This is a genomic window from Pseudomonas sp. 8(2025) (assembly GCF_052665325.1).
Genome location: NZ_JBQOIE010000015.1, coordinates 107,564 through 163,312, shown reverse-complemented (window position 1 = coordinate 163,312; position 55,749 = coordinate 107,564). Strand labels below are relative to the sequence as shown.

The 55,749-nt window shown below is 62.9% G+C and carries 51 protein-coding genes and 1 pseudogene (1 of these 52 running past the window's edge); 20 read left to right on the top strand and 32 right to left on the bottom strand.

Translation table 11 applies throughout. The features are described 5' to 3' along the window. Positions 1-157 precede the first annotated feature (157 nt). Positions 158-460: a hypothetical protein gene (locus ACUXVH_RS25570; protein ID WP_065363589.1), complete on the top strand. Its 303-nt coding sequence runs from the start codon at positions 158-160 to the stop codon at positions 458-460. Between the two features lie 133 nt (positions 461-593). On the opposite strand, the gene ACUXVH_RS25565 is transcribed toward ACUXVH_RS25570, so the two are convergent. The 3 genes from ACUXVH_RS25565 to ACUXVH_RS25555 are packed head-to-tail and all read right to left on the bottom strand — an operon-like array spanning position 594 to position 3,178. After that, positions 594-1,772 carry an acetyl-CoA C-acetyltransferase gene (locus ACUXVH_RS25565; protein WP_077935048.1) on the bottom strand — a complete coding sequence of 393 codons (1,179 nt, stop codon included), beginning with the start codon at positions 1,770-1,772 and terminating at the stop codon, positions 594-596. 11 nt (positions 1,773-1,783) lie between these two features. Beyond that, positions 1,784-2,443, bottom strand: coding sequence for a CoA transferase subunit B (locus tag ACUXVH_RS25560; protein WP_011060620.1), 660 nt, complete (start codon positions 2,441-2,443; stop codon positions 1,784-1,786). 36 nt (positions 2,444-2,479) lie between these two features. Beyond that, positions 2,480-3,178: a CoA transferase subunit A gene (locus ACUXVH_RS25555; RefSeq protein ID WP_011060621.1), complete on the bottom strand. Its 699-nt coding sequence runs from the start codon at positions 3,176-3,178 to the stop codon at positions 2,480-2,482. A 152-nt stretch (positions 3,179-3,330) separates the two neighbouring features. Between ACUXVH_RS25555 and ACUXVH_RS25550 the strand changes: the two genes are divergently transcribed. After that, on the top strand, positions 3,331-4,233 hold the full coding sequence (locus ACUXVH_RS25550) for a LysR family transcriptional regulator (RefSeq protein ID WP_015635104.1): 903 nt from the start codon (positions 3,331-3,333) through the stop codon (positions 4,231-4,233). Between the two features lie 3 nt (positions 4,234-4,236). Here ACUXVH_RS25550 and ACUXVH_RS25545 read toward each other — a convergent pair whose 3' ends face one another. Together ACUXVH_RS25545 and ACUXVH_RS25540 are read right to left on the bottom strand one after the other, a co-directional pair. After that, positions 4,237-5,079 (bottom strand): NAD-dependent protein deacetylase, encoded by an 843-nt coding sequence (locus tag ACUXVH_RS25545; RefSeq protein WP_065363680.1) that lies wholly within the window; start codon positions 5,077-5,079, stop codon positions 4,237-4,239. Between the two features lie 83 nt (positions 5,080-5,162). After that, positions 5,163-6,128, bottom strand: a complete 966-nt coding sequence (locus tag ACUXVH_RS25540; RefSeq protein WP_065363681.1) for a helix-turn-helix transcriptional regulator — start codon at positions 6,126-6,128, stop codon at positions 5,163-5,165. 159 nt (positions 6,129-6,287) lie between these two features. Here ACUXVH_RS25540 and ACUXVH_RS25535 point away from each other — a divergent pair, with 159 nt between their 5' ends. After that, the gene (locus tag ACUXVH_RS25535) at positions 6,288-7,493 is read left to right on the top strand and encodes an MFS transporter (protein ID WP_065363682.1); all 1,206 of its coding nucleotides are present in this window, start codon (positions 6,288-6,290) and stop codon (positions 7,491-7,493) included. On the opposite strand, the gene ACUXVH_RS25530 is transcribed toward ACUXVH_RS25535, so the two are convergent. From ACUXVH_RS25530 to ACUXVH_RS25520, 3 genes are all read right to left on the bottom strand, one after another. Next, positions 7,483-9,114, bottom strand: coding sequence for a methyl-accepting chemotaxis protein (locus ACUXVH_RS25530; RefSeq protein WP_019092913.1), 1,632 nt, complete (start codon positions 9,112-9,114; stop codon positions 7,483-7,485). The two genes, ACUXVH_RS25535 and ACUXVH_RS25530, sit on opposite strands and share 11 nt — an antisense overlap. A gap of 212 nt (positions 9,115-9,326) precedes the next feature. After that, positions 9,327-11,552, bottom strand: a complete 2,226-nt coding sequence (locus ACUXVH_RS25525; protein WP_065363683.1) for an LTA synthase family protein — start codon at positions 11,550-11,552, stop codon at positions 9,327-9,329. Between the two features lie 280 nt (positions 11,553-11,832). Then, on the bottom strand, positions 11,833-12,903 hold the full coding sequence (locus ACUXVH_RS25520) for an AbrB family transcriptional regulator (protein ID WP_041752151.1): 1,071 nt from the start codon (positions 12,901-12,903) through the stop codon (positions 11,833-11,835). Positions 12,904-13,037: 134 nt separating this feature from the next. Between ACUXVH_RS25520 and ACUXVH_RS25515 the strand changes: the two genes are divergently transcribed. After that, a complete protein-coding gene (locus ACUXVH_RS25515) occupies positions 13,038-13,949 on the top strand; it encodes a LysR family transcriptional regulator (RefSeq protein ID WP_011060629.1) in 912 nt (303 codons plus the stop codon). A 24-nt stretch (positions 13,950-13,973) separates the two neighbouring features. Here ACUXVH_RS25515 and ACUXVH_RS25510 read toward each other — a convergent pair whose 3' ends face one another. From ACUXVH_RS25510 to ACUXVH_RS25470, 9 genes are all read right to left on the bottom strand, one after another. Further along, the gene (locus ACUXVH_RS25510; RefSeq protein WP_011060630.1) at positions 13,974-14,414 is read right to left on the bottom strand and encodes a CBS domain-containing protein; all 441 of its coding nucleotides are present in this window, start codon (positions 14,412-14,414) and stop codon (positions 13,974-13,976) included. 169 nt (positions 14,415-14,583) lie between these two features. Beyond that, positions 14,584-15,753, bottom strand: coding sequence for an N-methyl-L-tryptophan oxidase (gene solA, locus ACUXVH_RS25505; RefSeq protein WP_065363684.1), 1,170 nt, complete (start codon positions 15,751-15,753; stop codon positions 14,584-14,586). 24 nt (positions 15,754-15,777) lie between these two features. Next, complete coding sequence (locus ACUXVH_RS25500; RefSeq protein ID WP_065363685.1) at positions 15,778-16,302, bottom strand: DUF2867 domain-containing protein; 525 nt, start codon at positions 16,300-16,302, stop codon at positions 15,778-15,780. Between the two features lie 205 nt (positions 16,303-16,507). Further along, a complete protein-coding gene (locus ACUXVH_RS25495) occupies positions 16,508-17,614 on the bottom strand; it encodes a hypothetical protein (protein WP_255313432.1) in 1,107 nt (368 codons plus the stop codon). A 341-nt stretch (positions 17,615-17,955) separates the two neighbouring features. Further along, entirely contained in the window at positions 17,956-19,053 is a 1,098-nt protein-coding gene (locus tag ACUXVH_RS25490; protein WP_015635115.1) for a polyamine ABC transporter substrate-binding protein, read from the bottom strand. A 136-nt stretch (positions 19,054-19,189) separates the two neighbouring features. Further along, positions 19,190-20,086 carry an ABC transporter permease subunit gene (locus ACUXVH_RS25485; protein WP_011060635.1) on the bottom strand — a complete coding sequence of 299 codons (897 nt, stop codon included), beginning with the start codon at positions 20,084-20,086 and terminating at the stop codon, positions 19,190-19,192. Beyond that, positions 20,083-20,964, bottom strand: a complete 882-nt coding sequence (locus ACUXVH_RS25480) for an ABC transporter permease subunit (RefSeq protein WP_162865010.1) — start codon at positions 20,962-20,964, stop codon at positions 20,083-20,085. The genes ACUXVH_RS25485 and ACUXVH_RS25480 overlap by 4 nt, the downstream gene beginning before the upstream one ends. Before the next feature lie 44 nt (positions 20,965-21,008). After that, positions 21,009-22,151, bottom strand: coding sequence for an ABC transporter ATP-binding protein (locus ACUXVH_RS25475; protein ID WP_011060637.1), 1,143 nt, complete (start codon positions 22,149-22,151; stop codon positions 21,009-21,011). Positions 22,152-22,383: 232 nt separating this feature from the next. Next, positions 22,384-23,139, bottom strand: a complete 756-nt coding sequence (locus ACUXVH_RS25470; protein ID WP_011060638.1) for a gamma-glutamyl-gamma-aminobutyrate hydrolase family protein — start codon at positions 23,137-23,139, stop codon at positions 22,384-22,386. Between the two features lie 266 nt (positions 23,140-23,405). Here ACUXVH_RS25470 and ACUXVH_RS25465 point away from each other — a divergent pair, with 266 nt between their 5' ends. The 7 genes from ACUXVH_RS25465 (at position 23,406) to ACUXVH_RS25435 (ending at position 30,964) form a co-directional block, all read left to right on the top strand. Further along, entirely contained in the window at positions 23,406-24,782 is a 1,377-nt protein-coding gene (locus ACUXVH_RS25465) for a glutamine synthetase family protein (protein WP_011060639.1), read from the top strand. 33 nt (positions 24,783-24,815) lie between these two features. After that, positions 24,816-26,306, top strand: coding sequence for an aldehyde dehydrogenase (locus ACUXVH_RS25460; protein WP_011060640.1), 1,491 nt, complete (start codon positions 24,816-24,818; stop codon positions 26,304-26,306). A 55-nt stretch (positions 26,307-26,361) separates the two neighbouring features. Then, the gene (locus ACUXVH_RS25455) at positions 26,362-27,642 is read left to right on the top strand and encodes an NAD(P)/FAD-dependent oxidoreductase (protein ID WP_125063140.1); all 1,281 of its coding nucleotides are present in this window, start codon (positions 26,362-26,364) and stop codon (positions 27,640-27,642) included. Positions 27,643-27,910: 268 nt separating this feature from the next. Next, complete coding sequence (locus tag ACUXVH_RS25450; RefSeq protein ID WP_011060642.1) at positions 27,911-28,459, top strand: cupin domain-containing protein; 549 nt, start codon at positions 27,911-27,913, stop codon at positions 28,457-28,459. A 160-nt stretch (positions 28,460-28,619) separates the two neighbouring features. Continuing rightward, complete coding sequence (locus ACUXVH_RS25445) at positions 28,620-29,555, top strand: PoNe immunity protein domain-containing protein (protein ID WP_065363689.1); 936 nt, start codon at positions 28,620-28,622, stop codon at positions 29,553-29,555. Positions 29,556-29,881: 326 nt separating this feature from the next. Next, positions 29,882-30,289 (top strand): hypothetical protein, encoded by a 408-nt coding sequence (locus ACUXVH_RS25440; RefSeq protein WP_141679901.1) that lies wholly within the window; start codon positions 29,882-29,884, stop codon positions 30,287-30,289. Positions 30,290-30,535: 246 nt separating this feature from the next. Then, the gene (locus ACUXVH_RS25435; protein ID WP_222936925.1) at positions 30,536-30,964 is read left to right on the top strand and encodes a hypothetical protein; all 429 of its coding nucleotides are present in this window, start codon (positions 30,536-30,538) and stop codon (positions 30,962-30,964) included. A gap of 90 nt (positions 30,965-31,054) precedes the next feature. Here ACUXVH_RS25435 and ACUXVH_RS25430 read toward each other — a convergent pair whose 3' ends face one another. The 4 genes from ACUXVH_RS25430 to ACUXVH_RS25415 all read right to left on the bottom strand — a co-directional run bounded on the left by ACUXVH_RS25430 (position 31,055) and on the right by ACUXVH_RS25415 (position 35,037). After that, positions 31,055-31,591: a hypothetical protein gene (locus ACUXVH_RS25430; protein ID WP_141679902.1), complete on the bottom strand. Its 537-nt coding sequence runs from the start codon at positions 31,589-31,591 to the stop codon at positions 31,055-31,057. A 319-nt stretch (positions 31,592-31,910) separates the two neighbouring features. Further along, positions 31,911-32,165 (bottom strand): bacteriocin immunity protein, encoded by a 255-nt coding sequence (locus ACUXVH_RS25425; protein ID WP_065363691.1) that lies wholly within the window; start codon positions 32,163-32,165, stop codon positions 31,911-31,913. 346 nt (positions 32,166-32,511) lie between these two features. Then, positions 32,512-33,228 carry a lecithin retinol acyltransferase family protein gene (locus ACUXVH_RS25420; protein WP_073698956.1) on the bottom strand — a complete coding sequence of 239 codons (717 nt, stop codon included), beginning with the start codon at positions 33,226-33,228 and terminating at the stop codon, positions 32,512-32,514. 294 nt (positions 33,229-33,522) lie between these two features. After that, on the bottom strand, positions 33,523-35,037 hold the full coding sequence (locus tag ACUXVH_RS25415; protein ID WP_065363692.1) for a 2OG-Fe(II) oxygenase: 1,515 nt from the start codon (positions 35,035-35,037) through the stop codon (positions 33,523-33,525). Between the two features lie 105 nt (positions 35,038-35,142). On the opposite strand from ACUXVH_RS25415, the gene ACUXVH_RS25410 reads away from it, so the two are divergent. Then, complete coding sequence (locus ACUXVH_RS25410; RefSeq protein ID WP_019095023.1) at positions 35,143-35,751, top strand: TetR family transcriptional regulator; 609 nt, start codon at positions 35,143-35,145, stop codon at positions 35,749-35,751. Further along, positions 35,748-36,434, top strand: a complete 687-nt coding sequence (locus ACUXVH_RS25405) for an HD domain-containing protein (protein ID WP_065363693.1) — start codon at positions 35,748-35,750, stop codon at positions 36,432-36,434. The genes ACUXVH_RS25410 and ACUXVH_RS25405 overlap by 4 nt, the downstream gene beginning before the upstream one ends. A gap of 161 nt (positions 36,435-36,595) precedes the next feature. On the opposite strand, the gene ACUXVH_RS25400 is transcribed toward ACUXVH_RS25405, so the two are convergent. From ACUXVH_RS25400 to ACUXVH_RS25365, 8 genes are all read right to left on the bottom strand, one after another. Continuing rightward, entirely contained in the window at positions 36,596-37,024 is a 429-nt protein-coding gene (locus tag ACUXVH_RS25400; RefSeq protein WP_065363694.1) for a hypothetical protein, read from the bottom strand. A gap of 114 nt (positions 37,025-37,138) precedes the next feature. Continuing rightward, positions 37,139-37,798 carry a hypothetical protein gene (locus ACUXVH_RS25395; RefSeq protein WP_065363695.1) on the bottom strand — a complete coding sequence of 220 codons (660 nt, stop codon included), beginning with the start codon at positions 37,796-37,798 and terminating at the stop codon, positions 37,139-37,141. Positions 37,799-37,887: 89 nt separating this feature from the next. Then, complete coding sequence (locus tag ACUXVH_RS25390) at positions 37,888-39,063, bottom strand: hypothetical protein (RefSeq protein ID WP_065363696.1); 1,176 nt, start codon at positions 39,061-39,063, stop codon at positions 37,888-37,890. A 395-nt stretch (positions 39,064-39,458) separates the two neighbouring features. Continuing rightward, entirely contained in the window at positions 39,459-40,223 is a 765-nt protein-coding gene (locus ACUXVH_RS25385) for an amino acid ABC transporter ATP-binding protein (protein ID WP_011060657.1), read from the bottom strand. Next, complete coding sequence (locus ACUXVH_RS25380; RefSeq protein ID WP_065363697.1) at positions 40,220-40,879, bottom strand: amino acid ABC transporter permease; 660 nt, start codon at positions 40,877-40,879, stop codon at positions 40,220-40,222. The genes ACUXVH_RS25385 and ACUXVH_RS25380 overlap by 4 nt, the downstream gene beginning before the upstream one ends. Positions 40,880-40,888: 9 nt before the next feature. Next, positions 40,889-41,536, bottom strand: a complete 648-nt coding sequence (locus ACUXVH_RS25375; protein WP_011060659.1) for an amino acid ABC transporter permease — start codon at positions 41,534-41,536, stop codon at positions 40,889-40,891. A gap of 63 nt (positions 41,537-41,599) precedes the next feature. Beyond that, positions 41,600-42,388, bottom strand: a complete 789-nt coding sequence (locus tag ACUXVH_RS25370; protein ID WP_065363698.1) for an ABC transporter substrate-binding protein — start codon at positions 42,386-42,388, stop codon at positions 41,600-41,602. Between the two features lie 188 nt (positions 42,389-42,576). Further along, entirely contained in the window at positions 42,577-45,624 is a 3,048-nt protein-coding gene (locus ACUXVH_RS25365) for an aminotransferase class III-fold pyridoxal phosphate-dependent enzyme (protein ID WP_065363699.1), read from the bottom strand. Positions 45,625-45,763: 139 nt separating this feature from the next. Here ACUXVH_RS25365 and ACUXVH_RS25360 point away from each other — a divergent pair, with 139 nt between their 5' ends. The 5 genes from ACUXVH_RS25360 (at position 45,764) to ACUXVH_RS25340 (ending at position 52,043) form a co-directional block, all read left to right on the top strand. Then, positions 45,764-46,204, top strand: a complete 441-nt coding sequence (locus ACUXVH_RS25360) for an Lrp/AsnC family transcriptional regulator (RefSeq protein ID WP_011060662.1) — start codon at positions 45,764-45,766, stop codon at positions 46,202-46,204. 211 nt (positions 46,205-46,415) lie between these two features. Then, complete coding sequence (locus ACUXVH_RS25355) at positions 46,416-46,922, top strand: sigma-70 family RNA polymerase sigma factor (RefSeq protein ID WP_011060663.1); 507 nt, start codon at positions 46,416-46,418, stop codon at positions 46,920-46,922. After that, on the top strand, positions 46,919-47,884 hold the full coding sequence (locus ACUXVH_RS25350; RefSeq protein ID WP_053157719.1) for a FecR domain-containing protein: 966 nt from the start codon (positions 46,919-46,921) through the stop codon (positions 47,882-47,884). Before ACUXVH_RS25355 ends, ACUXVH_RS25350 begins: the two co-directional genes overlap by 4 nt. A gap of 97 nt (positions 47,885-47,981) precedes the next feature. Continuing rightward, positions 47,982-50,816 carry a TonB-dependent receptor gene (locus ACUXVH_RS25345; protein ID WP_065363700.1) on the top strand — a complete coding sequence of 945 codons (2,835 nt, stop codon included), beginning with the start codon at positions 47,982-47,984 and terminating at the stop codon, positions 50,814-50,816. A gap of 183 nt (positions 50,817-50,999) precedes the next feature. Further along, positions 51,000-52,043, top strand: a complete 1,044-nt coding sequence (locus ACUXVH_RS25340; RefSeq protein ID WP_065363701.1) for a hypothetical protein — start codon at positions 51,000-51,002, stop codon at positions 52,041-52,043. 51 nt (positions 52,044-52,094) lie between these two features. Here the strand turns inward: ACUXVH_RS25340 and ACUXVH_RS25335 are convergent. Continuing rightward, a pseudogene (locus ACUXVH_RS25335) lies at positions 52,095-52,578 on the bottom strand (HIT family protein). 282 nt (positions 52,579-52,860) lie between these two features. Further along, positions 52,861-53,418, bottom strand: coding sequence for a hypothetical protein (locus ACUXVH_RS25330; protein ID WP_255313431.1), 558 nt, complete (start codon positions 53,416-53,418; stop codon positions 52,861-52,863). Between ACUXVH_RS25330 and ACUXVH_RS25325 the strand changes: the two genes are divergently transcribed. Further along, entirely contained in the window at positions 53,371-54,063 is a 693-nt protein-coding gene (locus ACUXVH_RS25325) for a tRNA (adenine(22)-N(1))-methyltransferase (protein WP_026022876.1), read from the top strand. The genes ACUXVH_RS25330 and ACUXVH_RS25325 overlap by 48 nt on opposite strands. Before the next feature lie 110 nt (positions 54,064-54,173). On the opposite strand, the gene ACUXVH_RS25320 is transcribed toward ACUXVH_RS25325, so the two are convergent. Continuing rightward, complete coding sequence (locus tag ACUXVH_RS25320; RefSeq protein ID WP_065363702.1) at positions 54,174-55,100, bottom strand: LysR family transcriptional regulator; 927 nt, start codon at positions 55,098-55,100, stop codon at positions 54,174-54,176. Positions 55,101-55,319: 219 nt separating this feature from the next. Here ACUXVH_RS25320 and ACUXVH_RS25315 point away from each other — a divergent pair, with 219 nt between their 5' ends. Continuing rightward, positions 55,320-55,749 carry the 5' portion of a DoxX family protein gene (locus ACUXVH_RS25315; protein WP_011060672.1) on the top strand. The gene runs 11 nt beyond the window's last position, so the window shows 430 of its 441 coding nt (coding positions 1-430); it begins with the start codon at positions 55,320-55,322; its stop codon lies off the right edge, out of view.

Genomic DNA, 55,749 nt, shown 5'->3' with positions numbered 1-55,749 from the left:
GAGGGCGCGTTGGCGCTTCAGGGAAACATGTCCCTCTCGTATGGCGGCAGACAGTTACCGAGGATAGCCCTGCGGTCGGCTGATCTTGTGGCAAGCCTCAGGTGCAGGCCCGGACCGTAGCGACTCAACCCCCTGACCAGTTCTGGAGTCAAATAAAATGCCTATTGCCATTCACGCACGCAACAACACCGCCGCTGCGCAGCAAGTCGCCATCAGGAATACCGCCCAGGGCAACAACCTGGCCAACGTCAACATACCTGCCCAGGGCAACGTGGTTCTTTATGTCCTGCAAGCGGATGCCAGTGCCGACCTGTATCTGATCTGCAATGCCAATGCTGCCCAGGCTGCCCAGTTGAGCGTCGTCTACCGGGGCCATAGCAGTGTGGTTCAAGACAGCGACTGGGCCCGCCAATGGACAGTCGATGGTGCCGTGGATGGCGTACAGCTGGACCTGGCATAGCGGGAAAAACTCGCTGGCAAAGACCATCCTGCGCACGCCTTGCCCGTAGGAGCCAGCTTGCTGGCGAAGGCGCTCTCACGGGCGCCTTCGCTGGCAAGCCAGCTCCTACAAGGAGGGCGGTTTTGCGCGGAGGTTAGCGCTCGATCGCCAGGGCCACGCCCTGGCCGCCGCCGATGCACAGGGTCGCCAGGCCCTTTTTGGCATCACGCTTGATCATTTCATGCAGCAGGGTCACCAGCACCCGGCAGCCCGATGCACCAATCGGGTGGCCGATGGCGATCGCACCGCCGTTGACGTTGACCTTGCTGGCGTCCCATTCCAGCTCCTTGGCCACCGACAGCGACTGCGCGGCGAAGGCTTCGTTGGCTTCGATCAGGTCCAGCTGGTCCAGGGTCCAGCCGGCCTTGTCCAGGCAGCGGCGGGTGGCCGAGACCGGGCCGATGCCCATGATCGCCGGGTCGACGCCGGCGTTGGCGTAGGCAGCAATTTTTGCCAGCACCGGCAGGCCCAGGGCCCGGGCCTTGCTGGCGCTCATCAGCATCACCGCGGCAGCGCCGTCGTTCAGCGCCGAGGCGTTGCCGGCGGTGACGCTGCCGTCTTTCTTGAACGCCGGCTTGAGCTTGGCCAGGGCTTCGGCGGTGGTGCCGGGGCGCGGCTGCTCGTCGGTGGCGAAGGTCAGCGGCTCGCCCTTGCGTTGGGGAATCTGGATCGGGGTGATCTCGTCGACAAAGCGCCCGGCCTCGATGGCCGCTGCGGCTTTCTGTTGGGAAGCGGCGGCGAAGGCGTCCTGGGCTTCACGGCTGATGCCGTATTTCTCCACCAGGTTCTCGGCGGTGATGCCCATGTGGTAGTCGTTGAAGGCGTCCCACAGGCCGTCGCTGATCATGGAGTCGACCATCTGGCTGTGGCCCATGCGCAGGCCGGTGCGGGCGCCGGGCAGCACGTAGTTGGACAGGCTCATGTTTTCCTGGCCGCCGGCGATGATCACCTCGGCATCGCCGCAGCGGATGGCCTGGGCGCCCAGGTGCAGGGCCTTGAGGCCGGAGCCGCAGACCTTGTTCAGGGTCATGGCGGGTACCGCGTGGGGCAGGCCGGCCTTGATCGCGGCCTGGCGGGCGGGGTTCTGCCCGGCGCCGGCGGTGAGCACCTGGCCCATGAGCACTTCGTCGACCTGGGCCGGGTCGATGCCGGTCTGGGCCAGCAATTGGCGGATGACCGCGGCGCCCAGGTCAACGGCGGGAATGTTCGCCAGGGAGCCCTGGAAACTGCCCACGGCGGTGCGGGTGGCGGCAACGATTACGACGTCTTGCATGATGGGGCTCCTCAGGCGAACTGCATTTCAGGCACGTGGTCCGGCACGATCAGCTTGCCGGCGGTCTTGCTGACGATTTCCTCGACGCTGACCCCGGGGGCGCGTTCCTTGAGGATGAAGGCGCCGTTCTCGATCTCCAGGTACGCAAGGTCGGTGAGCACGCGCTTGATGCACTGGGCGCCGGTCAGCGGCAGGCTGCAACGGCTGAGCAATTTGGATTCGCCGTCTTTCGAGGCGTGGGTCATGGTGACGATGATGTTCTCGGCACCGGCCACCAGGTCCATGGCGCCGCCCATGCCCTTGACCAGCTTGCCGGGGATCATCCAGGAGGCGATGTTGCCCTGCACGTCCACTTCGAAGGCGCCAAGCACGGTCAGGTCGATATGGCCGCCGCGGATCATCGCGAAGGATTCGGCGGACGAGAAGATCGAGGCGCCGATGCGCGCGGTCACCGTCTGTTTGCCGGCGTTGATCATGTCGGCGTCGACTTCGTCCTCGGTGGGGAAGGCGCCCATGCCCAGGAGGCCGTTTTCCGACTGCAGCATGACTTCCATGCCGTCGGGGATGTAGTTGGCCACCAGGGTCGGGATGCCGATGCCAAGGTTGACGTAGAAGCCGTCCTGCAGTTCGCGGGCGACGCGCTGAGCCATTTGTTCGCGGGTAAGAGCCATGTTTGTTGTCCTTTTAGTCGGGCTGGGGAAGGGCGATCACTTGCGCACGGTGCGCTGTTCGATGCGCTTCTCGAAGGTGCCGCAGATGACCCGGTCGACGTAGATGCCGGGGGTGTGGATCTGCGTCGGGTCCAGCTCGCCCGGTTCGACGATTTCTTCCACTTCGACCACGGTGATCTTGCCGGCGGTGGCCGCCAGGGGGTTGAAGTTCTGCGCGGTGTGGCGGTAGACCACGTTGCCGAAGTGGTCGGCCTTCCAGCCCTTGACGATGGCGAAGTCACCGGTGATGGACTCTTCCATCAGGTAGGTGCGGCCCTTGAATTCGCGGGTTTCCTTGCCGTCGGCCACCGGGGTGCCGACGCCGGTGGCGGTGAAGAAGGCCGGGATCCCGGCGCCGCCGGCGCGCATTTTTTCCGCCAGGGTGCCCTGGGGGGTCAGTACCACTTCGATCTCGCCGCTGAGCAACTGCTTCTCGAACAGGGCGTTTTCACCCACGTAGGAAGCGATCACCTTGCTGATCTGGCGGTCTTCCAGGAGCACGCCCAGGCCGAAACCGTCGACCCCGCAGTTGTTGGACACCACGGTCAGGTCGCGGGTACCGCGGCGCTTGATCTCGGCGATCAGGTTTTCGGGGATACCGCACAGGCCGAAGCCGCCGGCGATCACGGTCATGCCGTCTTGCAGACCTTCCAGGGCTTCCTCGTAGGACGCCACGCGCTTGTCGAAACCTGCCATTTGCACCTTCCTCTTTCTTGTTCGTTGGCGGCTGGCCAGCCGTTTGCGGGCCAGTGTTGCGCCGCGGGATTGATTTGTTAAGTTGATTTTTAAGGTTGATTGATTGGAAAAGCAGCATAATCCAGGGCGGCATACACCCAAGAGAATGGCAGATGACGGTTAAACAGATACGGGCATTTCTGGCCGTGGCCCACAGTTTGAGCTTTGCCCTGGCCTGCGAACGGCTGCACCTGTCGCAGTCGGCCCTGAGCCTGACGATCAAGGCGCTGGAGGAAGGCCTGGGTGGGCGCCTGTTCACGCGCAATACGCGCAATGTGGCCCTGACCCCGGAAGGCGAGGCCCTGCTGCCCCTGGCGCGGCGTCTGATCGCCGACTGGGACAACGCCGAGGACGAACTGCGCCAGCGTTTCACCCTGCAGCGAGGCCGGGTGACCCTGGCGGCGATGCCGTCCTTTGCCGGCAACCTGCTGCCGCCGATCCTCAAGCACTTTCGGGCCCGCTATCCCCAGGTCAACGTCACGGTCAACGACGTGGTCAACGAGCAGGTGCTGGAGATGGTCCGTGATCGCGAGGTGGAGCTGGGGGTGGCGTTCGAGCCCCAGGACAGCACCTCGCTGGTGTTCACCCCGCTGTACATCGACCGCTTTGTCGCCGTGGTGCCCCGGGATTCGCCCCTGGCCCGGCGCAGCGAGATCGACTGGCAGGCGCTGTTGCAGGAGCCCTTCATCACCTTGCAGCGGCCGTCCACGGTGCGGGTGATGCTCGAAGATCACCTGCGGGCACGGGGCGTGCAACTGCCGGTGGAGTTTGAAAGCCACCAGTTGGCGACCGTGGGGCGCATGGTCGCCAGCGGCCTGGGGGTGAGTGCGGTGCCGGCGTTGTGCGCCCAGCAGATGCGCGAGCTGGGCGGGCACTGCCTGACCCTGCACGATCCGGTGGTGGAGCGGGCCATTGGTGTACTGACCAAGCCGGGGGACGAGCTGTCCACCGCGGCCCAGGCGCTGTTCGACATCCTGCGCGAGGAAAACCTCGGCCAGCGCCTGGCGCTACTCTGAGGCTCAACGCAGCAGGCGTTCGGCCAACTGGGGCAGCAACAGGTCACAGGGCTCGCCGAGCTTGAGGTCCAGCAGCTCGTCGGCGCGGGTCTTGCCGAAGTTGATGGCCAGCAGCGGCTTGCCTTGCTCGGCCACGGCGCGGCACAGGCGGAACGCCGAATAGGCCATCAGCGACGAACCCACCACCAGCAGGCCTGCGGCTTCGTGCACGGCGCTCAAGGCCCGGGCCGCGGTGGCCGCGGCCACGTTCTCGCCGAAGAACACCACATCGGGTTTCAATCGCGAGCCATTGCAGTAGGGGCAATGGGGCACCTGGAAGCGTTCCTCGAAGGCCGGGTCCAGCAGGGTGTCGCCGTCCGGCGCCTGCACCGCGTCAACGCCGGCCAGGTAAGGGTTGTGCGCCTCCAGTTGCTGCTGGATGGCCTCCCGCTGGCTGCGCTGGCCGCAGTCCAGGCACAAGACCCGCTGCAGGCTGCCGTGGAGCTCGATGACCTCCAGGCTGCCGGCCTCGTCGTGCAGGGCATCGACATTCTGAGTGATCACCCCGGCGATCCGGCCTGCGGCCTGCAGCTGCGCCAACGCCTGGTGCGCGGCATTCGGCCGGGCCTGGCGAATGCGCGGCCAGCCGAGCATGGCCCGGGCCCAGTAGCGCCGACGGGCGTTGGCCTCGCTGACGAACTCCTGGTACATCATTGGCTGCTTGCCGCGGCGCACGCCTTCGCTGTCGCGATAGTCGGGGATCCCCGACGGGGTGCTGATACCGGCGCCGGTGAGGACCATGAACGGCTTGCCGTGCATGGCGGCGGCGAGTTGTTCGAACGGAGGGGCAGTAGGGCGGTCGATCATGGGCTGCACTCGTTTCCAGTGGCCAGGGACGCCTACCAGAAATAGACGCAAAGCCCTCGCGGCGCCAGTGTTTTACCCAAGGTTCAGCGCCGGGGACCGAACACCGACTTGGGTGGCTTGCCATAGAACCGGGTAAAGGCCGCACTGAAATTGCCGGGAAAGCGGTAGCCCACCTGATAGGCCGCCTGGGCCACCTGGCACCCGCCCTCCAGCAGGCGGTGGGCATGGCCCATGCGGATTTCCAGGAGCATGCGCTGCGGCGTGGTGTGGTAGTGCTCGCGCAGGCCCTGCTTGAGCTTGAACTCGTTGAGACCCACAGCGGCGCACAGGTAGGCCACGGTCAAGGGCTGGTGCATCTGCTCGAACATCAGGTCGCGCACCCGCTGCAGCCGTTCAAGTTCGGCGGCCTTCAGGCGCCGGCCCGGGACGGCAGGGGCGGGTGCCAGGGCCTGCAATTGCAAGGACAGCAGGCTCAGGGCGTGGATATGCAGCTCCAGCGTCGGTGGCTGTTGCAGGCCCAAGGGTTGGGCCAGTGCACTGAGATGGCCGGCACTGGCCCGGGAAGTGGGCCCGCAGGCCAGCAGTTGCAAGGCGTCCTGGCCCAGCAACTCACAGGCCCGGGCGGGCCCCAGGTACTGCTGGAGCAGGGCTTCGCCCACCAGCAGGCGCAGTTGCGCCACCGTTTCATTGGCGCCATAACGGCGTTCGCCTCGGCTGGCCTGGAAGGCGGTGACGGTGGTGTGTCCGGCGCGAAACGCCAGGCTCGAACCCTTGGCATCCAGGTAGCCCGAAGTACCTTGCAGGGCGCAGGTGATCACCAGTAAGCGGCCTGCGTGGCAACTGCTGGCCTCCTCGATCAAGGGGCGATTGGGGTGATAGCGCGAGCGCACCAGGGTCAGGCCCTGAGCCAAGGGCAGGCTCTCGAAATGGCAATCGCCCAGAATCTCGGGCAACTGCTGGCGTGACCCGCCGCCCGGGGCCTGGCTGTGCTCGCGTGGTGCGTGGCACGGCAAGCGATAGGACTGGGAAGAACCGGGTGCAACGGCCATGTTCGCGCTCCTGCAATGGATGTTCTGCGTTTGCCATGGGAATGGATCCGTTTCCCATATGAACACGCATGATAAGCATTCTCGCTAAAAAGTAAGCTGTTTCCCAAGCAGGGGCGAGCCTCGCAATCTTGCGGCGCCCCACCTGCAAAGGAGCAAGCAATGAACCTGCAGAACTTGAAAACCGCCGGTCCCCGGGGGCTCTGGCTGCGCACGGTACTGGTGTGTGCCATGGGTCTGCCGATGCTGATCTTCTACGCCATCGGCACCCTCGGGCCCTTGCTGATCGCTGATCTTGGGGTGGCGCCCCACTGGCTGGGCTGGCTGGTGATGAGCGCTTTTGGCCTGGCGGCATTGCTGTCTTTGTGGGCGGGGCCGCTGGTGAACCGGCTCGGCACTCGGCGGGCCCTGGCCTTGCTGTTCTGGGCGACCCTGGCGGGGTATGGCCTGCTGGTCAGCCTGCCGGGATTTGCCGGGGTGCTGCTGGCCCTGGCGATCTGCGGAGTGGCCCAGGCCCTGGCCAACCCGGTGACCAATCTGCTGGTGTCCGAGTGTGTCGAGGCTCGTAGCAAGGCCGCGGTGGTGGGGCTGAAACAGTCTGGGGTGCAGCTGTCCGCGCTGATCGCCGGCCTGTTGCTGCCGCCTCTGGCCGGGTCTCTGGGTTGGCGCGCGGCCCTGGCCTGCCTGCTCCTGCCGACCTTGCTGCTGGCCCTGTGGGGGCCAAAGGTGGCGGCGGGCAGCGCAGCGGGCAAGACCATGAGCCTGAAGATTCCCCGGCCGAATTCACGGCTGGCGCTGCTGCTGAGCGTGCAGTTGTGTGTCGGCCTGGTGCTCTCGTCCTTCGTGACCTTTCTTGGGGTATTCGCGGCTCGCCAAGGGATGGCGGTCGGCGAGACCGGAGCCATGGTCGCCGGGTTCGGGGTCATGGGCATCCTGGCCCGGACCTTGTTGACGCCACTGGCAGCACGTATGGCCGAGGAATCCTGGTTGCTGCTGACGTTATTGCTCCTTGCCAGCCTGGCCCTGGCGGTGACTGCCCAGGCCACGCCCCAGGCGCACTGGCCCTTGTGGTTCGGCACCCTGGGCATGGGCTTGACCGCCGTGGCCACCAATGCCATCGCCATGAGCATGCTGCTGCGCGATCCGGCCTTTGGCAGCCCAGCCTCGGCCTCGGGCCTACTTTCGGCGGGCTTCTTCGCCGGGTTCGCCCTCGGGCCGGTACTGTTCGGTACCGTGCAACAGGGCGCGGCGGGTTTTGCCAGCGCCTGGCTGATGCTGATTGCGGTCCTGCTGCTGGGGGCGGGGCTGAGCCTGATGCTGGTGCGTGCCCGAGCCCGAGCCCTTCAGCCGGCCAGCCCTAGAGCCTGAACACGTTCACCTGCTGTTCCAGGTTCTGCGCCAGTTGCTGCAGGGAACGGGCGGTCTCGGTGGTTTCCTCCACCGCCTGGCTGTTCTGCTGGGACATCTGGGCAATGCGCTCGACGTTGCGCGCCACATCCTGGCTGGCGGCGGTCTGTTCCCGCAGGGCCAGGGAGATCTGGTCCACCACCCGCACCACATTGCCGGAGGAGGTGCGGATATTGACGATGGCTTCGCCGGCCTGCTGGGCCTGTTCGACGCCGCTTTTCACCTGATTGACTCCGACGTCCATGCTGCTCACCGCTTCCCGGGTGCCCAGCTGGATCTTGTCGACCATCTCGGTGATCTCCTGGGTCGAATTGGCCGTGCGCTGGGCCAGCAGGCGCACTTCATCGGCGACCACGGCAAAGCCACGGCCTTGCTCGCCGGCCCGGGCGGCCTCGATGGCCGCATTGAGGGCCAGCAGGTTGGTCTGCTCGGCAATGCCCTTGATCACACTGACAATGCTGGAGATCTGTTCGGCATGCTGGCCCAGTTCACCGATCTGGGTGGCCGAAGCCTGCACGGTCTCGGCGATCAGGCGCATGCTGCCCAGGGTGTCCTGGATCACGCTGCCGCCTTCCTCGGACTGGCGCCCGGATTCGCTGGACAGGGCATGAGCGTCCCCGGCGTTGTCCGCCACATGGTTGATGCTCACCGTCAGTTCTTCCACCGTGGCGGCCATGGATGAGGCCGAGTGGGACTGTTCCTGGGCCGATGCCGAGAGCTGCAGCGAGGCACTGGAAATGCTCTGGGAGGCGCTCACCAGTTGCTCGGCTCCCAGCTTGATCTGGCTGATCATCGACCGCAGGCGCTCCTGCATGGCGGCGAAAGCCTGCTGCAGCTCGCTGACTTCATCGCGCCCCTGGGTGCTGATGCGGTTGTCCAGGTGGCCGGCGGCGATGGCCTCGGCCACTTCCACGGACTGGCGGATGCGTCCCACCAGGTTGCTCGACAGCGACCAGGCAACGAGCATGGCCAGCAGTGCCGCCAGCATGCCGCCGCCGAGCAGGATCGCCAGGGCCGAAGCCTTGGCGTTGTCCATGGCCTGGCTGCGGGCGTCCTGCAGGCTTTTTTCCGCTTCGCGCAACTCACTGGTGAGCTGGCGCATGGCGTCCATCTTGGCCTTGTCGCGGCCGGCGCTGATCTGCTCGGCCATGGCGGTGGCCGGCTGAGTCCCGGCATTGATCGCCCGGCGCAGGGCCAGGTTGCCCTGGATGTCCTCGCGCAGCCACTGGTCGTGCAGGGCCTTGAGTCGCTCCAGGCGCGCCTGCTGCTCGGGGTTGTCGGCGGTGCTGCTCTTGATCCGGGCGTAGTAGTCGGTAAAGGCTTTTTCGCCTTGTTCCAGAGGTTCGAGGAAGCTGTCGCGACCGGTCAGGGCATAACCGCGCATGCCGGTCTCGATATTGATCAGGCTGCGCAAGAGGGCGTCGGACTGGTTCAGCACTTCATGGCTGTGGATGGTGCTTTTGACGCTGCTGCTGACTTGATCGAAGCCGCGCAGGGCCGCCAGCACCAGCAGCAGGAGGATCAGCAGGACGACGCCGAAACCGGCATAGAGCTTTTGCGAAATGCTCAGATTGGAAAACATAGGAAGGACCGCTCCTAAACCGTTGACTGAATGCTTCACAGGGGCGTGCCTCGATGAGGCAGCGTGATAGCTCAATGATGTTTAAATGACATCAATGGTCCGACTTTTCCTGTACAAAAAAAGTTTCATGTACAGGAAAATATTTTTGCGGGGCAGGCAGAAGGGCGCGCCGAGCATCGCCCCAAGGGGGGCGGCTCGGCGTGCGGCAGGGGTCAGCTGGAGTGGGCGTTGCTGTCTTCTTCGGGGTCGACGCTTTCGGTCTGCCCCGGCAACTCGGTGATCACGCTGAAGTCGCTGACTTCCACCGCCCCCAGGCCATAGCCCAGCAGGTGGAAGGAGAAGGCCTTGCGGGTTTCCGGGTTGTCGAAGCTGAAGTCCATCTGCAACGGCTGGTCGGGTGTGACCAGCATTTCTTCAGGCAGGCCCAGGGGCACGTCCTGTTCCAGTTCCTTGCCCTTGAGCAGGATGTAGGCATTTTGCTGCGGGTCGGCGGAGCGCACGGTGAAGCGCACCCGGGTCTGGGAGCCCTTGGGCATTTCCAGGTACTGGGCGCCGATCAGGTTGTCGGCCCAGTCGTCCTTGATCTGTGCCTGCAGCGGGATGATCGCCGGGCTGCCGAACTGGTAGTGCTGGTTCAGCGGCGACTGCAGCAGGCTGCGGTCCAGGTTCGCCGCACGCGCGCTGATCTGCCGGGCCCGCAGGCCGCCGTACTGGCCTTGCAGGCTGGCGCTGTCGGCGATGAAACCGGGGCTGGCGTAGTAGCGGCAGCGCTGTTGGAAGTCGCACTCGGTGAAGGTGCCCTGGCCATCGTGGTAGCGCAGCTTGCCGTTGGTGTAGGACATGATTTCCCGGCCCTGGGCATAGTCGCGCAACAGCGAGCGGCCGCTGAGGCTGGCGGGCACCGGCAGGCCGAAGTAGTCCAGCACCGAGGCGCTGAGGTCGACGTGGCCGTAGGTGCCGGACTTGAGATGGGGCAGCAGGTCCTGGTCCGGGGCGAGCATCAGGTTGAAGCCCCAGGACGAAGCCAGGCGCACGCCGTCGATGCCGTGGGACTCATCGGAGGTAATGATCACCAGGGTGTCCTTGAGCACGCCCTTGCGCTCCAGGCCCGTGAGGAACTGGTCGATGGCGTCGTCCAGGTAGCCCACGGCGGCCTGCTTCGGCGTCTCATAGCGTTCCAGGTAGTCCTCGGGCGCCGAGTAGGGCTGGTGGGTGCCGACGGTCAGCAGGGTGAGCATCCACGGCTTCTTGTTCTTCTTCAGCTGGTCGACGTAGCCCAGGGCGCCTTCGAAGAAGGCCTTGTCGTCCTTGCCCCAGGGGAACTCCAGGTAGTTGTCGTTCTTGAACCACTCCAGGCCATGGGTCGAATCGAAGCCGATGTGCGGCATGATCTTGTCCTTGGCCATGAAGCGCAGGCCGGCGCCCTGCAGGTAGTGGGTGTTGAAACCGAACTTGTGCATCTGCGCCGGCAGGCAGGCCTGGTTGCGCTGGCTCTGGGTGAGCATCTCGACGCCCTTGGGGGTGCCGTTGTCGAGCTTGTCGTAGTCGCCGCAGAGCATGGCGTACAGGCCGCGGATGGTCTGGTGGCTGTGCAGCACGTAGTCCGGGGTGTTCATGCCGCGCTCGGCCCAGGCGCTGAGCTTGGGCATCAGGTCTTCCTGGTAGCGGCTGTTCAGGGCTTCGCGGTTGGTGCGGATATAGGCACCGGGAATACCTTCGAGGGTGATCAGCAGCACGTTACGCGCGCGGCCTGCGCTGGGCAGCAGCGGCTGGCCTTCCAGGTCCAGGCGGGTGAGCCCGGCCATGGGCGGTGGGGCATCGGCGACGTCGCCTTGCAGCCAGTCCTCCACCTGCATCTGCGCCTGGCCGGTGGCAGTGGCCAGGGCCTGGTGGGGCAGGTTGAACAGTTGCCACTGGTCGGCTTCGCTGGGCTTGAGGTACTGGATGCCGCCGTGAGCCACCAGCAACAGCACCGGCAGGCTCCAGCTATGGCGCGGCAGTGCCGGGGGGCGCACCCCGCGGTGGGCGCGCTGGACCACCAGCCACAGCACCAGCCCCAGCAACAGCGCCAGGCCCAGGTCCGGGTGGGTCAGGCCGCCGCCGGTGGAGTTGCCGACAAACTGCGGGTCCACCAGGTAGTGCAGGTCGGCGAGGTTGGGCATGCGTCCCACGGCGCTTACCAGCTCGGCGCTGACCAGGGTCAGCAGGGCCCAGACCAGCAGCACCGGCAGCGCCAGCCACCAGGGCCGGCGGTACAGGAGTACGGTCAGCAGGCTGGCGCTGGCCAGGTCCGACAGATAGCCCAGCGGGTTGGACCAGCCCAGGGCCAGGCGCGCGCCCATGGGCAGCAGCAACAGCAGGCCGAACAGGGCGCACAGGGGTGCAAGAGGGTGTTGTAGGCAACGACGGATCAACTTCACAAATAACCTGCCTGTCATCAAATCTTCACGCAAATGTGCGCGATCTTAACAAGAGCTGACGGCAAGACGTTTCTTAATCGTCAAGGAAAGACCTGGGGTCAGGCTTTGCGAATCGCCCCCAAGAGGCGGTGGAATCCGTGCAAAGCCCCAGCCTGGAAGGCTGGCGGCGAGCAGGGGCAGGTTTCACACCGCTTGGATTTACTATTTCAGGTTGTTAAAAAAATGTGCCTTGGGTGCTGATGCCGATCAATCAAGGGCAAGCACTGTAAGGGGGGGGCAGGGGAGCTTGCTCCGGCACCTATCGCGACCACTTGATGATCAGCCGGGCGAAAAACGCGCCGCTGACAATCACCGCGAACAGGCGCAGGGTCTGCATCGCCAGCACCAGGCCGACATCCGAATGGGTGTCCACCGCGATGATCGCCATGGCGTCCAGGCCGCCGGGGCTGGTGGCCAGGTAGACCGAGAGAAAGTCCTTGCCCATCCACAGGGCCAGCCCCCAGGCAGAGAGGGCACAGAGGGCGATCAGCAGCAGGGCGCCGCCGATCATCGCCGGCAGGTGGCCGAACACATAGCTCAGGGTCGGGCGGTCGAAGCGCAGGCCGATATAGCCGCCGATGGCGCCGTAGGCGCAGGCCAGCAGCCAGGACGGCAGGCTGATCTGCAACAGCCCGCTGACCTGCAGCGCGCCGCCCAGCAGCAGCGGCACCAGCAGGGCCCCGGCAGGCACCCGCGAACCCAGGAGCACACCGCAGACGATCGCCACGATGCTCAGGCCAACATTCGGCAGGCTCATGCCGTGCAGGGCCATCTGGCTGGCGTGGGCCTCGCTGCCGCTGGCCGGAGCGCCGATCCAGTGGCTGACGAGGGCCCCGACCATCACCACGCACACCACCCGCACGTATTGCATGGTGGCCACCACCCGTGAGTCGGCGCCGAACTCGTCGGCCATCGACACCATGGCCGAGGCCGCACCGGGCGCCGTGCCCCAGGCCGCGGTGCTGGCGGCAATCGCGCCGAAGCGCACCAGCACCAGGCCCACCAGGGCGCTGAGGCTGACGGTGAGCAGGGTGGCCACCAGCATCACGTGCCAGGACTGGAGCATGGCCGTGAGCACGGCGAGGGTCATGGAGTGGGCGGCGAGCATGCCCACCGAGCCCTGGCCCAGGCGAAACGCCAGGCGCGGCACGCGGATGCTGGCACCGCACACGCCAAACAGGATCGCCGTGAGCATCGGCCCGAGAAACTGCCCGGCGGGAATCTCCAGGTACTTGAGCAACTGGCCGCTTATGCCGGCCAGCAACAGCCAGGCCGGCCATTGCAGCGCCTGGGGCCAGGTATTCAGGGATAGACGAAGCGATGGCGACAAGGGACGACTCTCCAAGACGCTGGCCACTCCTGTTGCGGGAGCGGTAAAACCTGCGCCGGAGCAAATTATTGATAGCGCGATTGATCAAGTCCAGTTTCTAATTGTGATCAACTCATAACTATTGTTGATCGATCATGGACCTGCGCGACCTGACCTATTTCGACACCATCGCCGAGCTCGGCCACCTGGGCCGGGCGGCGCAGAAGCTCAACCGCAGCCAGCCGGCGCTGACCAAGAGCATCCAGCGCCTGGAGGAGTCCTTCGGCACCAAGCTGTTCGAGCGTGAAGGCCGCGGCATCAAGCTCACCGCCGTGGGTGAGTTGCTGCAGCGGCGCAGCCGGCAACTGCAGCAGAACATCGCCGAGACCCACCGCGAGGTGCGGGACTTCGCCAGCGGCGTGCTCGGCAACATCCGCCTGGGCTGCGCCGCCAGCATGGCCGAACACCTGCTGCCGCAGATGACCGCCACCTTGCTGGAGCGGGCGCCGGACATCACCTTGAACCTGGTGATCGGCCAGGACGACCTGTTGCGCGAGTCCCTGCGCTCCGGGCGCCTGGACATGGTCATCTGCCCGATGTTCGAAGGCGACCCGCACCTGAGCCACCACACCCTGTTCGAAGACCGGGCGGTGGTGGTGGCCAGCCGCGACCACCCGATATTCGCCACGCCCATGCGCCTGCGCGACTTGTGCGCCTACCGCTGGGTGCTGCCGGGCACCCGGGTGTCGGCGCGACGCTGGATCGACAACGTGTTCCAGAGCCATGAACTGCCGCTGCCCTCGGTGCAGATAGAGACCAACACCATCTCCCTGTTGCCGCGGCTGATCGCCAAGACCGGGCTGCTGAGTTTTCTGGCCCGGGAAACCCTGGACGACTTCAAGGGCATCGCCCACCTGCGGGAAGTGCCCCTGGCGCAAACCTGCATGCGCCGCAGCATCGTGGTGCTGGTACGCGCCGAAGGCTACCTGTCGCCCGCAGCCCAGGCCCTGTTGGATCTGCTCAAGAGCGATGGGCGGCAATTCTTCACGGCGGGTGACGCCCTGTGAGCCAGGGCGGCGCAGGGCATGGGGTCATTCGCCGCGGATGTACTGCTCCAGCTGGCGGATCAGGTCGGCCTGTTCGGCGATTGCTTCCTTGACCAGGTCGCCGATGGACAGCAGGCCCAGCAACTGGCCGTTTTCCACCACCGGCAGGTGGCGCAGGTGGCTGTCGGTCATGATGTTCATGCAGGTGTCCACGCTCTGGTGCGAGTCCACGGTGATTACCGGCGAGCTCATGATCGCGCTGACCGGGGTGCCCACCGAGGAGCGCCCGTGGAGCACCAGCTTGCGCGCGTAGTCGCGCTCGCTGATGACCCCGACCACCACGCCATTCTCCAGCACCGGCAAGGCGCCGACGTTTTTCTCGGCCATCACCATCAGCGCCTCCAGGACCATCTGGTGCGGGGCGATGGTGTGCACTTGCTGGTTGTGCTTGGCCTTGAGTTTCAGCAGTTCTGCGACGCTCTTCATGGGGCGCTCCGGTTGTTCTACGTGGGGCGGCGATGCGCCGCCCTGAGGGGTTTCTAAAGAATCGTAGAGACTCGGCCAACCAGCAAGGCTGAAAACGGCAGATAAACGGCGAAAAACGTCACCCCGAGGATTTTTTTTCACCACGGCCCCGATAAAGGGGCCGTTGCCTTCAGTTGAAGCGGTGCAGAGAAAAACTTTCCAGGTCGATTTCGCTGCAGCCGTCCACGTGCTGCTGGGCCAGGGCTTCGCCAATCGCCGCCGAATGCTTGAAGCCATGGCCGGAACAGGCGCTGACCACGGTGACATTGGCCAGGCGCGGGTGGCGGTCGATGATGAACCCCGAATCCGGGGTCACGGTGTAGGCACAGACGCTGGCCTTCACCAACTCGGGGGCCAGCCCGGCGATATGGGGGGCGATCAGCTTGTGGAACAGGCGCTGGGCGTCGGCGCTGCTGGGCTGGCGGTCGAGGCTGTCCGGCTGGCTGCTGGCGCTGTACTGCTCGGTGGCGATCTTCACGCTGCCTTCGCCGGGAATCGGCGGGAAGCCGTAGCAGGCGTCCACGTCATCGGCGCTGTGGAGAATGAAGCTCGGGGAGCGGGCCGGGTAGCGCTCGGGCTCATCCAGGCGGAACCAGTACAGCTGCTGGCGGCACACCTGCAACAGCGAATCGAAGGGCGCCCCCAGCAACTGCGCCGACCACATGCCGGCGCTGACGATGACCTGTCGGGCAAACAGCCGCGAGCCGTCGCTGATGATGTGCACCCCGTCATCCTGGGCGTCCAGCTCCAGCACTGTCTGGCCGGTGATCAGGGTTGCCCCCAGTTGCCGGGCCCGGGTCAGTTGCGCATCGATGCAGCGTTCCGGGCGGACAAAGCCGCCGCCGGGTTCGAAGTAGCCCCGGGCGCTGTCATCCAGCGGGGCGAAGTGCGGGAAGCGCCGGCGGATCTCGGCGGCGTCCAGCTCCTGGTGCTCGATGCCATAGCGCCGGGCCAGCTCGATGCTGTTGTCGGTGAAGTCCCGGGCCTCTGCCGGGCGCTGCGGGTCGGTGCTGGCGGTCATCACCAGCACCCCGCATTGCTCGAACAACTGCACATCCAGCTCCGCCTCCAGTTCGCGCCAGATCTGCTGCGAGCGGATCGCCAGGGGCACGTAGGCCGCGCCTTCGCCCACCGCCTGGCGGGTGATGCGGGTGTCGCCGTGGCTGGAACCCAGGTCGTGGGGCGGGGCGAAGCGGTCGATGCCCGCCACCCTTACCCCGCGCTTGGCCAGTTGATAGAGGGTGGCGGCGCCCATGGCGCCCAGGCCTACGACTACAACATCGAAATCCGGTGTGTGCACGGCAAGATCCTTGGGGTGGAAGGCTCAGCAGTTATTGATAGTGGCCAGGGTCATGGGCGCGATGATCCGGTGGAACGGCGCCACCGGCAGCATGTACAGGCGCCCCAGGCGGTTGTGCGGGTGGACCACGGTGGACAGCACCACCGGGCGCCGGCCCTCGGCGTCCAGCGGCAGGCGGTTGAGCGACAGGTGCACGTCCAGGTGCTTGTCGCGGTCCACCACCAGCACCTCGTCGGGGCTCTGGGAAATCAGGGTGAAGATACCCACCCGGTCGCCGGGCTGGTAAGCCTCGTCGGGGCGCGACAGGTCGATGCGGGTCAGGCGCCCCAGGTCCTTGAGGCCGAACAGCTGCACCACGCGGTTGCGCAGGCCCATCAGGCGGTCGATCCAGGTCGGGGTCTGGCTCATCAGGCACAGCAGGTGACGCATGGCGCTGCGTTCGGGGTCCTCGGCCAGGGTGCGGCGGCAGTCGATGAAGGTGGCACCCGGGGCCAGGGCCGCGATGCTGGAGTCATGGGGCAACGGGCAAGGGTGTACGGCAGACTTCATCGGTGCAGCTCCCTGAAAGTTGGCGGCCTTGGCTTCATGCCGATCAGCCACGCCAGAAGCCGCAAAAAATACCACTTCCTGAGGCGAGGAACCTGCTGTTGTGTAGCGGCCAGTTGCCGCTGGGCAATGGCCGCGCCGGGATTCGGCTGTTATCAGCCCGAAGGGGGCCGGTGCGAGCAGGAACCCTCGGGACTCACCGGGCTGCTCAGTCCTGGTCCGCGCTCTTGTGTTCCAGCCAGCCAATGCTCTGCTTGCCATAGCCGGTGCTGTCCAGCAGGCGCCGGGCATCGAACCATTGCTGGCCCTCATGGTTCTGCCATTGCTCGCCCCAGCTGTTGAGCACCTTGAGCCCTTCCTGGCACTGGCCCTGGGGCGTACACAGACGGGCATGTGCGTAGGCCACCAGGCTGTGCCGGTACTGCTCGGGGCATTTTTTCTGCTTGGCGCCGCGATACAAGCAGACGTTGGCAATGATCACCGGGTTGTCGGCATCGATCGCCTGTTTCAGCGCCGGGTACAGGCCGGCGAAGTTGTACTGCGCGGCCGTTTCCGGCAGGGCGCGGATCTGCAACTTGTCCTGGAGTTCGAAGAGTGCCCGGCGGCTCAGGCGCCGGCATTCGGGGGGGATGATGATGGCCGAGAAAAAACCGCCGAAGTGCGGCTTGCCCAGGGCCTGGGCGATGCCCCGGGGATCGCGGGTGGTGGCGTAGATGGCCTGGAGTTCGGCCACCTGCGTCGCGCTGGCGACACACTCGGCACAGGGGGCCTTGAGCCGGTTCTGCTGATAGAAGTCCTCCAGCGCTTTGAGTACTGCGCGCTGGGCCTTGACGTCCTCGGCGCTGATGGCGCCGCTGGGCACGAACTTGTCCTTGAACAGTTTCTCTTCGGAAAAGCACGCCTGGGACACCACGGAGCCCACCATCAGGGCCGCGGTTTCCAGGGTGTAGAGCGGGTCGCCGCCCTCGTCGATGTCCTCGTAGGAGGCGACGCTGTCTACCTCGCCCGTGGGTTTGCGGCCAAAGCGCGCCATGTCCAGGGGCGCCGCCAGCTGGTTCTTGTCGATGCGGGTGCAGTCTTCCTTGGCCGCCTGGCACTGGTAATAGTTGAATATCGCCGCCGCGCTGTGGCTGAAGCACAGGCCCAGGCCCTGTTGCGAGGTCGCCAGCGGCATGTTTCCGATGGAGTGTTCGCTGCCCGGCGCCGGCTTGGCCGTAGAGGGCAGGGCCACCAGCGCCAGCACCGGTGGTGCGGCGCTGGCGTACAGCGGGAATAAGGCAGAAGCCAGCAAGAGCGCACGTAAGGTTGCATGCATGTCGAAGGACCTATGCCGGTCATTGAACGAAGTGGTAGGGGAGCCGTGTCGGCTGAATCTAGCCAAAGTAATGGCTGTCTGCCAGCTGTAGCCGCTGCCGAGCGTTAGCGAGGCTGCGAAAGGGGCCGCAGGACCCTCTGTTGCCGGGATCGCCTATGTCGCTCCAGCCATTCGCGCCTGCGCCAGCGGCTGCAGGGAACGCAAAAAAGGCGCCCGAAGGCGCCAAGGATTCACCCCAACCGAGGGAGCCGGGTGAAGCCGTTCGCAGGAGTGTCGCGGTGGTAAGGCGCGACGTGAACGGAAAAAGGCGAGCGGTGCCCGCCAGCGGCGGGCAGCTTGAGTCATTTGCCCAGCTTGATCCTGGTCCAGCCGCGGTTCATCACGCGCTGGATGGCGATCGGCTGGTCCGGTACTGCGTAGAGGGTGGCCAATACGGCCTGGGGCGGGTAGGACGCCGGGTCGTTGCGGATCGCTTCGTCCACCAGCGGCGTGGCCGCCGCGTTGGCGTTGCTGTAGCCCAGGCTATTGGTGACCTCGGCGATGATGTCCGCGCGCATCAGGAAATTCATGAACAGGTAGGCGTTGTCGACGTTGGTGGCGTCCTTGGGGATGGCCATCATGTCGTAGAAGCTGCCGGCGCCTTCCTTGGGAATGCTGAACGCGACCTTCTCCTTGTTGCCGGCCTCTTCGGCGCGGGAACGGGCCTGCAGCACGTCGCCGGAATAACCCACGGCCACGCAGATGTTGCCGTTGGCCAGGTCCGAGATGTACTTGGAGGAGTGGAAGTAGGTCACCGAAGGACGGATCTTCATGAACAGGGCTTCGGCTTCGAGGATCTGCGCCTTGTCCTTGCTGGTTACCGGGTAGCCCAGGTAGTGCAGGGCGGCGGGGAGCATCTCGGTGGGCGAGTCGAGGAAGCTGATGCCGCAGGCCTTGAGCTTCTCGGCGTTCTCCGGCTTGAACAGCAGGTCCCAGGAGTTGGTCGGGGCGTCGGCGCCCAGGGCCGCCTTGACCTTGTCCGGGTTGTAGCCAATGCCGATCGAACCCCACATGTAGGGAAAGGCATGGGCGTTGTCCGGGTCGCTGGCGGAGGCGTTTTTCAGCAGCACCGGGTTGAGGTTCTTCCAGTTGGGCAAGCGGGACTTGTCCAGTTCCTGGTAGACCCCGGCCTTGATCTGCTTGGCCAGGAAGCTGTTGGACGGCACCACGATGTCGTAGCCGGACTTGCCGGTGAGCAGGCGCGCTTCCAGGGTTTCGTTGCTGTCGAAGACGTCGTAGGTGACGTGGATGCCGGTCTCGGCCTCGAACTTCTTCAGGGTGTCCGGGGCGATGTAGTCCGACCAGTTGTAGACGCGCAGCACTTTGTCGTTGGCTTGAGCGCCGGTAACCATTGCGCCCATCAAGGACAGTGAGAGCAGAGTCCTGCCAAGCATTTTCATCACTACAACTCCATTTCTTATTGTGCAGATTGCTGCGTGTGCAACTCGAGGGTTCGGGGTGAGCCTTTTTCGCCAGCAAGCTGGCTCCTACAGGTTTGGGTTATCCGTAGGAGCCTGCTTGCTGGCGAAGAGGCGATTAGGCCGTCGCAGGTGTTCGTACCGCAGGTTTTTTCGCTGCCGGTGGCTGCCAGGATTCGTTGGCGGTGAAGTCCATGGCCTCCTGGATCGCCCGCTTGCGGGCGGCCTCGGCGCGGCGGCCAAAGTACCAGACCAGGAATGTCACCAGGGACACCGCCAGCAGGATCAGGCTGGCCACGGCGTTGATCTCAGGCTTCACCCCCAGGCGCACCGCCGAGAACACTTCCATCGGCAAGGTGGTGGAACCCGGGCCGGAGACGAAGCTGGCCAGTACCAGGTCATCCAGGGACAGGGCGAAGGACATCATGCCGCCGGCCGCCAGTGACGGCGCGATCATCGGGATGGTGATCAGGAAGAACACCTTGAACGGTCGCGCTCCCAGGTCCATGGCCGCTTCTTCGATGGACAGGTCCAGCTCCCGCAGGCGCGCGGAGACTACCACGGCTACATAGGCTGCGCAGAATGTGGTGTGGGCGATCCAGATGGTGACGATGCCCCGTTCCATGGGCCAGCCGATCAATTGCGCCATGGCCACGAACAGCAGCAGCAAGGACAGGCCGGTGATCACTTCCGGCATCACCAGCGGCGCGGTGACCAGGCCGCCGAACAGCGTGCGGCCCTTGAAACGGGTGACCCGGGTCAGCACGAAGGCCGCCAGGGTGCCCAGGGCCACCGCGGCAATGGCGGTGTAGCAGGCGATCTCCAGGGAGCGCATTACCGAGCCCATCAGTTGCTGGTTGTCCAGCAGGCCGACGTACCACTTGATCGACCAGCCGCCCCACACTGTCACCAGCTTGGAGGCGTTGAACGAGTAGATCACCAGGATCAGCATCGGCAGGTAGATGAACAGCAGGCCCAGCACCAGCATCAGTTTGGAAAATTCGAAGCGTTTCATGCCCGTGCCTCCATCTCTTTGGCCTGGCTGCGGTTGAACAGCAAGATCGGGATAATCAGGATCGCCAGCATCACCACCGCCAGGGCGGAGGCCACCGGCCAGTCACGGTTGTTGAAGAACTCCTGCCACAGTACGCGGCCGATCATCAGGGTTTCCGGGCCGCCCAAGAGTTCCGGAATCACGAACTCACCCACCACCGGGATGAACACCAGCATGCAGCCGGCAATGATGCCGTTCTTGGCCAGGGGCACGGTGATTTTCCAGAAGTTGTTGAAGTTGCTCGAACCCAGGTCCGACGCGGCTTCCAGCAGGCTCTGGTCATGCTTGACCAGGTTGGCGTACAGCGGCAGCACCATGAACGGCAGGTAGGCGTAGACCACACCGATGTACACCGCGGTGTTGGTATTGAGGATTTCCAGGGGCTGGCTGATCAGCCCGGTCCACATCAGGAAGCTGTTGAGCAGGCCGTTGTTGCTGAGGATGCCCATCCAGGCGTAGACGCGGATCAGGATCGCGGTCCAGGTTGGCATCATGATCAGCAGCAGCAAGACGTTCTGCGCCTCCTTGCTGGCCTTGGAGATGGCATAGGCCATGGGGAAACCCACCACCAGGCACATCAGGGTGCTCAGCAGGGCCACCTTCAGCGAACCCAGGTAGGCCGAGAAATACAGCTCGTCGCCGGCCAGCATGGCGTAGTTGCCGAGGTTCAGCAGCAATTGGAATTTCTGTTCGGCGTAGCTGTAGATCTCCGAGTAGGGCGGAATCGCCAGGGCCGCTTCCGAGAAGCTGATCTTCATCACCAGGAAGAACGGCAGCATGAAGAACAGGAACAGCCAGAGGAAAGGAATGCCGATCACCAGCTTGCGACCGCTGGGCAGCATACGGAACAGCTTCTGATTGAAAGTGCTCATGGTCGATGTACTCATGCTCGCAGTACCACGCCGCTGTCGTCTTCCCACCAGACGTAGACTTCGTCATCCCAGGTCGGCCGCGAGCCACGGCGCTCGGCGTTGGCCATGAACGACTGGACGATCTTGCCGCCAGGCAGCTCGACGTAGAACACCGAGTGACCGCCCAGGTAGGCGATGTCATGCACCTTGCCCTTGGACCAGTTGTAGCGGGCATCGGGCTTGAGGGTGGTGACCAGCATCTTTTCCGGGCGGATGGCGTAGGTCACCGACTTGTCCTGCACCGAGGTGCTGACCCCGTGGCCGACGTAGATCTGCTGCTCGAGGTCCGCGCAGTCGATGATGGCGTAGCCTTCCAGGTCTTCGGTAACAGTGCCGTCGAAGGCGTTGACGTTGCCGATGAATTCGCACACCAGGCGGCTCACCGGCGCTTCGTAGATGTCCACCGGGCTGCCGGTCTGGGCGATCCAGCCCAGGTGCATGATGGCGATGCGCTGGGCCATGGTCATGGCCTCTTCCTGGTCGTGGGTCACCATCACGCAGGTCACGCCCACGCGCTCGATGATCTCCACCAGTTCCAGTTGCATCTGCGAGCGCAGCTTCTTGTCCAGGGCGCCCATGGGTTCGTCCAGCAAGAGCAGCTTGGGGCGCTTGGCCAGGGAGCGGGCCAGGGCCACGCGCTGGCGCTGGCCACCGGAGAGCTGGTGCGGCTTGCGCTTGGCGTACTGGGTCATGTGCACCAGCTTGAGCATTTCCTCGACCCGGGCGTCGATCTCGCTGGCCGGCAGGCGGTCCTGCTTGAGGCCGAAGGCGATGTTCTGGGCCACGGTCATGTGGGGGAACAGGGCGTAGGACTGGAACATCATGTTGATCGGCCGCTCGTAGGGCGGCATGTCGGTGATGTCCACGCCATCCAGCAGGATGCGGCCTTCGGTGGGGCGTTCGAAGCCGGCGAGCATGCGCAGCAGGGTGGATTTGCCGGAGCCGGAACCGCCCAGCAGGGCAAAGATCTCGCCTTGGTGGATCTCCAGGGACACATCGTCCACGGCCACGGTTTCATCGAACTTCTTGGTCACGCGGTCGATCTTGACCAGGACCTTCTGCGGGCTCGGAGTGCCTTCGAGGGCCTTGCGGTAAGTGCTGGAGGCGTTTGCCATGTGAAACTCCCAACAGGTGTCAGCAGCCCGATCAATTCGGCCGGGCCTAAAGGTTGATTGCCAGCCCGCAGTGAGTGCGGGCTGATTCGGCGCTGCCTCCCTGGCGGCCTGACGCTATTTGTTGTTGTGGTCTTGCCGTGTGTTGCTCACGCTGGACGACGGGCGCGCACAGGCGCGCTCGCCGCGGGGCAGGGCGTGATGAATCGTCTGGGTTGTGGCCGCGGCCGGTGGTTCAGCGCCGTTGTGCGGCCCGTTGCCGGCAGGCGTCGCCAAAGGCCTGGAAGATCCGCAGGTAGGCCGGGTTCGACAGCACCTGCCATTCCGGGTGCCACTGCACGCCGAAGGCGAAGGCCTTGCTGTGTTCCACCGACAGCGCCTCGATCAGGCCGTCCGGGGCCACGGCCTCGACCCGCAGGCCGGGGGCCAGGCGGTCGACGCCCTGGCTGTGGATCGAGTTGACCTGGATCTCGCCGCCCAGGCCCATGGCCTCGAACACGCCGCCGGGCTGGATCGCCACCGGGTGCGCCGGGGCGTACTGCACTTCGATGCGCGGATCGTCGGCTTCGCGGTGGTCCATGTAGCCCGGCAGTTCATGCACCTTCTGGTGCAGGCTGCCGCCGAAGGCCACGTTCATTTCCTGGAAGCCGCGGCAGATGCCGAGCACCGGCACGCCGGCGGCAATCGCCGCGCGCAGCAGGGGCAGGGTGGTGGCATCGCGCTGCGGGTCGTGGGCGGTGCCCGGCTCGCTGGGAGTGCCTTGGTAATGGAAGGGTTCGACATTGGATGGCGAGCCGGTAAACAGCAGCCCATCCACTTGCCGCAGCAGATCGTCGATGTCGATCAGATCCGCCAGGGAAGGAATGATCAGGGGCAGGCCCTCGGCCGCGACGCTGACAGCACGCAAGTACTTGTCGCCGCTGACGTGGTAGGGGTGCAGGCCGATCTCTTTGACGCACGCAGTAACGCCGATCAATGGCTTGAATGCCATTTTTATCACCTCGAAATTCACGCTGGAACGAGTTTTTCCAGAGCTTATCCTCGTTGATTTTAATTAACAACTTCCATGTAAAAAATTCTAAACATTATCTGCTTGAAACCCGCAGGCGGCGCGGATTGCGCGGCGTATCGACCTTTAGTGAGGCAAAATAATTGACGAATGGTGGCTGCTGTTGGCTATTGACTCCGGTTTTTCTTTCGGGTTGACTGCTGGCGTGTCACAGCAGTGAACATAATAATTAACACAATAGGTGCATCATGTCGGTCCCCCCGCGTGCCATTCAACTCAATGAAGCCAATGCCTTCCTGAAAAAACACCCCGAGGTTCTCTACGTCGATCTGCTGATTGCAGACATGAACGGTGTGGTGCGCGGCAAGCGCATCGAGCGCACCGCGCTGCACAAGGTCTATGAGAAGGGCATCAACCTGCCCGCCTCGCTGTTTGCCCTGGATATCAACGGTTCCACGGTGGAAAGCACCGGCCTGGGCCTGGACATCGGCGATGCCGACCGCATCTGCTACCCGATCCCCGGCACCCTGAGCGTCGAGCCCTGGCAGAAGCGCCCCACCGCGCAACTGCTGATGACCATGCACGAGATCGAAGGCCAGCCATTCTTCGCCGACCCCCGCGAAGTGCTGCGCCAGGTGGTGAGCAAGTTCGACGAGATGGGCCTGACCATCTGCGCCGCCTTCGAGCTGGAGTTCTACCTGATCGACCAGGACAACGTGAACGGCCGTCCGCAGTCGCCCCGTTCGCCGATCTCCGGCAAGCGTCCGCATTCCACCCAGGTCTACCTGATCGACGACCTCGACGAGTACGTCGACTGCCTGCAAGACATCCTCGAAGGCGCGAAAGAGCAGGGCATTCCGGCCGACGCCATCGTCAAGGAAAGCGCCCCGGCGCAGTTCGAAGTCAACCTGCACCACGTCAGCGACCCGATCAAGGCCTGTGACTACGCAGTACTGCTCAAGCGCCTGGTAAAGAACATCGCCTACGACCATGAAATGGACACCACCTTCATGGCCAAGCCTTATCCGGGCCAGGCGGGCAACGGCCTGCACGTGCACATCTCGATCCTCGACAAACAGGGCAACAACATCTTCGCCAGTGAAGACCCAGAGACCAACGAAGCCCTGCGCCATGCCATCGGCGGCGTGCTCGACACCCTGCCGCAGCAGATGGCTTTCCTATGCCCCAACGTCAACTCGTACCGCCGCTTCGGTGCGCAGTTCTACGTGCCGAACTCGCCGACCTGGGGCATCGACAACCGCACCGTGGCCGTGCGCGTACCCACAGGTTCTGCCGATGCGGTGCGCATCGAGCACCGGGTGGCTGGCGCCGACGCCAACCCTTACCTGCTGATGGCTTCGGTGCTGGCGGGCATTCACCACGGCCTGACCAACAAGATCGACCCGGGCGCGCCGGTTGAAGGCAACTCCTACGAGCAGAACGAACAAAGCCTGCCCACCAACCTGCGGGACGCCCTGCGCGTACTGGACGACAGCGAAGTGATGGCCAAGTACATCGACCCGATGTACATCGACGTGTTCGTGGCCTGTAAGGAAAGCGAGTTGGCGGAGTTCGAAAACTCCATCTCCGACCTGGAATACAACTGGTACCTGCACACGGTCTGATGACCGTGTCACTTCCTGCGTTGAGTATTTGCCATGACTAAATCCCGCAGCGACTGGGAGCAGCACTTCCAGTCCCTCAGCCTCGAAGGCCGTGCCTTTATCGACGGCCAGTACTGCGCCGCCGCCAGCGGTGCCACCTTTGAATGCCTGAGCCCGGTGGACGGGCGCTTCCTGGCCAACGTCGCCAGCACCGATCAGGCCGATGCCGATCGTGCGGTGGCCGTGGCGCGCCAGGCGTTCAACAGTGGCGTCTGGTCGGGCAAGGCCCCGGCCGAGCGCAAGCGCATCCTCACGCGCTTTGCCGAACTGATCCTTGAGCACCAGGAAGAACTGGCGCTCCTGGAAACCCTGGACATGGGCAAGCCGATTGGCGACTCCATGGCCATCGACATTCCGGCCACGGCCAACGCCATCCGCTGGAACGCCGAAGCCATCGACAAGCTCTACGACGAAGTGGCGGCCACGCCCCACGACCAGCTGGGCCTGGTGACCCGGGAACCGGCAGGCGTGGTAGCGGCCATCGTGCCGTGGAATTTCCCGCTGATCATGGCCAGCTGGAAATTCGCCCCGGCCCTGGCGGCGGGCAACTCGTTCATTCTCAAGCCGTCGGAAAAGTCGCCGTTGACCGCGATCCGCATCGCCCAGCTGGCCCTGGACGCCGGCATCCCCAAAGGCGTGTTCAACGTCCTGCCGGGTTACGGCCACACCGTCGGCAAGGCCCTGGCCCTGCACATGGATGTGGACGTGCTGGCCTTCACCGGCTCCACCGCCGTGGGCAAGCAACTGTTGGTGTACTCCGGCGAAAGCAACATGAAGCGGGTGTGGCTGGAAGCCGGTGGCAAGAGCCCCAACGTGGTGTTTGCCGATGCCCCGGACTTGCGTGCAGCGGCTGAAGCCGCTGCTGCGGCCATCGCCTTCAACCAGGGCGAAGTCTGCACCGCCGGCTCGCGCCTGCTGGTGCAGCGCTCGATCCGTGAGCAGTTCATCCCGCTGCTGGTGGAGGCCCTCAAGGGCTGGAAACCGGGCCACGCCCTCGACCCCGAGACCCGGGTCGGCGCGGTAGTGGACCAGCGCCAGCTGGAGAACGTGCTGCGCTACATCGAGATCGGCAAGGAGCAGGGCGGGCAACTGCTGGCCGGCGGTGTCCGCACCCTGGAAAGCACTGGCGGCCTGTATGTCGAGCCGACGATCTTCGACGGCGTGACCAACGCCATGACCATCGCCCGGGAAGAAATCTTCGGCCCGGTGCTGTCGGTCATCAGTTTCGATACCGAAGAAGAAGCGCTGCAGATCGCCAACGACAGCATCTTCGGCCTGGCGGCCGGGGTCTGGACCGCCAACCTCAGCCGCGCCCACCGTTTTGCCCGTGGCCTGCGGGCCGGCAGTGTGTGGGTCAACCAGTACGACGGCGGCGACATGACCGCGCCGTTCGGCGGCTTCAAACAGTCCGGCAACGGCCGCGACAAGTCGTTGCACGCCTTCGACAAATACACCGAGCTCAAAGCGACCTGGATCAAGCTCTAACTCTTATAACAACAGCGGCGGCGGGCCTGGGCCCGTACCCGCTGGGGAATTTCTCATGCAAACCTACGTGAACAGCTACTACGCGGCGACCCGCAACCAGACCACCGACTACCCGCAACTCGAAGAGTTGGTGGAGTGCGACGTCTGCGTGATCGGCGCCGGCTACACCGGCCTGTCCTCGGCCTTGTTCCTGGCGGAAGCCGGCTACAGCGTCACCGTGCTGGAAGCGGCCAAGGTCGGCTTCGGCGCCAGCGGGCGCAACGGCGGGCAACTGGTCAACTCCTACAGCCGCGACGTGGACGTGATCGAAGAACGCTACGGCGAAAAAAGCGCCGAAGTGCTCGGCAGCATGATCTTCGAAGGCGCCGACATCATCCGCCAGCGCATCCAGCACTACGACATCCAGTGCGACTACCGCCCCGGTGGCATCTTCGCCGCCCTGAACAACAAGCAGCTCAAGGGCCTGGCGGAACAGAAGCGCAACTGGGAGCGCCTGGGCAATAACAACCTGAAGATGCTCGACAAGGCGCAGATCGACCGCGAAGTCGGCACCAAGAACTACATCGGCGGCCTGCTGGACATGCAGGGCGGCCACATCCACCCGCTGAACCTGGCCCTGGGCGAAGCCAGCGCCATCATCGGCCTGGGCGGCAAGATCTTCGAACAGTCGGCGGCGGTGGAAATCACCTACGGCGAACCCAACGTGGTGCGCACCGCCAAGGGCGTGGTCCGCGCCAAATACCTGCTGATCGCCGGCAACGCCTACCTGCAGCAAGACCTCGACCCCCGCGTGACCCGCAAGAGTATGCCCTGTGGTTCGCAGATCGTGGTTACCGAGCAACTGCCGGAACAACTGGCCCGCAGCCTGATCGCCAACAACTACTGTGTGGAAGACTGCAACTACCTGCTGGACTACTTCCGCCTGACCGGCGACAACCGCCTGCTGTACGGCGGCGGCGTGGTCTACGGCGCCCGGGAGCCGGACGACATCGAGCAACTGATCCGGCCGAAGATTCTCAAGACCTTCCCCCAGCTCAAGGACGTGAAGATCGACTACCGCTGGACCGGCAATTTCCTGCTGACCATGTCGCGCATGCCGCAATTCGGCCGTATTGAAAAGAACGCCTACTACATGCAGGGCTACAGCGGCCACGGTGTTACCTGTTCGCACCTGGCGGGCAAGCTGATTGCCGAAATGATCCGCGGCGACGCCGAGCGCTTCAACGCCTTCGCCTCACTGCCGCACATGCCGATGATCGGCGGCCGCACCTTCCAGGCCCCGTTGACCGCCATGGGCGCCGCGTACTACGCCCTGCGCGACCGCTTCGGCATCTGACGCCACCTCGCTCCTACAGCCCCCACTCCTGTAGGAGCGAGCTTGCTCGCGAAGCTCCGGCCCTTGACCCACTCCAGGAAAAGCCCCGCAAAGCCCCAGAAAACCGGCACTCCATCACCCGGCCTTCACGCCCATCGCCAGTCTTTACAGCTTGCCTGTCAAACATGTTTAAATAGCCGCCTTTTCAGGCTCCAGGGCAGCCAAATCGCGACGTTCGCGACCCAACCGCCGCAAAAATACCCTTAAGTACTTCTCACATAAGGCTGTTATGGACACGGGCACCCGACTCAAACTCGTTCGCGAAAGCTACAAACTCTCCCAGCGCGAGCTGGCCCGTCGTAGCGGCGTAACCAATGCCACCATCTCCCTGATCGAACAGAACCGCGTCAGCCCCTCCGTCAGCTCCCTGAAAAAGCTGCTGGAAGGCATCCCCATGTCCCTGGCCGACTTCTTCACCTTCGACCAGCCGCCCCGTGAGCACCAATACGTGTTCCGCGCCAACGAACAGCCCGACCTCGGTCGCGACGGCCTGCGCCTGTTGATGATCGGCGCCCCGGTGGCCAACCGGCAGATGCGCTTTCTGCGCGAGCAATACGCCCCCGGCGCCAGCTCCGGCGAAGAAGCCATCGTGCATGCCGAAGGCGAGGAGTGCGGCCTGGTGACCCGCGGCACCGTGGAGTTGACCGTGGACGGGCAAGTCAGCGTGCTCAACCCGGGGGATGGCTATTACTTCCCCACCACCTTGCCCCACAGCTTCCGCAACATTGGCCAGGATGAGGCGGAAATCATCAGCGCCAACACCCCGGCGAACTTCTAAGGGGCCGGGTAACTGACCCAGTACAGCCTGCTGCAACCCTATTCAGCCTGCGCCTTGTGTCGCAGGCTTTGTTTTTTGGACCGGCCCACGCCCCGGAGACTGCCGTAACCGCGCTTGCGGGCAGGGCCTGGAGCGGGCGCCGTTCAGACAAGGAAGACCCATGATCAAGGACAGACGACAAGCATTCCTCAGCGCAGCACGCCTGGAAAACTTCTTCAGCAACTACCAGCACAGCGTGGAATTCTTTGCCGAAAACACCTTTGAGTCCGACTCCGAAGCCCAGGAAAAGTCCCTCAGGGCCCGGCATTTCCAGAAGTGGATCTTCAAGGAAATCCTCATCCGCTACACCGCCGGCCACAGCATCGACCTGCTGATTCCCCTGCTGGAAACCCTGGTGGGCAGCTACGAACACCTGCAAAGACAACTGGCCGAATACAACCAGATTCCGAACATCACCCCCTTGGCGATCGACGACTGGCTCGACCAGTACCAAGAGTGCGTCCAGGTGTTCAGCCTGTGCATCCTGCTGCACCGCACCGACCTGCTCCAACGCTTCGTGGCCCTGATCGACCCCGCAGGCTACGCCGGGGACGACACCCTCTACGAAGACCTGCTGTGCAAACTGCTGCCCGACCGATATGACGTCGATGACTGGTACCACGACGTCTACACACCGCTGATACAAGCCATCTACGCCGACGACCCGACCGAGGCCAGCGACCTTTTGCAGCAGTACTGTGACGACTGGTACCCCGCGTTCGAGCAAGCGCCCTGGCACGACAGCCACCTGCAAGGGGACGAGGGCAGCTATTGCGGGTATTGGGCGTTCGAGGCGGCTGCCATTGCCTTTCTGTATGGCCTTGATGACAGCGGGGTCGAGCACAGGGTCTATCCCAAGGATCTGGTGGCCTATGCGAGAAATCTTCAGCCAAGTCACCCGAAACATGTAGCGCCGGTGGTGGCGGGGCAGTCCTGCAGCAAAGCCGGTTATTGGTTTACCCCGGCGGCGCCGGAGTCGCGGCGCTACTTTGCGCAGGGGGAAGTGATGCCGGCGTTTGAGGGGGGAGCGGTCTGGTATTGGGTGGCGCAGGGGTAGAGGGGAGGCGGGGCAGTCATCCGTTGTAGCGTTTTCCAACGCTTGTTTCTGAAGGGGCTGCTATCGACTCAACGGCATCCTGAGAGAAATCTCGGCCATCCGAGTAAGGCTTCAAGTCGCAGGACAAAGAGCCTGCGGGCGGTTCAACTGCTGCTCGGCCATACGACGCTGGAGAGCACCGTTCGATATCTGGGTATTGAGACCGATGACGCCTTGGAGAGGGCGAAGCAGACTGAGGTTTGACCATGCATAGCGACGGCCGAAGACGGGCCGTCGCTAACCGGTACCGATCAGTTATTTAATGAAACTTTGAAGAGACTCGGACTGTGAAACTCAAGAAAACGACAGCTGGTGACATCGTATTGATCCCTGTAGAAGGAGGATTTAAGCCAGCCAAGGTTTTGTATGTATCAGAGCGACACAAAGACACCATTTTGCTTGGAATATATAAATTTTTTTCTACTGAACAAAGACTTCCGGACGAGTTACCTGACAGATTTGATCTCCTGCTTTACACATCAAAAGCACCTATTCAAAAAAAACGCTGGCACTACGTTGGGCACGAGGATTTAAGAAGCACTCAGACAGACCTAGATCTTAGAGTTGTAGCTGGGGAGCTGTGGAAAGGTGATGTTCATATCGGCGCTGCATCAGACGAAGATAGAAAAAGCTTGCCTGAAATGCTGGTAGTGGGAGCTGGGCTAGTTGAAAAAAAGGCCACTGCATTGAACTGAAGAACGCAAAAGGATCTACAGGCCGCGGTTCTACTGAATCGCCTCTTGATACTCAATGATTGCATTTGGCCGATTTCTACCGTTCGTGACAGGCCGCAATCGGCCAGGATCGGACATTTGGAGCGGGGAGATAATATCGTCGCATTTCTTCCCGACTTGGCAATTCGTCGACGCGCTTTTACACACTCAGATCTGGGAAACTAGGGTTTAAAAATCAACTAGCCTCTTTTTTCTAAGTAGGTGCCAATGGTTACTCCCCACGATCTTCAGGGCTTTGATGTTGGATGGATCGCCACTGATGCCATCGGGCAGGTTGCGCTTTTCACTACGGCTGGTCCGGGGCCGATTCCTGACTCCGCAATTCCCTCCGTCGAGCACTCCGAAGAATGGGTCTGTTCATTGCCGGAGGTGTCCGATGTAAGTCTGGTCACCTCCATGTCTAGCGCAAACGCTTTCGTTGCCTTTGCCAAACGTGGATTGTTTGCATATGACTGGTCGGACGTTCATCGCGATGCACACCAAGCCTTGAACGGATATGAGCTGCAATACCGTCCACTGAATCCATTAAGACTTTACGACTTGCCTGCCCCTTTGCGGGCATTGGCTGAGCTTACCCGGCTATCTAGCGTAACGTTCGGAGTATCTATCGTAGTGATAGGTGATCAGATTTCTTAGCGATTGTTCGACGGTTAACGCTGTTTTGTGCCGATTGCTATCGGCTAGAGCAGAGAAAGTCAATCTGCCCCTCTGCTCCAGTGCCTTTTTCTAAAAGTTGAAACGTTGGTCAAACACGGTCTGCTCGCCTACCGTCACGCTGCATTGGCGGGCCACTTCAACCGGCATCACCTTGCCCAGCAACGGCGCCAGCGACTTGTAGAACGCCTTGTCGCAGGCGTCGTCTTTGCTGAAGGCTTGGGAGTTGCCGGCCGCGTCTGCCGTAATCCGGCAGCCTGCCACCAATTCGGTGGGCAACTCGTTCAATGGCACTGTTGTCGAGCCGGAGCCCTGCAACTCGATCAGCTCGTTGCATGTGCCCTTGGCCGGACCTTCCTTGATGGTTTTGGCAAAGGCGACGCGTTGGTAGTCAGTACCGGTGAACAGCACCTGGTCGTTAACAGTGACTCGGTATTGTGAGGGTTTGAAGGCGATGGTCTTGATGCAGAACTGCGTAGTGACCGGCTTCCCATTGAACTCAGAGGTGGCCACTTTGCAACCTGGGGTGGCCTGGGTGAAGGTGGTATCGGGCGAGCTGGCACAACCGGCCAGTGAAAGCAGACACACACCCAACAGCATTCTTTTCATGGGACTTCCTGTGCTCAAACACACCGCCTCCAGCAGGCGGCTCCGGACGCGGATCATACCAGCGACCTGTTGGCCAAAGGCGCAGAAAGGCAAGGAGGCCCTTTAACTCGGCTACCGAATCCCATCTCGACAGTTGTCTGCTTCCGGCCCAGGCGGTGTGAAGAGCCCAAGTAAAAATCGAAACCCGCGTTTCTACATGAAAGCTGAACTGGAGTGGTCGCCCCAAGAAACACGGACAGATTTGTTTCTCTACCCTAAACGTCCGCTATTGGCTGTTTTTAATTATGAGCGTGTCTCTTTATGTGGGTAAGCGCTGCAATCAGTCGTTCTTGAACCCCGGCAGCCCCTGGGCTTTCCGCCATTCCTTCACTGTCTTAGTAACACCCTCGGCGGAGTTATCCGCACCGGGTTCAGGGTGGAAAATCAGGTCATAGCCATCTGGATGGCCTGAGAGCTTGCTGAACTTTTCAAGCAACTCACCCAGCTCATCGTCCGTCCCGCCCTTGTTGACCACCCGTATGTTCTTGACGAAGGAAATGAATTCGGTTTCGGTAAAATCAGAAGTATCTTCCACGTTGTGCCTATTTTTTCTTGTGAAGATTAATGTGATTTTGTGGGTTTTTAACCCTCAAGCTTTCTGCGTCTTATACCGCCCCACCGTCCACAATGCGCTCGAGATGGTGTCTGAATGGCTCTCACTTTGTAGATTCTTTGATTGACCGCTTCTGGCTGCGGATGCAACCGGTCGATGCAACTTGCCTAGCGATGCCTGCAATCTGCTGCACGCCTTGGGTGAGAGAACCATGGGGCATGGCTGATCCTGCGTACACCCCGGTTGAGTTCTGAAAATACGAAAAAGGCGACGCAATGCGTCGCCTTTTTACTGGAGGGGGGCAGGCCTTTGCCGAGGTCTCAACGACTTACCACCAGTCCGTAACCAAATCCCAGATGCTACTGACCACATAGGCCGCGCCTACTGCGACGGCTGCTGTTGCCACCGCCGGGGCAAGGGCTGTGCCTCCGACGATACCGACTGTGCTTAATCCAACAGCCGTCATGCTGGAAACTCCACCCGTAGCCGCGAAACCGGCAACGGTGCTGACTGCACCCTTGGCCAGGGCCTGTCCAGCCAATGATCGGGCTACGTGATTGGCTGCGGTCTTGGTTGCCTGGCCGGCCAGTATTTTGCCTGCGGCCGAGGTCCCCGCTTTAGTGAGTAGAACCTTGGTCGTTTGTTCGGCCGTTTGCTTTGCTACTTGGCGCATCAGCAGATGGGTTACGAGGTTGCTACTCAGGCGTTCGGTCGCGGCGTTGATCTGTTCGCTGGAGTGCCGGTCGGTGGCGCACCAGGTGGCAAAATGCTCGCAATTGTTGAACAGAAGATTGTATTCATCCTCGCCCAGCCTGGAGCGCGCCCGACGACAGATTTCGGGCCCGCGGAAGTAGACCTTTTTGTAGGTCTTGATTCGCGCTTTCTTGTTTTGCAGGAAGGCTTCAAGAGAGGTCGACTCGATACATCCCTTATGAAGACCCGAGCCCATACCGGAATAGTGGATCACGCGATTTCTGCCGACAAAAATCCCGTGGTGGGTATAGAGACCTCGACCAACAATCAGATGAGTTCCAGTGGGGTACATGTCCAATCAGGCTCCAGTGATGTGCTTTTGAAGGCGGCACTCGCAAGCGTTCCGGTGATATCGAGGGGCTTGATCCGTGTCGCAATCTTCATGCAGGCATTTCCAGCTGTTCATGGGCGTATCGCCAAGATTGTCGCCCCGAGCATGGGTTGCATCATAAACATCGGCCCCCAGTGGTCGCCATCAAAATGCCGCTATTTATGTTGCGTCTTTTCGCGGGCTGGGCGCTTCGGGTATCGCTGCGGTATGTGCGCTCGAAAGCACGGGTATTGGGTAGCGCAGGAGTAGGGCGTCCTAACCCTTGTCGCCATGCACCAATATCCGTCCGTCATACCCACAGCTGATCCAGCCACCGGCGCGGGTGGGGAGCACATCGGTTGCAAAGTTGTCGTGTGAGCCGATGCTCACCCCTTGCCGTGAGGGCAGGTTCCAGCGCTTGACGAATCCGTCCTCGCCGCAGGTCAGCAGCATGTGTCGCGCCTTGAAGCGCACGCGCCGCACAGGCCCGTCATGAGCGGCAAGGCAATCTAGGAGCGCGAGCATCGGTTCGGTCGCTAGCAGGTGCACCGCGCCGTCGAGATCACCAGCGGCCAAGGTGACGCTGCCATCGGCGTCGATCCAGCTCGCCAGCGTTCTCAGGGGGCGGCCCAGATCGAGCACTTGTACGCAGTCCCGCTCCTCGGGGTGCCACAGCCTGACGGTTCCGTCCTCCGATGCGGTGGCGAAACCACCGTTGGCCGTAGGCGCGATCGCCCAGACCCAGCAGGCGTGGGCCTGACGCTTGTCCGCGGCACCTGTCGCCAGGTTCCAGACTGTCACGCGACCGTCAGCAGCCCCGGTTACGAAGAGGCCAGCGCCTAACTTTGCCGAGGACAGGACGGCCGAGTCCGATGTGCCGATCAACCTTGACTTGCCGGTCGCCAAGGACCAATGCCGGACTGTTCGATCCCGCGAGTGAGAAACAAGCTCGCCAGGCGCCACGTCCACCAGACCCAGAATGGATTGTGTATGTCCGTCAAGCTGGCCCAGGCACCGGCCCTCGCGATCCCACAGCCGGATGGTTGCGTCACGCCCGGCGCTTGCCAAGCCCCTGTCGCCCAGGTCGGCAAGCGCCCATACGTACCCGTGGTGGCCCGGCTGGAAGGGGCCGTCGACGTGCAAGGATTGCTGTGGCTCGTACATCAGGTCACTGCGCATGACGTATTTTTGGCCAGCGTCCACTAAGGCGCCGGCGTGCCAGAGTGTGTGGTCGAATACGATCAGGCTGCCCTTTCGGGGGCGCAGCCTGAGCGTGGAATCCCGGTTCGACATGGCTGCGGACCGTCCCTCGAAGAACACGGTCTCTCCGCCGCTGAATGCATCGTCGTTAAGATAAATCATGAAGGTCAGGCGTGACTGTTGGTGTTGGCGATGGTGGACACCATCCTGATGGGCACGGAACTGGGTACCGGGCCGGTAGCGGCAGAAGCGCAGCCGCTCATTGATGCCGACCGGACGCCAGCCGTCCTCATCGATCACCGTCCCGAGCCTCGGCATCCGCAAGGCGCAGTGCTTCAAACGTTCGAATAGCCGCCCGGCCAGAGCAGGGTCGTCTGCCACGATCCGGTCATTATCGCGGTAGGAGGACGGGTAGTCCGACCCTGCGCTGGCGAACCCGCACTGCTCCGTGGCTTCTATCAACGCTTCGCATTCGCTGGCCGAAAGAAACTCGTGCACCAGGACACACCGCACCCGGTCACCCAGCGGTAGCTCGACCGAGGCCGACGCAGCAGTGGCCCTCGCCATCAGTTTTTCAGCGAAGGAATTCATCGTGATCTCCAAAGTTGGTCTGATAACCAATATTTGGAAAGCTAGGGTGTGGCGGGGTCGATGTCAATGCTAAGCTGGTCGCGCAACCAACATTGGAAAGGTGACATGGCACGGCGCTCGAACACTGATGAAAGACGCGGCCAGATCGTGGCGGCACTCCAGGCCGTCATGGCCAAGGCCGGCTACGCTGGCGCAACCGTAGCGGCCATCGCCCGGCATGCGGAGCTAGCGCCTGGCCTCGTGCACTACCACTTCAAGGACAAGCGCGAGATCTTGGTGGCACTGGTCGACTCACTGGCCGGCTACGCCCATCAGCGCTACGAGTCCCGGGCCGCTGAGGCCCAGACCGCCGAGCAAAGGCTTCAGGCCTACATTGCAGCACACCTGGCCTACGGTTCGGACGCGCAGCCCGATGCGGTCGCGGCATGGGTGATGATCGGCGAGCAGTCGGCCCACGACCCGGACGTGCGTGAGGTCTATCAGGCTGTGCTAGCGGCGCAGATGAAGCTTCTCAAGGGCCTGCTCCGGCAGCGGTTCGCCGAACGCGGACGCCGCGCCCGAGGGCTCGACGCGCTGGTGGCGGGCATTACATGCTTTATCCAGGGGGCGTTCACGCTGTCCACCACGGCGCGGCCACTGCTGCCGACGGCTTTTGCCGCACCGACGTTGATCGCCTGGGTCGAGCGGTACATTGATGGGGAGGAGGAGCGATGAGGGGAACGCCAGAAGGGCGCAACCTCTTTCCGGCCGGCGCGCACGGCGCCCCCGAGGTGCTTGATGGTGTGGATTTCGCCGCCTGGGCTCGCCTCTGGGCGGAGCTTGGCGCCGGCTGCCCGCCGCGAGCAACCTATGAAGAGCTCCTTCGACGCTACCGCGAGCCCCATCGTGCGTACCACAACTGCCAGCATTTGCAGGAATGCCTCCAGGTGCGCCGGCTCATCAACGCTGCCTGCCATGCCCCCGCTGAAGTCGACCTCGCACTCTGGTTTCATGACGCCATATACGACCCCCTTCGCAGCGACAACGAGCTGCGCAGTGCGCAATGGCTGGACGACGTGGCACGCGATAGCGGCCTGGGGGATGAAATCCGACGCAGGCTTTACGGCCTGATCATGGTGACGCGACACGACGGCGCTCCAGCGTCGGCAGACGAGGCCGTGTTGGTGGACACGGATCTGGCGATCCTTGGGGCATCGGCCGCGCGGTTTGAGGAGTACGACCGCCAAGTCCGTCGCGAGTACCGATATGTACCGCTGTTTGTGTACCGCCGAAAGCGGCGCCAGGTCCTGGAGGGCTTCCTGGCACGCGGGCGCATCTATACGACCGCACCCTACTTCGATGCATTTGAACCGCAAGCCCGCGTCAATCTTGCAAGCGCTATCGACCGCCTCGGCTGAGGTACGGACCCCAGTGGGAGGCGGGAATTTCGCCTTTGCAGGTGCCTGGCCATTCTGCAGTTCAAGCCGTCACCGCAAACAGATGACGCGGCATCGCCGGTCAAAAAACCATGGTTACAGGTCACACAGGCTGCCGTTGCCGTTGCGCCCGTGATACCGACCTAAGGCTTGGCCCGGTCCCAGCGACATTCCTCCAACCGGTGCACATCGGTTCCGCTCTTTTCTCGCCTGTCGATGTCGCCGTCGGCGTTCAGGTAGATATGGGTGTTGGGCCACTGCGGGGTGATGCTGATGCAATGATTGCGCCCGGTGTTCTTGCTCCACCAGGAAAATTCCATGAAGAACTCGTCGTCCGGGAAGAGCGCGCCATGATCGGTTGCGCCGCCTCCGGGAAGCATTCCTCCTTTATCAATCCGATCCTGGACGTTCCAGATGTACCTGAGTTCATCACGGCCGGCTTGGGAGTAGTGAACATTCACCCTTGGCAACGCGAAGTCCCAATGAGTGACCAGCCCAAGCAGCAGCGGTATCCAGAGCAGCTTTACGTACCATGGCCGGCGCGTGCCTGCATGGAGGGGCCAGAATTTCATCTCCATCCTTTGGGCGTATTTTTGGCGGGGGGGCGTGGGTTGAGAGTGGAGACGGCAGTGTCGCAGCCGGTCGTTATCGACTTCCGGCTGCTGTGTGGCTTCTCGTGCTGAATGTCAGCAACCGGACGCTTTGAGCCCGGTGCCGATAGTGACCGCGTTGACCTGCACTTTCTCAAAGGCCTTCTGCGCGGCGGCGTCGTATTTCTGGTCGCAGTTGAAGCGGGTCTCCATCACGTAGTCTTCGCCTTCTGCTTTGCGCATCTGCGATTCCCATTGGTCGGCGGCGTTGAGCGCGGCATCCGAGGCCAGCACCACCTCCAGCAGCACTTCCTTGAAATCTACGGCATGGGGGCCTTCCCAGTGGGCATAGACGGAAGGGTCGGCGGCGTTTCCGCACATGCTCAGGCAACTGGCGCTGTAGCTCAGGCCGCCACCGGACGACTCGGTAAAGGCGCCGACGGTGAGGGGTTTGCCTGGCGCCGGGGCGTAGGTGCCGACGAACTGGGTCAGGTCGGCCTGGCATTTGGGCGTCAGTTCCATGCGCAGTTTGCTGACTTTGCCGCCCTCTACCGTGGCGGTGATGTCGCAGCCCTGGACTTTGAACTTGTGCTCATCGCCGAAGGATTCCCGAGGGATTCCGGCGACGGATTCAAAGTAACGCTGATTGGTGCCCAGCATGTCGTCGGTGAAGACTTCGGCCACGGAGGCGGCATGGGCAATGTCAACAGACAGGGCCAGTGTTGAGGCAAAAAGGCTGTAGATCAGCTTGTTCATGGGAGAGTCCTTTCGATGGGCGACCGGAAGCTGTGGTCATCGGCAGGTGTTTTGGGGGCGGGAGTGTAGCAGGCCCACACCTGTGCATTTCAATTGGGACTGTGATCGGTATGTGGGTTCCATATCCTGATGAAGTAACACTTGGACTGGCTGTTGCCCACTTCGTCGGAGGAATAGGACTGAAGTGATTTTGCTGTCGAGGCGATGGTGTCCAGCCGTGTCTGAAGCTCCGTCAGCTGCGGCTGAGTGAGCATTTCGAAGCTTTTCACTTCTGCCAGGCCTTGTGCCAGGGCCGGGCCACGAGCGGTCAGCGAGTAGCCTAGGTTGCAGGACTGGATGCGCTGGTTTGTATTGCCCGAGGCAAGCGTTCTGGCTCTGGACAGGTCCGCCTCGGCTGTTGTCAGGTACTTGTCATGCTCCGATAAACGAGCTTTGGCCTTATCGATCCGGGCGGTGGAAACCAGGATCAATTGATCGTTCAGGAATAGCATCTTGCCGAGTGCTTCCTCGTGTTCCTGCACGTTGTAGGTATTGGTCAGGCCCAGGAACGAAGACTTCCGCTCGATACTGGGCTTGAAACCGGCAAAGCGTTCTTGCGCCTTGGTCACTGCAAGATCCTGTCTCGCCGCGGAGGCCATATTGGTCTTGAGGGTGTCGTAGACCAGGGCATAGCAATCTTCCGAGCGCGAGCACATGTCCCGAAGCCTGGCCCACAAGATGTAGGACTCGCTGGTTTGGCCTCGCAGGCGTGCCATCTCCCTGCCGGTTGGAGAGGTCCTGCCCTCTGAGCACACCACCGTGCGTGCGCTTGCATCGTAGTCGGCATAGACAGTTGCGAATTGATCGGCCGAAGTCTTGTAGGAGAAACCTTTTCTTATTTTTATCAGTGCCTCCTTCATGTCTTTGACATCGTCGGGGGTGAATCCCAGTACTTGTTTCAACCCCTTTCCCGCACCATAGGTCGCGCCGGAAGCAGCGCAAGAAATCTCGTCCACGGCATTGCGCACGGTTTCGTTCACTTTATCGAGGTAGCCGTAGACGCTTCGATCCGTACGATCCAAGATCTTGAATACTTCGACGCGCACGTCAGCAGGCAACGCCTTGATGACCGCCAGCGTCTCCTTGTCGACCCCGGCGGTTACCTCGAAGCCAAGGGTCGCTTTCAATTCGCCCAGGAAGGCGAAGCTAGTGCCTGGCAAACCCAGCAATATCGCGGTGCCCAGCACCGCTGACACACCCCTGAATACACCTGCATGTTTTGACATTTGAATTCCTTTCGAAAAGACATGTTGGACTAGGTCGAATCTGCATTTGAACGATGGACGAGGAGGGCATAATGCTGTCAAAGCGCCATGTTTCGTCGAGAAGAGTAGGTGCAAACAGCTGGAAAGCCATCGCGGACAAAAAAATCACCGGGGTCGGCGCTGCCTTGATCGAGCAATTGATCGCTTGGGTGAGGGGCGAGGGACGGGGAGGATTCGGCTGGGGTTCACCTATGCACAGATGCCAGCCGTGACTTTGTACAAGAGATATGGTTTCCATCCCGTGGGAGCGCTCAAGCCGCTGCGTGCAGGTTCCAGCCTGCTACGGTGCCAAACAAGTACTCCAAGCGTACTCGTTTGGCACAACAGCCTGTTCGCGAATTGGGCGTGCAACTTATCTATGCATGCAGATGCTTTTTCAGGAACGACCGGGTTCGTTCGTGAGTGGGGTTTTGCAGGATCTCTTGTGGCGCGCCTTCCTCGACCACCACGCCACCGTCCATGAAGATGATCCGGTCCGCCACTTCGCCGGCAAAGCGCATTTCATGGGTGACGATCAACATGGTCATGTGTTCGGCGGCGAGTTGCTTCATGACCTGGTTGACCTCTTCCACCAGCTCGGGGTCCAGCGCCGAGGTGGCTTCATCGAACAGCATGACCTTGGGGCGCATCGCCAGGGCCCGGGCAATGGCCACGCGCTGTTTCTGCCCGCCGGACAGGCGAGAAGGGTACTCGTCGAACTTGTTGGCCAGGCCGACCTTCGACAGGTACTCCATGGCCAGCTCGCGAGCGGCTGGCCTGGTCAGCCCTTTGAGCTTGACCGGGCCGAGGGCGATGTTTTCATGCACGGTCAGGTGCGGGAACAGGTTGAAGTGCTGGAACACCATGCCCATCTGCTGGCGCACGCTATTGATGTGCTGTTCAAAGGCTCGACCTTTCAAGGGGCGGTTGACGTGTTCGCCTTCCAGCCAGATCTCCCCCTCGTTCAGCACTTCCAGGTGGTTGATCGAGCGCAGCAGGGTGCTTTTGCCCGAACCACTGGGGCCGATGATGGCGATGATCTGCCCGCGCGAGACAGACAGATCGATGCCTTTGAGCACTTCAAGTGCGCCATACGCCTTGCGCGCGCCCTTGACTTCAACCATGAGCTTTTCGGTGGTCATCGTGACATCTCTACCTTGGTTTCAAGAAGGTGCAGGCCGGCTTCCAGGACAAGATTGACCGCGTAATAAATCACCGCGACGGCCAGATAGAACTCGAACGGGCTGTAGGTTTCGCTCACGGCGCGCTGGGCGCTGTAGACCAGTTCGGCAATGCCGATGATCGACACCAGGGAGGTGTCCTTGAGCAGCACGATCAGGTTGTTGCCCAGGGGCGCCAGGGTACTGCGCAGGGCTTGCGGCACAATCACGTAGCGCTGAGCCTGGCTGCGGCTCAGGCCAATGGAGCGCGCGCCTTCAATCTGCCCCGGATCGACCGACAGGACCCCGGCACGAATGACGTCGGCGTTGTAGACGGCGAAGTGCAGGCTCAGGCCGATGATGCCAGCCATCAATGCCGGGATATCGATCCCCACTTGCACCAGGCCGTAATAGATCAGGTACAGCTGAAGCAGCAGGGGCGTGCCCATCAGCAGCCAGGTCATGAAGCGTATGGGAAGGGATACCAGTTTGGGGGTGTAGAGCACGATAAGGGCGAAGGCTATGCCCGCTATCAGGCTCAATACGCTGGAGCAGAGGAACAAGACGATGGTCCACCAGAGTCCGGTTGCCAGCAGCTCGGAATAGGGGGTGAGGATACTGAGATCGAGGCTTTGCATTGACGCGTCTCACTTTGCCGCGAAGCGTTTGTCGAGGTGGTCAACCAGCAATCTGACCGTGTAGACCATGGCGATATACAAAATGGCCGACACCATGAAGATCTCGAATGGCTTGTAGGTGGAGCTGATAAAGCGCTGCGCTGTATAGGAGAGCTCCACCACCGAGATGGTCGACACCAGGGCCGAGCCCTTGATCAGCGCGACCGCATTGACCCCCAGTGGCCTGATCATCAGCTTGGCGGTTTGCGGCAGGGTGATCAGCCACAGGGTCTGGCCCTTGCCGAAACCGATTGAGCGGGCCGCTTCGACCTGGCCGGGATCGACGTTGCTGATGGCGCCGCGAATGGATTCGGCCATGTAGGCCGCGATGTTCAGGCCCAGGCCGATGACGCCAGCGGAAAACGGCTCCAGCTCAAGGCCGATCTGCGGGCCGCCAAAGTAGAGGAGGAAGAGTTGGACCAGGCAGGGCGTGCCGCGAAAAACGCTGATGTAGACCCTGGCCAGGCAGCGAAGCAGGAAAAAGCCGGACAGCCGGGCCGCCACCAGCACGATGGCGACCAGCAGGCCCAGCAGCAGTGCCAGTAGCGAAACGTGCACCGTGACCCAGGCCGCCTCCAGAAAAAACGGCAGGGTGCGCTGTATGAGTGTCAGATCCATGGGCAGGCTCGAAAAGGTCAGGTTGACTGGCCCGACCCCAGGTCGAGCCAGGCTGAAGAGGAGTCAGCGAATGTCCTTGCCGATCCACTTCATCGAGATCTTTTCGTAGCTGCCATCGGCGAGCATCTCGTTCAGTGCCTGCTGCATCGCTGCCTTGAGCTCGGGGTTGTTCTTGCGCAGCGCAATGCCCATGCCTTCAACCCCACCGTCACTGTCGGGTGGCGTGATGATGCGCACTTTCTGCCCGGTTTCCTTGACGGCCACCAGTACCGGAACGCTGTCCATCACCAGCGCGTCGAGGCGCCCGGCTTCCAGGTCGACCAGCATCTCGGGAAGCCCTTTGTAGGTCTTGACCTTCAGGTTGCCGCGCGCCCTGGCCCATTTGTCGTGGGCATCGCCGAGGGTGACGCCCACCGTCACATCCTTCAGGTCAGCCAGGCTGTTGATCGGCGAGTCTTCCTTCACCACGATGGTGCGGCCGGCGTGGTAGTAGGGGCCGACGAAATCCACGGCCCTCAGGCGTTCAGGGGTAATGGTCATGGAGGCGATGATGGCGTCGTATTTCTTGGCCAGGAGCCCGGCAATGATCCCGTCGAAGGGCGTGGTGACAATGCTGACCTTCACCCCAAGCCGCTGGGCCAGGGCTTCGCTGATGGAGGCGTCGAAGCCGACGATCTGGTTCTGCTCGTTGGCAAAGCTGAAGGGCGAGTATTGCCCGCTCATGGCGATGCGGATTTCTCTGGATTCCCGGATCGATTGCAAGTCATCAGCCTGAGCGGCTGCGGGGCAGAGGAGCGCCGCGGCGGCGACGGTGGATGCGGCAAGCAGACCCTTGAGCGTTCTGGTTAGCATGGGATGGCACCTTTGAAGAATTATTATTTTTTGTTGTGGGCTCTTCACCCTGGCCTCGGGAAAAGCTTTGCACAGGTCATTGCGCAAAGCACCCGGCAAGGTGTCCGCGTGCCGGACACATTGCCGGAGTTGGCCGACACTATGTCGGCCAGCCCGGTTTGGGGCGCTGCGGCCTCGATCCTGATGCTCTAGCGCAGTGCCGCCTTGAAGCTTTCGTCCAGGACCTCAAGCAGGAAGTCGGCATTCTTCTGGCTGAAAATCATCGAGGGGCGCATTTTCAGTACGTTGTCGTAGGGGCCTTCGGTGCCGATCAGAATTCCGCGCTCCCGGGCACCATCGGCGACCTTCCTGGCCAGTTGCGTAGCGGGAGCCTTGCTCTTGCGATCGGTGACCAGTTCAATCCCGAGGAACAGCCCCAGGCCGCGTACGTCGCCAATGGCATCGTAGCGCTGCTGCAGCGTGCGAAAGCCATCGAGCAAATAGTTGCCCACCGTCAGTGCGTTGAGTTTCAGGTTGTCGCGTTCAATCACATCGAGAACGCTGAGCCCCACGGCACAGGAAACCGGGTTGCCGGCGAAGGTGTTGAAGTACTCCATGCCATTGTTGAAGCTGTCGGCGATTTCGCGGGTGGTCACCACTGCCGACATCGGGTGCCCGTTGCCAATGGGTTTGCCCATGGACACCGCATCGGGCACCACGCCCTGGGTTTCAAAGGCCCACCAGTGGCTGCCCACTCGACCAAAGCCGACCTGGACTTCATCGGCCAGGCACAGGCCGCCCTCGGCACGCACCATTGCATAGACTTCCTGCAAGTAGTTTTCCGGGAAAAACAGTTGCCCGGCGACGCTGGGAATGGACTCCGCGAGAAAGAACGCCGGGGCCCGGCCCTGCTTGCGCATGCTATCGATCTGCTCGGCGACACTTTGCGCGAAACGCTTGCCCAGCTCCTCGAATGGCCAGTGATCCGCAGCGCGGTAGGCATCCGGCACCGCCGCCTCGAATACGTGTTCTGCACGGCCTTTGCCGGCCTTGCGCTTGTACTTGTAGGGGCTGAGGTCGATCAGCTCCTGGGTGGTGCCGTGGTAGGCCCAGTCCAGCACGATGGCATCGTTGCGCCCGGTGTGATTGCGCGCCATGCGCAGCATCAGGCTATTGGCTTCGCTGCCTGAACAGCCGAAGGAGGCCACCGCCAGGCCTTCGGGCAAGGTCGCGGTGAGCCGCTCGGCGTACTCCACGATGTTGTCGTGCAGGTAACGGGTGTTGGTGTTCAGGCGTGAAGCCTGGCGCGCCAGGGCCTGCACCACGTCGGGATGGGAGTGGCCCAGGTGGCAGACGTTGTTGAAGCAGTCCAGGTAGGCCCGGCCAAAGTTGTCTATCAACCAGACCCCATCACCGCGTACGAACTTGATCGGGTCCGAGTAGGAAATCGACAAGTTGGGCAGCAGCAGTTGTTTACGCTTGGCCACGATCTCTGCTTTGCTTCTGCCTTCCTGGCTGTAGGTTTCCGCAGGGATTCCGGCCAGGGTCGATGCATCCGGGAACAGGTCGGCCCACACCTCAAGGTAGGCGCGCTCACCGACGCCGATGAACTCGCTCGCTTGCAGCTGGGTATCGGTGGACATCTGGAAGTGCACATGGGGCAGCCAGCCGCCGTTTTCCGTGTCCGCGCCCATGTGGCCCACCAGGGCACCCGCCTCAAGACGGTCCCCGGGCTTGAGGCGGGTCAGCGCTTCGTGGGCCATGTGCCCCCACAGGGTCAGGAACGGCGGGCAGCCCTCAGGCGAATGCTCAAGCATGATCAAGCCGCCATAGCCCAGCGGTTCACGCTCGACCTCGACGCTGCGCACTACGCCGGCAAGCGGTGTGTACAGCGGCGTTCCGGCCGGCATGATCAAGTCGACGCCCAGGTGAATGATCCGACGTTGCCCTGCAATGAAGCGCGATTCAAATGCCGCATCGGTGTAGATGGTCCGTTCTTCGCCCCAGGGGCCGATGCCCAGTGGCACTTGATGTTCAGCCGCAAAATCGTTCCACCATTTCGCCGCCTCTGCCGGACGCTGCTCGGCGGAGGCGACCGTCAGCACATGGGCGGCATCGGCGAACGGCACAATGGCCTTGTTCAGGGTCGCCGCCGCCGGATGCACGATGTCCGCGAAGGCGTGGCGGTTTTCATCCACCCAGCGGCGAACCGCCCCGGCACCTTCTATCGCGTCATAGCCGCAGGCCTTGCGCAGGATCGCCGTCGCCAGGCGCGGGTTCATGCGGTCCATTTTTTCCAGCAGGCGCCAGGCCGGGGCTTCGCTGATGGCCAGGTAAGGGTTGTCCTGGGTCTGCTCGTGGCGCGAGGCCGACAAGGTGACGCTGATGACCAGGCGCATGGCGATCAGGTTGAACAGCACGTCCAGTTCTTGCGGCTGCAGCGGGTAGCGCTCGTGGAAGCCGGCGGTGAGGGCGGCGGCCGCGCCGATTGGGTCCTCCATGTCGAGAATGGAGTAGGCGCAGGTGATGGCGACTTCGGCAATCAGCACCGTATGCACGGCATCGCCAAAGTCGATGATGCCCGAGACCTGCTGATGAGTCCGCGGGTCGACGAGGATGTTCCAGTCATTGCCGTCATTGTGAATGACCTGCGTGCGCAACCGCGCAAGCCTGGGTTGCACGGTGTTTTCGAACGCGGTAATGAAGCGCTCCAGAATGGCTCGTCGGCCAGGGTCCTTGACGAAATGCAGGCGCGATCTGGAGCGCGCGGCGTGCCGCAGGTCCCAGTCCAGGTCGCGCACCGCACCGGGATGCATGAACCCCTGCAACGCACGATCCATGTCGGCGAACGATTGGCCCAGGCTGCGCATGAGGGCGAAGGTGCGCTTGACCTCGGCCAGGGGAGTGCCGTGCAGCCAGCTCACCAGGCGCACCGCATGGGTTTCACCGGAGGGCGCCACGGCCGAGGCGAGGAAGCCACCGGCAAGGCTCTTCTTCAACTGCGGCACGGCAAGCTCGGGGTTGTAGCTGGCGAGGTGGCTGAGGATGGCCGTCTGCAGCTCGCTTTCAGTACGCGGTTCACTCGAATTGACCACCTTCAGAATCCACCCCGCATCGCTTGCAGTGTTCAACCGGTAGTTGCAGTCGCGCTCGCCATCCAGGGGCGAGGCCGTGGCGACGACATTGAAAAGCTGCTCGGCCAGTTGTTCGGCATCGCGGGGCGAGAACTGCGGGGCGGGATGGGAAAGGTTGGTCATGGTAATGGTTTTCCAAGTTATTGTTTTCAGTTAGCTTGGCATGCGAAATCCTTGACGGCAGTAGGTATGCGGTCGGTGTTGGCCTGCATATTGTCGGAATCGACCGGCACAAATTCGGTAGTCAAAGTGAGGAGTCTTGATGCGCGACCTGGACGTGAAAGATCGCGAAATACTGGACATTCTGTCTAAAGAAGCGCGGATTGCCCTGAAGGCCCTGGCCGCGAGAATCGGACTGTCCAGAAGCGCCACCAGCGAGCGTGTCCTCAACCTTGAGCGCAATGGCGTGATCAGGGGCTACCGGGCGGATATTGGCGAAATCGACGCCAACGTGATTCGCGCCATGTTTCTGGTGTGCCTGAAACGCACGCCGGCCATCAGCCTGCTGGACATGCTGGCCCAGCACTCCCAGGTGCGACGCATCTCTTCGGTCAGTGGCCAGCTCGATCTGGTGATCGAGATCGAATCCCGCACCATTGATGATCTGAACCGAGTCCGGGATGCCGTAGCCAGTCACGAGTCCGTCGAGGACATCACCACGGCGGTGGTGCTTCGGCGCGACATCGACCGGCAGACTTCCTGATTCTGCGACACGAAGAGCGGGCGGGATGTGCCTGCGAGAAGTGCCGGGCGCACCCGCAAAAGCTCTGAAATGCTCGCTTGGCGCCCGTCCCCGGCAGCCGGATGTGGGAGGGTGGGCCCATTCCCTTGCGGCAATCGCCCGCTTCCCACCCTGTACAACGTGCATCGCAAAACCATAAAATGAGAAGCATTATCATTAATGCGAATCTGCCATGCACAACCACAGCCTCTCTTCGCCCGTCGCCCAGTTGTATGCGAACCATCACGGCTGGCTGCGGGGCTGGCTGCACCGGCGCCTGGGGCACAGTGCCGATGCCGAGGACCTGGCCCATGACACCTTTATCCGGGTGCTGCGCTCCCAGGAGGATGTGCGTGAGTTGCGCCAGCCCATGGCGTTCCTGGCCACCATTGCCAACGGCCTGCTGATCAATCGCTGGCGCCGCCAGGCGATCGAGCGGGCTTATCTGGAAGCCCTGGCGGCGCGGCCGGTGGGGGAGGAGCCTTCGCCGGAGGAGCGGCATCTGATGATCGAGACCCTGTTGCAGCTGGATTCGCTGCTGGTGGGGTTGTCGTCGCGGGTGCGGCAGATCTTCTTTCTGTCCCAGCTCGATGGCCTGACCTATCCGCAGATCGCTGCGCAGTTGGGCTTGACCGTGGCCCAGGTGCAGCGGGCCATGGGCAAGGCCTTCAGTGTCTGTTACGCGAGCCGTTTTGAATGAGTGGCGCTGCGGTCGATCCCCGAGTGCGGGACAACGCCATCGACTGGCTGGTGCGGATGCAGTCCGGGCTGATGAGCGCCGCGGACCATCAGGCCCTGCAGCAGTGGCGGCAAGCCAGCGTCGAGCATGAATACGCGTGGCAGCGGGTCAGCAGCCTGCCGCTGATGTTGCAGCCAGGGGCCAATCTGTTGGCCGATGCCACGGCGCGCCGGGCATTGCAAGCGGCGGGCGCCGATCCGCAGCGACGGCGACAGGTGCTCAAGTGCCTGCTGGCCCTGGGGCTGTTGGGGGGCATTTCCTGGCAGGGGGCGGATTCCACCCTGGTGCGCTCAGCCCTGGCCAGTTATCGCACCGGCGTCGGCGAGCGACGCCATTGGGCCCTGGCCGACGGTGGCTCGCTATGGCTGAACACCGCCAGTGCGGTGAACCTGGACCTGAGCGCCCGGCAGCGCAGCCTGCAATTGATCGAGGGCGAACTGGCTCTGGACACCCCGGCGGGCTCTGCATCCCTGCAACTGTCGACCCCGGATGCGGTGCTCTATAGCCGTGGTGCCAACCTGCTGGTGCGTCACGATCGCCTGGGCACCCAGGTGACGGTGTTGCGCGGGCTGGTGCAGGTGAGCGCACGGCAGCACCCAGCACCGCTGGCGTTGCAGGCCGGCTGGCAAACCCGAGTCGATGGCCGGGGAGCAGGGCGGCCAAGCCCCATCGATACGTTTCTGGCCCAGGCCTGGATGCGCGGCATCCTGCCCGCCGAGCGCATGCGCCTGGATCAGTTGCTGGCAGAGCTGTCGCGCTATCGCCCGGGCTTCTTGCGTTGCAGCGAAGCCGTGGCGGGCCTGCGCGTAACCGGCAGTTTCCAGTTGGACGACACCGATGCCGCCCTGGCCCTGGTAGCCAATACCTTGCCGGTGCGCATCGAGCGAAGAACCCGTTACTGGGTGACCGTGGTGCCGGCCTGAAACTTTTTTTTCACCGGCGCGATAGTTTTTTCGATCTGGCTTGGCCTTCAGGTATTACCCACCGGCACAGGTGGGTTTCGATCCCTAGGAGCCCTGCATGATTTTCCCTGCTCGTGTCTTGCGTACCCATACCTTCGGCCTGCTGTTGCTCGGTTTGCAGCCGCTCTGTAGTGAAGTGGTGTTGGCTGCCGGCGAGCGCCACTACAGCATCGGCGCCGGTCCCCTGGACCAGGTGCTGTCGCGCTTTGGCGCCGAGGCGGGCATCAGCATGGCCGGCAGTGCGCTGCTCACCGCAGGCAAGACCAGCCAGGGCCTGCAAGGGGATTTCAATACCGAGGCGGGCTTGAACCAGCTGCTGTCGGGCACCGGCCTGGGCTACGTGCGCCAGGCCGACGGCGGCTATGCCTTGCGCCTGCGCCTTGATGCGGTGTCGCTGCCGACCCAGAAGGTCAAGGGCGAAAATCCTGACGAGGAAGAGGTGTACCGGGCACCGCGTTCATCGGTGTACATCTCTGCCGACGACATGCAGCGCTTTGGCGTGGTGTCGGTGGGCGACATGCTCAAGGGCCAGCCCGGGGTCCAGGTCGGTGACAGCCGCAATGGCGGCGGCCTGGATGTGAACATCCGCGGCATCCAGGGCCAGAGCCGGGTGGCGGTGACGGTGGACGGTTCGCAGCAGGCGCTGGATGTCTATCGCGGTTATGCCGGGACCCAGCAACGCAGCTACATCGACCCGGACATGATCAGCGACATCGCCATCGACAAGGGCCCGAGCCTGACCTCCAGTGCCATAGGCGGCACGGTGAAGATGCGCACCCTCGGGGTCGGCGACATCCTCAAGGACGGTCAGAATATCGGCCTGCGCCTCAAGGGTGATGTCTGGAACAACGGTGTGGCCCCGGCCTCCCGCGATCCGCACTCCAAGACCCAGGACCTGTACTCCGAGCCGCATCAGAGCCGCGGCGGGCTGTTCGGCTCGGAGGCCGAGGCCGGCAGTGCCGCGTTCGCCTATTCCCATGAATTCTTCGATGTGGTGGCGGCCTACGCCCATCGCAACCAGGGCAACTATTTCGCCGGCAAGAAGGGCCAGGATCGCTACCGCACCTATGACCGTTACGGCGATGAAGAGACCAGCGTCGCCACCACCTACAACGCCGGGGAAGAGGTGCTGAACTCCTCGTCGAAGACCGAATCCTGGCTGCTCAAGACCACCCTGCGCCCGGCGGACGGCCACACCTTCGACCTGGGCTACCGGCGCTACGACGGACGTATCGGCGAGATCATGCCCTCGGACATCTTCCGTTTCGGCACTGGCGGCATCTACCAGTACCCCCTGGGCCACACCCAGATCGACACCTACACCGCGCGCTACAACTACCTGCCTGCAGGCAACCCGCTGGTGGACCTGAGCGCCGACCTGTGGATGACCGATGCGCAGACCAGCCAGTTGACCGCCGTCTCGGCGCCGGCATCCCAGGCCTACCGTTCGGACCGCAACTGGAGCCGCCAGGCCGATCGCCGGGTGGGCGGTGGCCTGGCCAATACCTCGCGTTTCGAGACCGGCTACGGCGACTTGAAGCTGGACCTGGGCAGCTCGTTCCAGCTGGAGGAACTGCGCCCGCAGAAAAGCGTGGCCACCACCCAGGACGATATCAACGCCAACCGCATGCTGCGCGAAGGTTCGCGGCAGGAGTTCAGTTTCAACGGCAAGCTGGAGTACAAGCCGGTGGACAGCCTCACCCTGTGGGGCGGCGGGCGCTACACCCACTATCGCAGCAAGGATCACGTGCCCACGGCCACGGCGCGTCGCGAGGAACGTGACCTGCGCTACCTGCGGGTTTCCAACGGCGACAATTCCGGCAACATGATGTGGTTCCCCGACCAGAACGGCCAGTACACCGACGCCACCGACCCGCGCCTGAACAACGGCATCGTCTTCCAGAACACCAACTTCCCCTTCGAGGGCGTGCGCTACAACGACTTTGGCGCCACCGACTCCACGGTCTATCCGTCCCAGGTCGGCGAGGTGGTCACCGGCTACAACTACTCCGGCAAGAACAGCAACAGCGGTGGCGCCTTTGCCCCGGCCTTCGGTATCAATATCGAAGTGCTGCCGGACACCTTCGTGTACGCCTCGTACACCCAGGGCTTTCGCATGCCGTCGCTGTTCGAAACCAGCCAGGGCGTACAGCAGACGATGCCCGGCAAGGGCCTCAAGCCCGAGCGTTCGAGCAACTGGGAGATCGGCGCCAGCACCCTGCAAAAGGGCCTGTTGGTGGATGACGACTCGGCGGCGTTCAAGCTGGCCTACTTCAACAACACCATCAAGAACTACATCACCCGCTACTACGACCCGAGCCCGGGCCTGTGGGGCCTGATGCGCTTCAGCAACACCGACAGCTACAAAACCAGCGGCCTGGAACTGCAGACCCGCTACGATGCCGGGCGGGTGTTTGCCGACCTGTCGTCCACCTACTACCTGAAGACCGAAACCTGCGACGCGGCTTTCGCGGCCACCCTGCGCGCCACCAGCAATCCCTACCAGAAAACCGCCGACACCCCGGACTGCACCCCGGGCAGCTTCATGGGCTCCTACACCAACACCCAGAACCCGCCACGCTTTGCCGGCAACCTGACCACTGGCCTGCGCTTCTTCGACCAGAGCCTGACCCTCGGTACGCGCATCACCTACACCTCCGGCCCCACGGTTACCGCCGACAAGCCCTGGCAGACCGGCGCCACCACGCCGCAACTGAACTACCGCGAAGTGGCGCTGTTCGATCTGTTCCTCAACTACAAACTGAAGGAAGACGCCAGCCTCAACGTGTCGCTGCAGAACCTCACCGACCGCTACTACCTGGACCCGCTGGCGCAGAGCTTCATGCCGGCACCGGGGCGCACGCTGCGGGTGGGGATGCAGGCGAAGTTCTAGGATGCGGGCGGCCTTCTCCGGACCAGGCAGCAAGGTGCGGCCTTGCCGCACCGGCCTTTTACTGCGGCGGGTCGACGCAGTAAAGTAGGCCGCTTTCGCCCCCATTGGCCGGCACTCGCCCCTGACCTGAGCGGTATTGCCAAAGGGATCTGGCCCTCGCTGCGTTACAGATAAGGATATCCAATGAAGACCCTGGTAAAGCGTCTCCGCCCCCTGGCTGTTCTGGTTTCAGTCACGCTCTTGAGTGCCTGTGCCCCGCTGGGCAGTTCCGACCTCAATGGCAGCGCCACGCAGAACCCGACCAACCAGCTCCTGGAAACCATCGATGGCGCGACCCGGGACGGTATGTCCGTGGTGCTGGTGCCGGCGCTCATGCCCAACAAGAGCGTGACCGACCTCTCCAGCTATTCCCATCGCGTGATCTTCAGCAACAAGGACCAGCCGGGCCAGGGCTACATGCAGTCCTTCGCCAATAACGACCTGGAGAAAATCAAGGAAACCGTATTTCTCTGGGACTTCCTTGAAGTGCACATCGTCCCGCCGGGAACCTACCTGATGTCCGGCGGCATTGATTACAGGATCGACAGCAGCCTGGCCCAGGTAGGCGCCGCGAAGGGCCAGCCGGCCAGCAGTGCCCGTGGTTCGGTGGACATGTCTGCGGTGCTGTATCGCCAGTTCGTCAAGGAACAATACTGGCGCGACGCTTCCTACGCGGATACCACCCACACCCAGAATGTCTGCAGTACCGTGCATGTCGCCTCCGGCCAGTGCGTGGCCTGGCAAGAGCAGCAATACAACACGCGCCGGCAGGTGTCGGAAGGCGGTTGGACCGAAGGCACCAAGATCCGTGATGTCCAGTCCGTCAAGTTGAAGGCAAAGATCCCCGACGCCTACGCGCCCCTGGCCTTCAGTATCCAGCCCGGCCAGATACTGCTCAGCGACCGCTTCCACCTGAAAACCCCGGCCGTGAGCTACGACAAGAAGACTTGCAAGGCTATCGACCCGCAGAACATCAAATGCGCACTGCGGGATATCCAGGTCTACGTGAGGCCGGCCCCCGTGGAACTGGTCAAGAAGTTCAGCGACAAGGAGCTGGCGAATGTCAACGACACAGGACGCCGGGTGCTGGCGCGTATCGAACCGATGAAAACCCGCCTGCAAGGGGACACCGGCATGGAAGACCTGGTGTGGGGCATCCCGGTTTCCCTGAAGAAAACCGCCAGGTAAGGGGGCTTGCCTTGGGGCGCGGAGAACAGCGCGCAGCGCCACGGGCCATTGCTAGTTGAACGAGCTGCGCAAGCCTTTGATGACCTGTTCGATGGAGGGCCCTTGAATGGCCGGCGGTTGCGGGTTTTCGCCGAATTCGCGCCAGATGAACAGGGTCAGTTCCGCCCCGTCAGTCAGTGACAGGGCGTTTTCCTCATGGGCGAAAGTTTCAAGCAGCCGGTAGCGCTGATCACTCCAGAACAGCTCCTCGACCCAGGGGTACACCGGAATAAAGTGGAAATGGATGGGGTAGCCGGGGGGCATGGCCGAACCGGCTGATGTACAGCCACTTGGGTTTGAGCTGCAGCTCCAGGTTTTTCTGCACCCTGGCGAGCAGGCCGCCCAACTCCGTCAGGGCGCTCTCGGGCAGCTCGGCCAGTGAATTGACCCGGGATCGCGAGCCCAGCATCAGGTAGCCGGGCAGGGCGGAGGACAGGTGATGATTGAGCACCCAATGGGCGGTTTGCAGAATGATGAACTCGGGGGCTATGCCCACCTGCTGGGCGGTGTTCAAGGCATGGGCTCCTGTTCGGGAAGGTCGCTCTTGTATTCGCCCCACTGCATGTACGCGTAGTACCGGGTCATTGCTTCGAAGTGGCTGGGGGCTTCCACTTCCCACACTAGCCGGGCGTCGGGGTGAAGCAGTTTGCGTGCGGTGTTTCCCTGTGGGCCGCTCAGACAGAAGGTCTGGCAGTCATCCGGTTCCATCCAGAGTTGGTAGTTCATCTCTTGCGCTTCAGAGTGTGGGGGAGGCAATCGTCGTTGTGGCTCGAGCAACCTAGATCGAGCCGACCGAACGCAGGTATTTCCGTGCCTGAGGACTGGTGATCTTTTCGGGTTCAAGGACATACAGCGAGCTCCAGAGCGGTGGTAAACCCAGTTCCTCCATGTAGGACGTGAAGCTGTTGAAAGGCTCGGTACCAATGACCTCGGCGCTGAGCCAGAGCAACTCGCACTCCTGGCAAAGGTGCAGGATTTCCTGCGTTGCCCGCACTTGAACCTGGGTTACTTCGCCTTGTTCACATTCCGGACACAGCATTTTTTCACCTCCCCAATGGGCGCGCAGTCTATCACTGACCAGGTTGCACGCGGCCAGCAACGAAGGTCTGCCTGCGCTCAGAAACCCGCCATGGAGGACGCTGCCTTCGACCCTGTCCGGAGCGGGCCTTTGCGGCACCCGCATCCCCGGCCCCGGTCGCATAAATTTGAAATGCCCGGCATTGCTCGCCAGAATCGCCCCCCGATCCGGCACAAGGTGCCGGACCTTGGTGGTGAAAAGGGGCAGCAGTTGAATCAGCAGACATTGTCCATGCGCCTGGCGCGCGTGGCGGCGCATGTACCAACCGGCGCACGCCTGGCCGATATCGGCTCGGATCACGGCTATCTGCCGGTGGCCTTGCTGCTGCGCGGCAGCATCAGCGCGGCGGTGGCCGGAGAGGTGGCGTTGACGCCGTTCCACGCGGCCCGGCGCACGGTGCGCGACAACGGCCTGGAGCAGCAGGTCAGCGTGCGCCTGGCCGATGGCCTGGCGGCGATCGAACCGGGCGACGCCATCAGCGCCATCAGCCTGTGCGGCATGGGTGGCGAGACCATCCGCGACCTGCTGCAAGCCGGCAAGGCGCGCCTCAATGGCCAGGAGCGGTTGATCCTGCAGCCCAACGGGGGCGAGCAGCCCCTGCGCCAGTGGCTGATGGACAACGGCTACCGCATCCTGTGCGAAGAGGTGCTGCGGGAAAACCGTTTCGACTACGAAATCATCGTCGCCGAGCGCACAGGGCCGGTGAGCTACAGCCCCCGGGAGCTGTACTTCGGCCCTCTGCAACTGCAGGCCCGCAGCCCGGCGTTCCTGGCCAAATGGCAGCGCCTGCTGCGCCTGAAACAGCGCACCCTGGAAAACTTCAGCCGGGCACAGGCGGTGCCCGAAGAGAAGGTGCAGGACATGGCCCGGCAGGTGCGCTGGATCAGCGAGTTGCTGGGCTGAGTGCGCCAGGCGGCCGCTTGCCAGGGCCCGGTGCCAATCACCGCCGGCCCGTACGACACGCTACCGAGCCGCGCAATGTCCCACGCTCAGCGCGTTGCCGGCTCCAGGCCTTATGCCTGGGGCTGGATGGCCGGCGGCGTCGAGACCTGGTGCAGGAACCGTTCGATCAGCCATCGCGCCGCCGGGCCCGGCGGCGTGTCGCTGCGGTAGATGGCGTCGAAGGGGTAGATCCCACTTTGATATTCCGGAAGATTCAGGCGCACCAGCCGGCCGCTGCGCAGGTCCTCCTCGACCATGGGCCGCGGCATATTGCCCCAGCCGATGCCGGCACGCAGCAACATGTGCTTGGCGCCCAGGTCCGCCAGCCGCCAGGTGCGGTTGCTCAGCACCGCGAAATCCCTGCCCCGGGTCAGCGTCGAGCGGTCCGACAGCACCAGCTGGATGAATTCGCGCCCGGCGCCGGTCAGGTTGGCATCGCTGACGGCCAGGGGATGATCCGGCGCGGCCACCGGAATCAGCTCGACACTGCCCACCCCGATTCTTTCGATCCCGTCGATGCTTTCGTTCATCGGCCCACTGATGCCGACGACTGCGCCGCGCTCGATCACCCGCTCGGTGACTGCTCCCAGGGCTTCCATGTGCAGGTGCAGGGCCACCGTGGGAAAGGCTTCGCGAAAGGCCTTGAGGGCGTCCACCACACGCTCGGGGGCCAGCATCACATCGAGCACCAGGTGGACCTCGGCCTCCAGGCCTTGCAACAGGCCCCTGACCTTGGCACGCAGGCCATGGACGCCGTTGGCGATGGTCCTGGCCTCTACGAGCACGGTGCGTCCGGCCTCGGTGAGTTGCGGCTTGCGCGTGCTCTGGCGGTCGAACAGCGAGACCCCGAGCTGCATTTCCAGGTTGGCGATGGAGTAGCTGATGACGGACGTAGCGCGGTGCAGTTTTCTTGCGGCGCCGGCGAAGCTGCCGACTTCCACCACGGTCAGGAATACGCGCAATTGGTCCAGTGTCGGGGTGCCAGGGTCGGAGATCATCTCGGGTTCCTTGGGCGTTATCGGCGTTGACGCCCCGGCAGTGTGATCGATTCCAGCCGGGGAGGGGTTGAGGCAGTGTCCAGTGAGCGTTGTATTCTTGCCTATTTTATCGAACCTAATGATCTAAATTAGTCGGCTATTCAGAGAAGCTGTGGCGGCGCAAGCTTTCTTCACCCGGGCGATTCATCTCGGATCGCACCCAACTGAAGGAAATACCTCATGTCCGCTTCTGCCCATATTGCTCAACCCGACACTCGCCAACAAAGCCGCTCCGATACTCCCCAGGCCGTGGCCGCACTGGCTGGCCGAGTGCTGCTCAGCGCGATCTTCCTGCTGTCCGGCGTCTCGAAGCTGGCGGCACCGGCGATGATGATCGGTTACATCGGCTCTGTCGGCTTGCCATTTCCGCAGCTGGCCCTGGCCCTGGCGGTCATCGTTGAAATCGGCGGCGGCCTGGCCCTGGTCGCTGGCTGGCGGACCCGCACTGTCGCGGCATTGCTGGCGTTGTTCAGCGTGGTCACTGCCTTGGCCTTCCATAACGCACTGGGCGACCAGAACCAGTTCATCCACTTCTTCAAGAACCTGGCCATGGCCGGTGGCCTGTTGCAGGTCGTGGCGTTTGGTGCCGGTCGTTTCAGCCTCGACGCCC

Excerpts from the sequence above, each read along its gene's own strand:
- ACUXVH_RS25475 (WP_011060637.1), bottom strand. The coding sequence starts at position 22,151 with ATGGCAAACGCCTCCAGCACTTACCGCAAGGCCCTCGAAGGCACTCCG.
- ACUXVH_RS25435 (WP_222936925.1), top strand. The coding sequence starts at position 30,536 with ATGGTTACTCCCCACGATCTTCAGGGCTTTGATGTTGGATGGATCGCC.
- ACUXVH_RS25515 (WP_011060629.1), top strand. The coding sequence starts at position 13,038 with ATGGACCTGCGCGACCTGACCTATTTCGACACCATCGCCGAGCTCGGC.
- ACUXVH_RS25550 (WP_015635104.1), top strand. The coding sequence starts at position 3,331 with ATGACGGTTAAACAGATACGGGCATTTCTGGCCGTGGCCCACAGTTTG.
- ACUXVH_RS25420 (WP_073698956.1), bottom strand. The coding sequence starts at position 33,228 with ATGTACCCCACTGGAACTCATCTGATTGTTGGTCGAGGTCTCTATACC.
- ACUXVH_RS25345 (WP_065363700.1), top strand. The coding sequence starts at position 47,982 with ATGATTTTCCCTGCTCGTGTCTTGCGTACCCATACCTTCGGCCTGCTG.
- ACUXVH_RS25540 (WP_065363681.1), bottom strand. The coding sequence starts at position 6,128 with ATGGCCGTTGCACCCGGTTCTTCCCAGTCCTATCGCTTGCCGTGCCAC.
- ACUXVH_RS25490 (WP_015635115.1), bottom strand. The coding sequence starts at position 19,053 with ATGAAAATGCTTGGCAGGACTCTGCTCTCACTGTCCTTGATGGGCGCA.
- ACUXVH_RS25565 (WP_077935048.1), bottom strand. The coding sequence starts at position 1,772 with ATGCAAGACGTCGTAATCGTTGCCGCCACCCGCACCGCCGTGGGCAGT.
- ACUXVH_RS25445 (WP_065363689.1), top strand. The coding sequence starts at position 28,620 with ATGATCAAGGACAGACGACAAGCATTCCTCAGCGCAGCACGCCTGGAA.
- ACUXVH_RS25485 (WP_011060635.1), bottom strand. The coding sequence starts at position 20,086 with ATGAAACGCTTCGAATTTTCCAAACTGATGCTGGTGCTGGGCCTGCTG.
- ACUXVH_RS25340 (WP_065363701.1), top strand. The coding sequence starts at position 51,000 with ATGAAGACCCTGGTAAAGCGTCTCCGCCCCCTGGCTGTTCTGGTTTCA.
- ACUXVH_RS25560 (WP_011060620.1), bottom strand. The coding sequence starts at position 2,443 with ATGGCTCTTACCCGCGAACAAATGGCTCAGCGCGTCGCCCGCGAACTG.
- ACUXVH_RS25415 (WP_065363692.1), bottom strand. The coding sequence starts at position 35,037 with ATGAATTCCTTCGCTGAAAAACTGATGGCGAGGGCCACTGCTGCGTCG.
- ACUXVH_RS25370 (WP_065363698.1), bottom strand. The coding sequence starts at position 42,388 with ATGCTAACCAGAACGCTCAAGGGTCTGCTTGCCGCATCCACCGTCGCC.
- ACUXVH_RS25360 (WP_011060662.1), top strand. The coding sequence starts at position 45,764 with ATGCGCGACCTGGACGTGAAAGATCGCGAAATACTGGACATTCTGTCT.
- ACUXVH_RS25400 (WP_065363694.1), bottom strand. The coding sequence starts at position 37,024 with ATGAAATTCTGGCCCCTCCATGCAGGCACGCGCCGGCCATGGTACGTA.
- ACUXVH_RS25465 (WP_011060639.1), top strand. The coding sequence starts at position 23,406 with ATGTCGGTCCCCCCGCGTGCCATTCAACTCAATGAAGCCAATGCCTTC.
- ACUXVH_RS25430 (WP_141679902.1), bottom strand. The coding sequence starts at position 31,591 with ATGAAAAGAATGCTGTTGGGTGTGTGTCTGCTTTCACTGGCCGGTTGT.
- ACUXVH_RS25545 (WP_065363680.1), bottom strand. The coding sequence starts at position 5,079 with ATGATCGACCGCCCTACTGCCCCTCCGTTCGAACAACTCGCCGCCGCC.
- ACUXVH_RS25530 (WP_019092913.1), bottom strand. The coding sequence starts at position 9,114 with ATGTTTTCCAATCTGAGCATTTCGCAAAAGCTCTATGCCGGTTTCGGC.
- ACUXVH_RS25380 (WP_065363697.1), bottom strand. The coding sequence starts at position 40,879 with ATGCAAAGCCTCGATCTCAGTATCCTCACCCCCTATTCCGAGCTGCTG.
- ACUXVH_RS25330 (WP_255313431.1), bottom strand. The coding sequence starts at position 53,418 with ATGCGCCGCCACGCGCGCCAGGCGCATGGACAATGTCTGCTGATTCAA.
- ACUXVH_RS25405 (WP_065363693.1), top strand. The coding sequence starts at position 35,748 with ATGAGGGGAACGCCAGAAGGGCGCAACCTCTTTCCGGCCGGCGCGCAC.
- ACUXVH_RS25395 (WP_065363695.1), bottom strand. The coding sequence starts at position 37,798 with ATGAACAAGCTGATCTACAGCCTTTTTGCCTCAACACTGGCCCTGTCT.
- ACUXVH_RS25535 (WP_065363682.1), top strand. The coding sequence starts at position 6,288 with ATGAACCTGCAGAACTTGAAAACCGCCGGTCCCCGGGGGCTCTGGCTG.
- ACUXVH_RS25525 (WP_065363683.1), bottom strand. The coding sequence starts at position 11,552 with ATGACAGGCAGGTTATTTGTGAAGTTGATCCGTCGTTGCCTACAACAC.
- ACUXVH_RS25570 (WP_065363589.1), top strand. The coding sequence starts at position 158 with ATGCCTATTGCCATTCACGCACGCAACAACACCGCCGCTGCGCAGCAA.
- ACUXVH_RS25455 (WP_125063140.1), top strand. The coding sequence starts at position 26,362 with ATGCAAACCTACGTGAACAGCTACTACGCGGCGACCCGCAACCAGACC.
- ACUXVH_RS25450 (WP_011060642.1), top strand. The coding sequence starts at position 27,911 with ATGGACACGGGCACCCGACTCAAACTCGTTCGCGAAAGCTACAAACTC.
- ACUXVH_RS25390 (WP_065363696.1), bottom strand. The coding sequence starts at position 39,063 with ATGTCAAAACATGCAGGTGTATTCAGGGGTGTGTCAGCGGTGCTGGGC.
- ACUXVH_RS25500 (WP_065363685.1), bottom strand. The coding sequence starts at position 16,302 with ATGAAGTCTGCCGTACACCCTTGCCCGTTGCCCCATGACTCCAGCATC.
- ACUXVH_RS25510 (WP_011060630.1), bottom strand. The coding sequence starts at position 14,414 with ATGAAGAGCGTCGCAGAACTGCTGAAACTCAAGGCCAAGCACAACCAG.
- ACUXVH_RS25460 (WP_011060640.1), top strand. The coding sequence starts at position 24,816 with ATGACTAAATCCCGCAGCGACTGGGAGCAGCACTTCCAGTCCCTCAGC.
- ACUXVH_RS25385 (WP_011060657.1), bottom strand. The coding sequence starts at position 40,223 with ATGACCACCGAAAAGCTCATGGTTGAAGTCAAGGGCGCGCGCAAGGCG.
- ACUXVH_RS25495 (WP_255313432.1), bottom strand. The coding sequence starts at position 17,614 with ATGCATGCAACCTTACGTGCGCTCTTGCTGGCTTCTGCCTTATTCCCG.
- ACUXVH_RS25320 (WP_065363702.1), bottom strand. The coding sequence starts at position 55,100 with ATGATCTCCGACCCTGGCACCCCGACACTGGACCAATTGCGCGTATTC.
- ACUXVH_RS25365 (WP_065363699.1), bottom strand. The coding sequence starts at position 45,624 with ATGACCAACCTTTCCCATCCCGCCCCGCAGTTCTCGCCCCGCGATGCC.
- ACUXVH_RS25350 (WP_053157719.1), top strand. The coding sequence starts at position 46,919 with ATGAGTGGCGCTGCGGTCGATCCCCGAGTGCGGGACAACGCCATCGAC.
- ACUXVH_RS25410 (WP_019095023.1), top strand. The coding sequence starts at position 35,143 with ATGGCACGGCGCTCGAACACTGATGAAAGACGCGGCCAGATCGTGGCG.
- ACUXVH_RS25355 (WP_011060663.1), top strand. The coding sequence starts at position 46,416 with ATGCACAACCACAGCCTCTCTTCGCCCGTCGCCCAGTTGTATGCGAAC.
- ACUXVH_RS25470 (WP_011060638.1), bottom strand. The coding sequence starts at position 23,139 with ATGGCATTCAAGCCATTGATCGGCGTTACTGCGTGCGTCAAAGAGATC.
- ACUXVH_RS25375 (WP_011060659.1), bottom strand. The coding sequence starts at position 41,536 with ATGGATCTGACACTCATACAGCGCACCCTGCCGTTTTTTCTGGAGGCG.
- ACUXVH_RS25555 (WP_011060621.1), bottom strand. The coding sequence starts at position 3,178 with ATGGCAGGTTTCGACAAGCGCGTGGCGTCCTACGAGGAAGCCCTGGAA.